This window comes from Cobetia sp. UCD-24C (assembly GCF_001306765.1).
GTDB lineage: Bacteria > Pseudomonadota > Gammaproteobacteria > Pseudomonadales > Halomonadaceae > Cobetia > Cobetia amphilecti.
In genome coordinates this window covers 1-57,671 of the sequence record NZ_LJTD01000010.1, presented here as the reverse complement: position 1 = coordinate 57,671, position 57,671 = coordinate 1, and the positions used below count along the sequence as shown (strand labels likewise).

Below are 57,671 nucleotides of genomic sequence, written 5' to 3'. Positions count from 1 at the left end.
CCAGCAGGCGCGCGCCCGCCATGCGCACCATCACCACCGCCACGCCGAGACTGACCAGGTTGCGCACGAAGACCTTCTCGAACAACGGCAGGTCGCCGCTCAGCTTGACCATCGCTCCCATCAGCGCGAACGAGATCGCCGACAGGCACATCAGGATGACGGCGCGAGGACGATTCTCGCCCTCAGTGGACGACGCGGCGGCGGGAGAACTGGCGGGAGAACTGGCTGGCTGAGAGGCGGGGCAGGATGCATCCGACTTGCCTGCTGACATGGGGGCGGCCTTGATCATGAATTGATTGGGGAAATGTGCAGCGAGGCGCGAACGGACTCCGCGGGCACATCCGCTGGCACATCCGCTGGCGCGTCATTATCAAGCCAGCGCCTCCTCGATGGCCAACCTTTCACGTCTCGCACAGCGCAAGAGCGCGGGCCAGGAATACGAATAGACAGATGCTCCCGGACAGGCGCACAAAAAAGCGCGGGAGCCAGGCTCCCGCGCTTCGCTGTCGCTGCGTGTCTTGTCAGGCCTCGAAGACCAGTACTCGACGCGTTCAGCGGTTGGCGCGCTGCTCGATCAGGTCATCCACCACTGACGGGTCCGCCAGGGTCGAGGTATCGCCGAGGCCGTCGGTCTCGTTGGCGGCGATCTTCCTGAGGATGCGGCGCATGATCTTGCCGGATCGCGTCTTGGGCAGCCCCGGCGCCCACTGGATGACATCCGGCGAGGCGATCGGGCCGATGTCCTTGCGCACCCACTGGGTCAGCGTCTTCTTGAGCTCATCACTGGCTTCGATGCCGTCGTTGAGCGTCACGTAGATGTAGATGCCCTGACCCTTGATGTCATGGGGATAGCCGACCACGGCGGCCTCGGCGACCGCTTCATGCGCGACCAGCGAGGACTCGATCTCGGCGGTGCCCATGCGGTGGCCAGAGACGTTGAGCACATCATCGACGCGCCCGGTGATCCAGTAGTAGCCATCCTCATCGCGACGACAGCCGTCACCGGTGAAGTACATGCCCGCATAGGTGGAGAAGTAGGTCTGCACGTAGCGTTCGTGATTGCCCCAGATCGAACGTGCCTGCCCCGGCCAGCTGTCGAGAATCACCAGGTTGCCTTCGGTCGCGCCCTCGAGGATATTGCCCTCGTTGTCGACCAGCGCCGGCTGCACACCGAAGAACGGCAGCGTGGCTGAGCCCGGCTTGAGATCGGTCGCGCCCGGCAGCGGCGCGATCATGATGCCGCCGGTCTCGGTCTGCCACCAGGTGTCCACCAGCGGGCAATTGCCATTGCCGATCACGCGGTGGAACCACTCCCAGGCCTCGGGGTTGATCGGCTCGCCCACCGACCCGAGCAGCCGCAGGCTCGTGCGCGAGCTTGAGTCCATCACGCTGTCACCGTGTGCCATCAGCGCACGCACGGCGGTCGGGGCGGTATAGAGAATGTTGACCTGGTGCTTGTCGACGATCTCGCCGATGCGTCCGTGGGTCGGATAGCTGGGCACGCCCTCGAACATCAGCGTGGTCGCGCCATTGGCCAGCGGGCCGTAGACGATATAGCTGTGGCCCGTCACCCAGCCGACATCCGCCGTGCACCAGTAGATATCGCCATCGTGATAATCGAACACGTAGCGATGGGTCATCGCGGCATAGAGCAGATAACCGCCCGTGGTGTGCTTCAGGCCCTTGGGCGTGCCGGTGGAACCGGAGGTGTAGAGGATGAACAGCGGGTCTTCCGCGCCCATCGCCTCGGCCGGGCAGTCACTGGACTGACGGTCCACCAGCTCATGGAACCAGGCATCGCGGCTGCCCCAGTTCACCTCACCGCCGGTACGCCGCACCACCAGCACGTGGTCGACACAGTCGGTGCCATCACGCTCCAGCGCCTCATCGACGTTTTCCTTGAGCGGCACGCGCTTGCCACCCCGCAGTGACTCATCGGCGGTGATCACGATGCGCGAGCTGGAATCGACGATACGCCCCGCCAGCGCGTCCGGCGAGAAGCCACCGAACACCACCGAGTGCACGGCACCGATGCGCGTACAGGCCAGCATCGCCATCGCGGCTTCCGGAATCATCGGCATGTACAGCGTGACCACATCGCCCCGCTTGACGCCCAACTCCTTGAGGCCATTGGCAAACTGGCTGACACGCGCATGCAGCTCGCGATAGGTGATCGACTGGGACTCGTTCGGGTCGTCCCCTTCCCAGATGATGGCGACCTGATCGCCACGCTCGGCGAGGTGGCGATCGAGGCAGTTGTGCGCCACGTTGAGCTTGCCGTCCTCGAACCAGCGCACATCGACATCACCGGGGCCGAAGTTGGTATTGCGGATCACCGAGGGCGGATCGAACCAGTCCAGTGACTGTGCCTGCTCGGCCCAGAATGTCTCCGGCGCCTCGACGGACTGCTGATACATGGCCTGATAGCGCTCGCGGTCTGCCCAGGCGTGGGCGGCGACATCGGGAGTGACCGGATGAACCTTGGCATGTTCGCTCATGTGGCGTGACCTCTGACGGATTGGCTGGCGACTCGCTGTCCCACGCGGCATGCGTGAAGCGCAGGCGAGCCGAGGCAAGTCCATTTCAGCTTAAACCCAAGCATGGGGGGGCCACACACTAGACCTTGGTAGATAAATTTTTACTAATTATTTCAACTGTTTATCAACAAATTACACCAAGGTCACAGCGACGTTCGGAGGACAGAAACCGCCTGAAAAGACACCTTCTGGCGCGACTCGCACTTTGCAATGACGCGCCAGCGAGCGAAATGCGCCTCAACGCGCAGTCGACGCATTGCGCGCCGGATCATTCAATGGCCCGCTCAACTCCTGGCCACAGCGCCGACAGCGATAGCGGTGACCGCGCTGGGCATTGGCATGGCGTCGCGAGCTGAAATAGTGCGCGGTATCGCAGCCACAGCCATACGCCCAGGGCGTCGGACTGGCAGTCGAGACATCCATGCGATGCGTCACCTCCGGCGGGATGCCGTAGAGGTTGGTCATCACCTGCTGCCACTCGGGGCCATGCGGTTTGACACGCGTCTTGCCGGCGCGCTCGACCACCTCCATCACCACCCAGTGCGCGACCTCGTGGGGGACGGTCTGGCTGAGGAAGTGATGGCGGTTCTCGCTGAGCAGTTGCCAATTGAAGCGCAGCCGCTGGCGCGCCGAATCCGCCGTGCCCGCCGTGCGCCCCTTGAGGCGGCAGGAGACCGACGGCATGCGCAGCTCGGGGAACAGGGCGCGCGCGCGTGCCAGACATGCCAGCACCTGCGCCTCCAGCGTCGCGTGCAGGGCAGGCGCCGTCAGCGCCTCGAGCGCGGCGGCATCGGCCAGCGGCAGTGGCGTCGCGGGGGTCTCCCCCAGGCAGGCCAGAGCATGATCGGGCGCAAAACGGTGACGGCTGACGACACGACGAGTGGATGATGACATGACACGATGACCAGACAGCAGAGCGAAGGTATGGATGAGCCGATGACGAGCGAGCGTACCACTCCTCGAGGCGTGAAATGATACACTAGCGCCATTCACGCCTGCCCGGTTCCCCTTGGTTCACCCAGGTAGCCAGGCGGCACTGTTCGACTTCTCCCCTTATCGCACGTGAGACTCCCCCATGGCCGAGCCTGTCCAGACCCAGCCGCTGCTGGATGATGAATCCCTCGACATCCTCGACGAATTCCTCGAGTCCGACATCGTCGGCCCGGAAGCTCTCGATATCATCAGTGCGCATGGCTTCATGCTGGCACTGGCCATCGCACCGCGCGAAGTGCCCTCCAGCCTGTGGCTGCCGGAACTCTTCCAGGGGCAGCCAAGCTACGAAAGCCCGCAACAGGAAGCGGAAGTCGTCTCCCTGTTCGAGCAGATGCGCGCCAATGCCATCGATGCCCTCGAGCACGGCGTGCTGCCGGAACTGCTGTTCGAGCTGGAGCTGGGCGGTGCCGACCCGGTCGAGACGCCGATCGGCGACTGGTGTGCCGGCTTCATGGAAGGCGTGTTCATGGACGAGGAAGCCTGGTTCGGTACCCAGGAAGAGGCGGCCGCCGAACTGCTGCTGCCGTTCATGGCCATCTCCGGCGTATTCGACGATGAAGACCCGGAGATCGGTGAGCTGATCGCCGACCCGATCGGTGCCCAGCGCTTCGTCAACCAGCTGCCGGAACTGCTGCTGGATCTCTACCTGCTCTACCGTGTCCCGCCGGAAAGCCCCAAGCCGTCGCCGCGTCGCAAGGGTTCCGCCGCACCGGGCGCAGCCGGTATTCCGCGCAGCAAGCACGCCGGCAACAAGGGCACTGGCAAGGGTGGCAACAAGAACGGCGGCAAGGGCGGCGGCAAGAAGCGCTGAGCTCGCCATGGCGCTCTTAACGCCATGCAGCCTTGAAAATGACAACGCCGGGCGACCTCATGGGTCGTCCGGCGTTTTGGTTCCACTCAGCCGCGTCTGACAGCTGCGAGCCGCTCAGCGCAGCCGCGTCACCAGGCTATCCAGGGTGCCATAGCCCCACTCGCGACAGCGCTGCATCAGCGGCCGACGCTGCCAGGCGGCCTGGGTGATCTCGACACTGTGGGCGAAGTGATGCTCGAACAGCGTGGCGACGTCGGCGGCGAAGCGATGGTCCTGCACCTCCTGATTGGCCTCCAGATTCCACTGCAGGCTCCAATGATCGAAGTTGCACGATCCCAGCGTCACCCAGTCATCCGCCAGCGAGAACTTGGCATGCAGAAAGCGGGGCTGGAATTCATGGATACGCACGCCCGCCTTGAGCAGCCCGGCATAGAAGCGCTGCCCCGCCGAGCGCACGCCCGGGTGGTCATGATGCTGGCCGGCGATCAGCAATCGGACATCGACACCCCGGCGCGCCGCGCGCTTGAGACGCCGCCGCATGCTGAAGGTCGGCACGAAGTATGGCGTGCAGATCCACAGCCGCTTGCGTGAGCTACTGGCCTGATGCTGCAGGGAATGACGGATGGCCTGATAGCGGAAACCATGCCCCCAGACCACCCGCCCACGCATGCTCAGATAGCCCTCGACCCGGCACGCCCGCACATTGATGCTGCGCACCGCCAGTCGGCTGCCATGGCCACGACTGGCCGCGGAGTCCCACACGCGTGCGAACAGGCGCACCCAGTCACTGATGCACGGCCCCTCGATGCGTATCGCGACTTCCGACCAGGCCTCGGCGAAGACATCCACCGCACCGAAGCCGCCGGTAAAGCCCACCTCCCCATCGACCACCAGAAGCTTGCGATGGTCACGGGTCAGATTGCGCCCCAGCCGCCACCAGGAGAGCGGGTTGTAGATCCTGAGCTGGATATCGGCCTCGATCATGCGCTGGCGGTCAGCTTCCTCAAGGCCTAGCGAGCCGAAGCCGTCCAGCAGCACCAGCACCGTCACGCCGCGGCGGCGCGCGCCACACAGCGCATCGATCAGGACGCGACTGAGGTGGCCGCTCTCGGCCAGATACAGCTCGAGCAGGATGGAATGGCGCGCGGATTCCACCGCCTCCAGCATGCTGGGCAGAAACCGCGCGCCTTCCGGCAGCAAGGTGAATCGATTGCCTGATCGCCACATTCCCAGCATGCCTTGCCTCCCGTCATTTCCCTGCACGGCACGATACAGATGACGATGCCCATGACGGTGCACCGCCAGATGCTGCCACTGTGCGCTTCGTCACTACGCACTCAGTCACCAAGTACTCTGTTGCTACGTACTCAGTCACTACGTGCTCAGTCACCAAATACTCTGCCACGGCGTCTGCGGGCAGAATGCGTATAATGTTCAATATCATGCTCGCGCTGAGCGCTACCAGCCAGACCATGAAAACGTCGCAATCAACCCTCATTCATCGTCCCGATGCTTTATTCGTGAACGCCGACAGATTGTCGTTTCCGGTAGTCCGTCCTTGTCCACACCTGCGAGAGCCTCACCATGTCGCCAGTCACCTTAGTCTTGCGCCCGTTGCGCAATGTCAGTCGCCGTCTGCTGGACAAGTGGGTGGAGCTGCGCGCGGTGGAGCCCGACATCAATGCGTTGGACCACAGCGCCTTGAACCTCGACCCGACGCTGCCGGTGGTCTACGTCTTCCCGTACCAGGCATTGTCCGACGAGCTGGTGGTCGAGCAGCTGTGCGAGGCACGCGGCCTGCCCTCTCCGACCCTACCTCTGAGCATAGGCGACCTGCGCCTGAGCCACTCCCGCCTCCGTCTGTTGCGGCGCTCGCGCAGCGACAGGAGCCTGCTGTCACGCCGCTTGGCCAAGTTGATCGCCGCACTGGAAGACGCCCCGAGTGATGTCGAGGTGCAGCTGGTGCCGGTCAGCGTGTTCTGGGGGCGTGCCCCGGGCAAGGAATTCGGCTTCTGGAAGTTCATCTCCGCCGATAGCTGGCGCGTGACGGGCGTGCTGCGCCGCGCCATCGCGATTCTGGCGCATGGTCGTTCGGTGGATGTGCATTTCGGCCAGCCGCTCAGGCTGAACGAAGCGCTCAGGGAAGGCCCGCAGGACTCGGCGCTGGCGCACCGCCGCATCTCGCGCCTGCTGCGCGTGCACTTCCGGCGCGTGCGTACCCGCCTGCTGGGGCCAGACCTCTCCCACCGCCACACCATGATTCGCAACCTGCAGAAGGCGCCCGCCGTGCAGGACGTGATCAGCGAGCTGGCACGCGAGCAGAATCAGCCGCCGGCACGCCTGGAGAAGCGCGCCCTGCAGTATGGTCGCGAGATCGCCTCCAACATGGGCTATCCGGTGCAGCGCTTTCTGGCGCATGCCCTCAAGCGGCTGTGGCACAAGCTCTACGACGGCGTCGAGGTGCGTGGCATGTCGCAGGTCAAGGCGATCGCCGGCGACTGCGAGCTGATCTACGTGCCCTGTCATCGCAGCCATATCGACTACCTGCTGCTGTCCTACGTGCTGTTCCACGAGGGCCTGATGACGCCCCACGTCGCCGCGGGCAAGAATCTCGACATGCCGATCATCGGCCCGATCCTGCGCCGTGGCGGCGCCTTCTTCCTGCGCAGAAGCTTCCGCGGCAATCGCCTGTACGCCACCGTCTTCGACGAGTACGTGCACCAGCTGATCACCCGTGGCCACCCGCTGGAATACTTCATCGAGGGGGGGCGTTCACGCACCGGCCGCATGCTGCCCCCGCGTCCGGGCATGCTGGCGATGACCCTGCGCTCCTTCCTGCGTGATACACGCCGCGAGGTGGCCTTCGTGCCGGTCTACATCGGCTACGAGAAGGTCTTCGAGAGCCTGAGCTATCAGCGCGAGCTGTCGGGGGCCAGCAAGAAGAAGGAATCACCGCTGGACCTCATCCGCGTGCTCGGCCAGCTCAAGCAGCCCTTCGGCAAGGTCTACCTGAACATCGGCGAGCCGCTCAAGCTGGGCGAATGGCTGGATGACACCGCTCCGGACTGGAAGGCCAGCCGTCATCAGCGCCGCCCAGAATGGCTGACCCAGGCGGTGCCGCAACTGGGGCATGAAATCGCCACGCGCATCAATGCCGCCGCCGCGCTCAATCCGGTCTCGCTGACGGCGCTGGTGCTGCTGTCCACCGCCCACCACGCCATCGAGGCCAGCCTGCTGCAACGCCAGCTGGCGATGCTGGTGCGTCTCGCCGACAAGCTGCCGGGCCGCCATGACCACAGCCTGCCCGAGGGCACACCGGATGAGTGGGTCGCACACTGCGCCCATCTGGGGCTGGTCACCCTGCGCCCGCAGAGTCTTGGCGAGCTGGTGATCGCCACCCCGGAGCAGGCCAGTCTGCTGACCTGGTATCGCAACAACGTGCTGCACCTGCTGGCGCTGCCGGCGCTGATCGCCTTCGCCTTCCGCAATACGGCCCAGTACACCCTCGAGGCTCTGGAAGACCAGATCAGTCCCGCCTGGCCGCTGCTGGTGCGCGAGCTGTTCGTCCCCGAGGCCCCTGAGCTGAAGGCGGATATCGCCGCCACGCTGGCTCTGATGAGCGAGGAAGGCCTGCTGGAGCATCAAGCCGCGACTGGCGACACTCCGGAGCGCTGGTCACGTCCGGTGGCCAGCCAGGAGCCTTCCGAGCAGCTGCGCCTGCTGGCTCAGCCGGTACAACCGACGCTGGAACGCGGCTACCTGTTGATCGCCGCCCTGTTGCAGCACGGCAGCGGCACGCTGGACCGCGAGTCCCTCGAAAGTCATTCCGGCGCCCTGGCCGAACGCCTGACCCTGCTGTCGGGCCTCAATGCACCGGAGTTCTTCGACAAGCGTCTGTTCAGTGGCCTGCTCGATACGCTGCTGGAGCTGGAGTTCATCTGGCTGGAGAGCGGCCAGCTATGCTTCGGCGAAGCGCTGGAAGACCTGCAGGTGCACGGCCGCGATCTGTTCGATCCCGCCCTGCGCCACCGCCTGCAGCATGTACGCCTGCGCGACAGCGACAGCGACAGCGACAGCGACAGCGACAGCGACAGCGAGAACGAGAACGAGACAGAGAAAGAGAGCGACGCCCCGACTGAAGGCATGGACGAGGAGCAGCATCCTGCCCTCAGCGACAGCGAGCGAGCTGACGAAGCCGTGTCAGCAGACCACAAGGCGTCCGACACCTCTTCTCAGCGCGAATGAGATGATGGGCCGAGGCCCCTGGCGCAAAAAAAGCCCCCGCTCGCGATCTGATCGCGAGCGGGGGCTTTTGCGTTTGGCGGAGGCTGTTACATCGCTGACGCCATCGTCAGGCGTCAGCGCAGCGCCTGCTTCACATAGACGTCGTAGCGGCTGGTCTTCTCCTCGACCACATGACTCGGCGCGAGCCCGCCGATCGGTTCGGCCTTGCGTGGGCGCTTGACCACCACGCGATGCGTCGCGACCTCCAGCGCCGCCTCGAGCAGCGCCGGGGCATCCGCATCATCACCGGCCAAGGCACGGAAGACACGCATCTCCTTCTTGACCAGTGCCGACTTGTCACGGTGCGGGTACATCGGGTCGAGATGCACCACCTGAGGCGGTTGGTCCCACTGCGTCACCAGCTCCCCGAGCTCCCGCGTGGCATCGCCGTGCAGCGCCTGCATGCGCAGCGCGATGTCGCGAATCTCATCATCCGCGCAGCCCTGTGCCCGGGTCAGGCCATCGACCAGGATCGCCGCCGTAGCCGCCACGCGCTCGATCATCAATACCGGTGCCCCGAGACTCGCCAGCACGAAGGCATCGCGCCCGAGCCCTGCGGTGGCATCGACGATGCTCGGCAGTGCGCCTCGGTTCAGGCCACAGGCGCGTGCGATCAGCTGGTTGCGCCCCCCGCCGAAACGACGGCGATGATCGGCACGACCGGCGACGAAATCGACGCACAGCGGCTTGCCGTATTCGCGCTCGTCTCCAGCGATCACCAGGCGCGATGCGCCCTGCTCGTCCAGCGCCACCTCAAGCTTGAGCGCCGGCATCTCGTCATCTTCCCGCAGCGCGATACCGAAATGTGCCGCCAGCATGGCGAGTTCCGGGCGCGCCTGCAGCCGCGAACGGGCAATGGCGATCACGGGAGCGGCATCGGCCGCTGCATCATGGGCAGCAAGGGAGTCTTCGGGTGGCAGCATGGATGGGCTCTATGAGAAACGGTGAACTCAGAAAAAGGGAAACTCGCATGGCATGCGATCAGGCTGACAAACGCCGACGGCGCCGCAAGAGCGACGCCGTCAGAGGACAAGCTTACGTCATCGCGCGCATGGCTTACAGCAGCAACAGCATGCCGAACAGCATCATGCCCAGCAGCAGGCGATAGATGACGAAGGGCAGCATGCCGATGCTGTCGATGGCCTTGAGGAACAGCTTGATGCACACCAGAGCGGAGACGAAGGACAGCACCACGCCGAGGGCGACATCGAACAGCTGCGCCTCACTGCCGGTCTCGATCAGCTCCAGGCCCTTGAGCAGGCCCGCTGCCACGATCAGCGGAATCGACAGCAGGAAGGAGAAGCGCGCGGCGCTCTGACGCTCGAAGCCCAGCAGCAGCGCGGCGGTGATGGTGATGCCCGAACGCGAGGTGCCGGGAATCAGGGCCAGCGCCTGGAACAGGCCGATGATCAGCGCGCCCTTGAGCGTCAGCGTCGCCAGGTCACGCGTGCGTGCGCCCTTGACGTCCGCCCACCACAGCAGCAGACCGAAGACGATGGTGGTGGTACCGATCACCGCGATCGAGCGCCCGGCCGTTTCCACCACATCGCCCAGCAGGCCGCCGAAGATCACGGCCGGCAGCGTCGCCAGCAACACCGCCCAGCCCAGACGACTGTCTTCGGTCTGGCGCGCCGCCAGCGTACCGCCGCCACTGAACTGACCAAACCAGCCAGCGAGAATATTGGCGACATCCTTGCGGAAGGCCATCACCACGGCCAGCAAGGTACCGACGTGTACCGCGACATCAAACGCCAGCCCCTGGTCCGGCCAGCCGAACACCTGGGAGGGCAGAATCAGGTGGGCGGAGGAGGAAATTGGCAGAAATTCCGTCAGACCTTGAATGACGGCCAACGCCACCACATGCATGAGTTCCATGAAACATCCTTTTAAGAGAGACGGGCCTCAGTGGCCCACACGGACGACAGACATCGTCTGTGGCACTGCACGTGCCGTAGTGACAGAACAACGCTTTGCGTCAAGCCGCGCCGCGAGTGTCGAGCGCGACATGATGATGCGCGAACCTTATGTCAGCCTTGGCTGAACCCACGATGACGCAACGAGATGGCAATCCCTGGTGCCATCAGCGCCATGCCACCTCATTGCGCAGATAGACCGGCTGGGCCTCGACCGCCGACACCGCTTCACCGCGGGCATACGCCTGGGCGGCCAGCATCACCATGGCCTCGGCATCCGGTTGCGGCTCGGGCAGTTGCAGTGCCAGGCTGGCACGCACGCTCTCGGGTAGCTCGTCGTGCATCACCAGTCCCGAGCCGACCGCCAGCCAGTCATGCTCACGCAGCGCCGCAGGCAGCTCCAGCAGGCCCGGAGCGCAGACCTGCTCGGGTAGCACCTGCTCGACCTCGATCTCGCCGTCAGCGCGCGTCACGACGCGATAGGCGCCGGTGTAGAGCTCGCCCATGCGTGCATCCAGCATCGGCAGCACGAAACGCGCGTGATGCAGGCGGTGGGCCTGCAGTGACAGGGCCGCCAACGTCGAGACGCCGATCACCGGCACATCGAGACCGAAGGCGAGGCCCTGGATGGTGCCAGCGGCGATGCGCAACCCGGTGAACGAGCCCGGTCCGTGGCCATAGGCCAGGGCGTCGAGGTCATTGAGGGTCAGATCGGCAGCGGCCAGCAGCGCCTCGATCATCGGCATCATGCGCTGGGTGTGCTGACGGGGAGCCTCACAGCGCTCGGCAGTAACAACGCCGTCTTGCCACAGGGCAACGGAACAGGCGGAAGAGGATGCATCGATGGCCAGAAGCGTGGTCATGGGCGGTTCGTCGTCAGAAAAATGTGACGCGATTCTACCCGTCCCCCGCGGGCAGCAAAAGACGCAGGCTGTCCACGGCTGGTGTCGGCCGCGAGCGTCACTCCTGCTGCAACCCCCACGCCCACGCCGTCAAGCGGCCTGCCGCAACGCATCATTCCTGTTTCGCGCCAGTATGCGAAGAACAAAAAAACGCCCGCAGACAATGTCTACGGGCGTTCTTCGTCAGGCGGCCGGCTTCACCAGCGCGATCAGATCTGTTCCAACTGAGCCACCTGAGGCGTGCCGGGCAATCAGTGCTCCAGCGCGCTGACCAGCTGAGCACGAATGTCGTCGACGGAGCCGACGCCTTCGATGCGGTGGTAGGCCGGTGCCTGGGCATCGCCAGTGGCAGACCAGCTGGAGTAGTACTCGACCAGCGGTTCCGTCTGCTCGTGATAGACGGACAGACGGTTGCGCACGGTGGCTTCGCGGTCGTCTTCACGCTGGATCAGGGCTTCGCCAGTGACGTCGTCCTTGCCTTCTTCGCGCGGCGGGTTGTACTCGAGGTGGTAGACACGACCGGAGTCCGGGTGCACACGACGACCGGACAGACGCTTGACGATCTCTTCGTCAGCGACGGCGATCTCGACCACGTGGTCCAGCTTCACGCCGGCTTCCTTCATGGCGTCAGCCTGCGGAATGGTGCGCGGGAAGCCGTCGAACAGGAAGCCGTTCTCGCAATCGGGCTGGCTGATGCGCTCCTTGACCAGGGCGATGATGATCTCGTCGGACACCAGTCCGCCGGTATTCATGATCTCCTTGACCTTGAGTCCCAGCTCGCTGCCGGCCTTGACCGCGGCGCGCAGCATATCTCCGGTAGAGATCTGCGGGATGTTGAAACGCTCGCAGATGAACTGGGCCTGGGTGCCCTTGCCGGCGCCGGGGGCGCCCAACAGGATCAAACGCATCGGTACTGCTCCTTGAGTGTGCAAATGAAAAGCATCAAACGGGTGTAAAGGGTCATCTGGCGCTGGTGCACCTTGCCCTCGGCGGCAGATAGCCATCCAAGGCGCTCTGGTCGTCGACACGATCGAAATATAGCGGCGAAACTCGCGGCGTCGAGACGCTCGACTACCTCATGAGGGCCGAACGCATCGAGCGTATCGATGACCAGGATGAATATGGGCAGCGGACCAATATGTGCTGCGCAAAACGACGGCGCGCACGGATGATCTCATTATGTCATCGCCATGCAATGTAGAGCTGACGATACCGTTCACACGACGCCGGCACAAGCACACCAAAGGCGCGTATGCCGCCCTTTGGCACTGTTTTGGCGCGCAGGAGGGCCTGTCGCCCTCCTCGCCGGTTGCCGACCTGCCATACACGGCTGTCATGACACCAAAACGCCCCCTGCGGCACGCGGTCGCAGAGGGCGTCATTCCACTCACGCCGGGCCACCTTGCTCAGTCGCCGTGGCGTGATCAGGCTGAGTCATGTCAGCCGTTGCTGTGCCAATGTCTCACTCGGTGACGTCTTCCGCCTGGCTGCTGCGACGCAGACGCACTGCCTTGGCGCGCTTGCTGCGCAGACGGATGTTGAGCATTTCCACCGCCAGCGAGAAGGCCATCGCCACGTAGATATAGCCCTTGGGCACGTGGACACCGAAGCCTTCGACCATCAGCATCATGCCGACCATGATCAGGAAGGACAGCGCCAGCATCTTGATGGTCGGATGACGATCGACGAAATCGCCGATGGGCTTGGCGGCCACCATCATGATGCCCACCGAGATGACGATGGCGATGACCATCACCATCAGGTGGTCGACCATGCCCACCGCCGTGATCACCGAATCCAGCGAGAAGACGATGTCGATCAAGGCGATCTGGACCATGATTGCCATGAAGCTGGCGCTACCCTTCTTCGCGCCCTCTTCGGCGGGATCTTCGCCTTCCAGGTTGGCGTGGATCTCGTGGGTACTCTTGCCGAGCAGGAACAGGCCCCCGAAGACCAGAATCAGATCACGTCCCGAGAAACTGAAGTCGGCCACGCTGAACAGGGGCGCGGTCAATGACATCAGCCACGACAGCGACATCAACAGCACGATGCGCATGCCCATCGCCAGGCCCAGGCCGATCATGCGCCCGCGCTGACGCTGGGACTCGGGCAGCCGCGCGACCAGAATCGACAGGAAGATGATGTTGTCGATGCCCAGCACGATCTCAAGCGCGGTCAGGGTCGCCAGGGCTACCCATGCCGAAGGGTCCATCAACCATTCCATTGTCTTGCTCCTTGTGTGTTGCGAGAACCGGCCTTCCCGGGTCGTGCCAGCACGATGCGGCAGATCGCGGCAGGTTGGCGTGAAGCATCGCATGTTGTGCAGGGCAGCAACAGCGGTCGCCGCCCTGCCACGCCAACGGACATGCACAAAAAAACGGCCTCCCGAAGGAGGCCGTTATGTCAGCGAGGAGCGCCTTCACCTTCCAGGAAGGTCAAGGCACCCGCGCTTCATGCCACAGGCATCATCAGAGCAGCATGCGACGCACGTCGGTCAGCACCTGAGCCAGATACGCCGTGAAGCGTGCTGCATCCGCCCCGTTCACCGCACGGTGATCGTAGGACAGTGACAGCGGCATCATCAGACGCGGCTGGAAGGCAGCGCCGTCCCACACCGGCTTCATCTGCGCCTTGGAGACGCCCAGGATGGCGACTTCCGGCGTGTTGACGATCGGGGTGAAGGCTGTACCGCCAATGGAGCCAAGGCTCGAGATGGTGAAGCAACCACCGGTCATCTCTTCGCGCTTGAGCTTCTTGGTCTGCGCCTTCTTGGCCAGTTCCACGGACTCCTTGGCCAGGTCCAGCAGGCTCTTCTGATCCGCATTGCGGATCACCGGCACCATCAGGCCGTCCGGCGTATCCACCGCGATACCGATGTGCACGTACTTCTTGTGCACCAGGGTCTCGCCGTCGGCCTTGAGGCTGACGTTGAACTGCGGATACTTGGCCAGCGCGTGAGCCGCCGCCTTGATCATGAACGGCAGCGGCGTGAGCTTGGCACCTGCCGCTTCCGCCTCGGCCTTCATGGACTTGCGGAAGGCCTCGAGCTCGGTGATATCGGCTTCATCGAACTGGGTCACATGCGGGACGTTGAGCCAGCTGCGATGCAGGTTAGTGGCACCGGCCTTCATCAGGCGGCCCATCTTCTTCTCTTCGATCTCACCGAACTGGCTGAAGTCCTGATCCGGCACCTGCGGGATACCGGCACCGCCGGTGGCCTGCGCGGCAGGTGCTGCCGGTGCGGACTTGGCCTTCTGCATCATCTGCTTGACGTAGGCCTGGACATCTTCCTTCACCACACGGCCCTTCGGACCGCTGCCGGAGACATCCGCCAGGTCGACACCGAACTCACGTGCCAGCAGGCGAACCGCAGGTCCTGCGTGGACCTTGGCGCCCTTGCTCGGCTTGTGAGCGGCCATCTGGGCTTCCGGACTCGGCGCACCGGCCGGTGTCGGAGCCGGCTTCTGCTCGCTCTTCTCCGCCTTGGGCGCAGCCGGCGCTTCGGACTTGGCAGCCTTCGGCGCAGGCGCGGCACCCGCGACCTCGATGTAACCGATCAGGTCACCCTCGGAGACGGTGTCACCTTCCTTGACGGAAAGCTCCACCACCTTGCCCTTGTAGGGGCTCGGGATGTCCATGGTCGCCTTGTCGGACTCGAGCGTGATCAGCGCGTCTTCCTCGTTGACCTCGTCGCCGACGGCCACGGCCATCTCGATGATCGGCACGCTGTCGCTGCCGGACAGATCCGGGACACGCAATTCCTTGCGCTCCGGCTCGCCGGAGGCCGGCGCTTCTTCAGCAGCCGGTGCCTCGGAAGACGTGTCTTCAGAGGTGGACTCGGAGGAAGAAGCCTGCTCGGCCGGCGCGGAATCAGACGCGCTGTCGCCGCCTTCACCAGCGATTTCCATCTGACCGATGACATCACCGGAAGCGACGCTGTCGCCTTCCTTGACGGTCAGCTTGACGATCTTGCCCTTGTGCGGGCTCGGGACGTCCATGCTGGCCTTGTCGGATTCCAGCGTGATCAGCGCATCTTCGGCGTCGACTTCGTCACCTTCGGAGACGGCCATCTCGATGATCGGCACGGCTTCGGAGTCGCCCAGGTCCGGCACGACGATGTCGACGGTCTGGGTACCACCGGAAGCGGCCTTCGGTGCAGAAGCGTCTTCCTTCGGCGCTTGCTGCTCAGAGGCTTCCTGCTTGGGAGCCTCTTCCTTCGGCGCTTCCTGCTCGTCAGAAGCGTCAGAGGAGGTGTCACCACCGCCTTCGGCTTCCAGCTCCAGGATATCGTCGCCTTCGGAGACGGTGTCGCCTTCCTTGACGAGAATCTTCACCACCTTGCCGCCCTTCGGTGCCGGCACATCCATGCTGGCCTTGTCGGACTCAAGAGTGATCATGGTGTCTTCGGCGGAGATGACATCTCCCACCGCCACCGCTATCTCGATGATCTCGACATCGGAACTACCGCCAATGTCGGGAACCTTGATGATTTCGCTGCTCAAGATCGTGCTCCTTCCAAAACGTGCACGGGGAGCGGCACCCGAATCACCTGCGCATCATCATGATGTCGAGGAGGGAGTGCCGCTCGCCTGTTCCGCGATCTCCGCTCAGACGTTCAGCGGATTCGGCTTGTTGGGGTCGATGCCGTAGGTCTTGATCGCTTCCGCGACCACCTTGCGGTCGATCTCACCACGATCCGCCAGCGCCTTCAGGGCCTGGACGGTGACGAAGTTGCGGTCGACTTCGAAGAAGTGACGCAGCTTCTCGCGGGTATCGGAACGACCGAAACCGTCGGTACCGAGCACGTGATAGTCAGCCGGCACCCAGGCACGAACCTGGTCAGCAAACAGCTTCATGTAGTCAGTGGCAGCCACGACCGGGCCGTCACGTCCTTCCAGACACTGAGTGATGTGCGGCTTGGCCGGGGTCTCTTCCGGCTTGAGGAAGGCCTGACGATCCAGTTCCAGCGCTTCGCGACGCAGCTCGTTGAAGCTGGTGACGCTCCAGATGTCGGCGTCGACACCGTAGTCCTGCTTGAGCATCTCGGCGGCTGCCTCGACTTCACGCAGGATGGTGCCGGAACCCAGCAGCTGAACGCGTGCCTTGCCGTCCTTGCCGCCTTCCTTGAGCAGGTACATCCCCTTGATGATGTCCTCTGCGGGCACCGTCTCGAGTGCTGGCTGCTCGTAGTTCTCGTTCATTACCGCCAGGTAGTAGAAGACCGGCTCGTGCTGCTCGAACATGCGCTTCATGCCGTCCTGCACGATGACCGCCACTTCGTGAGCGTAGGTCGGGTCGTAGGTGCGGCAGTTCGGGATGGTCGAGGCCAGGATATGGCTGTGGCCATCCTGGTGCTGCAGACCTTCGCCGTTCAGGGTGGTACGACCGGCAGTGCCGCCGACCAGGAAGCCACGTGCCTGCAGGTCGCCTGCGGCCCACGCCAGGTCACCGATGCGCTGGAAGCCGAACATCGAGTAGTAGACGTAGAACGGCATCAGCGGCAGGTTGTGGTTGGCGTAGGACGTTGCCGCCGCCACCCACGCAGACATGGCGCCTGCTTCGGAGATACCTTCCTCGAGGACCTGACCTTTCTGGTCCTCGCGGTAATACATGATCTGACCCTTGTCGACCGGCTCGTACTTCTGGCCTGCCGCGGTGTAGATACCCAGCTGACGGAACATGCCTTCCATGCCGAAGGTACGCGCTTCGTCAGGAATGATCGGCACGACACGCTCGCCGAGGGTCTTGTGCTTGACCAGACCGTTGAGCACGCGCACGAAGGCCATGGTGGTGGACACTTCGCGGCCGTTGGAACCCTTGAGCTGGGACGCGAAGATCTTGTCGTCCAGCGGCGGGATTTCCAGCGTTTCATACTCGGTGCGACGCTGCGGCAGGTAGCCGTTCAGACGTTCGCGCATGAGGTGCATGTACTTCATTTCCGGGCTGTCGTCCGCCGGCTTGTAGTACGGCACTTCCTCGAGCTGCTCGTCGGTCAGCGGGATACCGAAGCGATCGCGGAATGTCTTCAGCGCTTCGTGTTCCATGGTCTTGACCTGGTGGGCTTCGTTGGCCGCTTCGCCATCGCCCATGCCCATGCCGTAACCCTTGACGGTGTGCGCCAGGATGACGGTCGGACGACCGTTGGCGTTGTTGACCGCCTCGTGATACGCCGCGTAGACCTTGTACGGGTCGTGGCCACCACGGTTCAGACGCCAGATATCGTCGTCTGACATGTCCTTGACCAGATCGGCCGTCTCCGGGTACTTGCCGAAGAAGTGCTCGCGCGTGTACGCGCCGCCATTGGCCTTGTAGTTCTGGTAGTCGCCGTCGACCGCTTCGTCCATGCGCTTCTGCAGGATGCCTTTCTTGTCCTGTTCGAAGAGCGGATCCCAGAAGCGACCCCAGGTGACCTTGAGCACGTTCCAGTCGGCACCACGGAAGACGCCTTCCAGCTCGTCCATGATGCGGCCGTTGCCGCGCACCGGACCGTCAAGACGCTGCAGGTTGCAGTTGATGACGAAGATCAGGTTGTCGAGGTTCTCGCGGCCAGCCAGCGAGATGGCACCCAGGGATTCCGGCTCGTCACACTCGCCGTCACCCATGAAGCACCACACCTTGCGGTCGTACATGGACTTCAACTCACGCGAGTTGAGGTACTTCATGACGTGCGCCTGGTAGATCGCCTGGATCGGGCCCAGACCCATGGAGACGGTCGGGAACTGCCAGTAATCCGGCATCAGCCACGGGTGCGGATAGGAAGACAGGCCGTTGCCGTCGACTTCCTGACGGAAGCTGTCCATCTGCTCCTGGCTGAGACGACCTTCCAGGAAGGAGCGGGCGTAGATGCCCGGCGCCACGTGACCCTGGATGTAAAGCAGATCGCCTTCGAAATCTCCTTCCGGTGCACGGAAGAAGTGGTTGAAGCCTACGTCGTAAAGCGTCGCACTGGACATGAAGCTCGAGATGTGACCGCCGAGGCCCTTGTGGGCACGGTTGTTGCGGATCACCTGAGCGATGGCGTTGTAACGGATAAGCGAACGGATACGACGCTCCATGAACAGGTCGCCCGGCATGCGCGCTTCGCGGTGCACGGGGATACTGTTGCGATGGGGCGTGGTCACCGAGAAGGGCACCTGATGGCCATCACGACGCAGGCGGTCAGCCAGGCGTGACATCAGGTACTGGGCACGATCCTCACCCTCACGATCCAGAACCGATTCCAGGGAGTCCAACCATTCCGTGGTTTCGATCGGATCGAGATCTTCTCTTGCCTCCAGACTCATAGACGTCTCTCCGAGTGAAGAAATTTTTTGTCAAACGTTTCGACGAACAGCGATATCGAAACCAGTGGCGCTCTTCAGTGTGGGCACGACCTTCTGAGTGGGTCGCATCTCCGATAGACCTGTCGTGACCGGGTCTTGCCGGCCGTCAATCTCGACGCGCATCCTGCGCCAAAGCAGGGCACAAGATGCAGTCATTTGGCGTGAAAGATACCGCAAACACCCCCGCGTGCCAATTCAGGGCAGCAAGACTCACCGGGCAGGTGCAAGGCTTGGCTGCCCCGCGGCAGCACTGGCCTCATGCGCCTTGCGGTCGGGACTCATACGCCAGACTGAGCCGCCCTCGATAGTCGTGATGTAGTAAAACTACCAACGCGCCCCGCCACTGGGCGTTTCCTGCCTGGAGACGCCACACAATGCTGCAATGCACCATCGCGAGGCACCTGCGACCTTAGTCCTGAATGTCGTCCAGCAGGCGATCGAAGTAAGCCCAATCGAAGGCCGGGCCAGGATCCGTCTTGCGCAACGGCGCAATCCGCGCATGCGAGGTGATGCGCTCGCGCGTCAGCGCGGGATAGCTCGCCATCAGGCCGGCCACGGTGCGTGCCAGGGTGCGATATTGGACATCGCGATAGGGATGCACCTCATCGCCCTCGAGCTCGATGCCGATGGTGAAGTCATTGAGCTCGACACGTTCACGCTGACCGTCATGCCAGCGCGAGCGACCGGCGTGCCAGGCACGACGATCGAAGGGCACGAACTGCACCAGGCGACCGTCTCGCTGGATCAGCACATGCGCCGAGACGCGCAGCTGATGGATATCGGCAAAGTAAGGGTGGGCGCCGGGATCGAGCTGATTGGTGAACAGCTGCTCGATGGCCGGGCCACCGAAGCGTCCGGGCGGCAGGCTGATGGAATGCAGCACCAGCGCCGAGACTTCTCCCTCGGGACGAGCATTGTGATTGGGAGACGGCACCTGACGGGCGCTCTCCAGCCAGTGCTCGGGGGTGACCGCCAGACGCGTCAGGTGGCCCGACCGCGGGGAAGAGGACAAGGGGGGCATCGAAGACTCCAGACGGGAAGGTCGTCGCACGCGGGGACTGACCGCTCGCGTGGCTTTTCCTATAATGGCGCACATTATGGCATGCTCGGCAGCCACGGGTCTGTGCCACTGCCCTGGCACACGCACAGACCCCGGCTCCGGCAGCACTCTTCGTACAAGGATCAGACGCGCATGAACTTCCACGACGCCCTCGCCGAGGATATCCGTACCAGCGCCGCCCGCCTGCTCGCCGAGGATGTCGGCGGTGGCGATATCACCGCCGAATTGATTCCGGAGCGCCAGTGGGCCAAGGCGCGCGTGATCAGTCGCGAACCGGCCATCCTGTGCGGTGTGCCCTGGGTCGATGAGCTGTTTCGTCGCCTCGATCCGCGCGTCAGCCTCAAGTGGCTGGCCAGCGACGGTGATCGCCTCGAGGCCGACGCGCCCTTCCTGGAGCTGGAAGGCCCGGCACGTTCGCTGCTGACCGGCGAGCGCGCGGCGCTCAACCTGCTGCAGACGCTCTCCGGCACCGCGACCCGCGCCAGCCACTATGCCTCGCTGGTCGAGGGCAGTGGCGTGCGCCTGCTCGATACCCGCAAGACCCTGCCGGGCATGCGTGTCGCCCAGAAGTACGCCGTCAGCTGCGGCGGTGGCCACAATCATCGCATCGGCCTCTATGACGCCTTCCTGATCAAGGAAAACCATATCGCCGCCTGTGGCAGCATCGCGGCGGCGGTGCGTGAGGCGCGCGACATCGCCTCCGACGTCACCTGCGAAGTGGAAGTCGAGAATTTCGAGGAGCTGGCCCAGGCGCTGGATGCCGGTGCCGACGTCATCATGCTCGACAACTTCGACAACGATCAGCTCATCGAGGCCGTGGCGCGCAACAAGGCGCATGCCAAGCCGGCCGTGCTGGAAGCCTCCGGCAACGTCAGCGAGGCGACCCTGCCGGGTATCGCCGCCACCGGCGTGGATTGCATCTCGATCGGCGCGCTGACCAAGGACGTGACCTCCATCGACCTGTCGATGCGCATCTACACTGTCGAGACCCGCTAGCCAACGACAGGGGAATGCCTTCCTGCTGGCCAGCTCCTGTCCTGCAGAGGTCGCCGCTGACGCCGGCCCATCTGTCACGACACATTGCCATGCCGCCAGGGAGGCGCCCCATGTCCCCGCCATCTTCTCATCAGCATCCGCCTGAAGCCCCCAGGGCATCAGGCGGCGGCTGGCAGACTCGCCGCTGGAGTCTCTACGCGCCGATCTATGACCGTGTGGCCGCTCGCATCCTGCGCTCCGCGCGGCGCGACGCCATCGCGACTCTCGATATCCAGGCAGGCACCCGCGTGCTGCTGCTCGGCGGTGGCACCGGGCTCGACCTGCCCTTCCTGCCCCGCGACATCGAACTCGAGGTGATCGACGCCTCCCCCGCCATGCTGCGCCGCTGTCGCGAGCGCGCCGAGACGCTGGGCTTCGATGCCAACGTCAAGCCGGGCGACGCCATGGCGCTCGACTTCCCCGATGGCTATTTCGATGTCGTCATCGCCCACCTGATCATCGCCGTGGTGCCCCAGCCCCAGCGCGCCTTCGATGAAGCGCTGCGCGTGCTGGCCAGCGATGGCGAGCTGTCGCTGCTCGACAAGGGCCTGCGCGGCAATCGCCCGGCCGGGCGACTGCGTCGTCTGCTCAATCCTCTGGCCCGGCTGGTGGCGACCAACCTCAATGTGCCGCTGGACAACCTGCTGGAGGGCCATGCGGTGCAGCGACTCGAGGACCGCGACCTCGGCCCCGGCGGGGCGTTGCGCCACATGCATCTGCGCAAGATCTGATCTGCACTGCCACTCCCCCCTTGCATTGCGCGTTCGGCATCGCCACGCAATGAGGACACCCGGATGACGAAAGCGACACGGCTCGAGGCACCTGACTGGGCTCTCGTCGCCGTCGCTCCCTGCAAGGAGGTTTGCATGCAGATTGATCTACGCGGCCGCAGCGCCATCATCAGTGGTTCCACTGCCGGTATCGGCTTCGCCATCGCCACCGGGCTTGCCCGCGCAGGCGCCAGCGTCACCTTGACCGGCCGCACCCAGGCGCGTGTGGATGAGGCCGTCACCAGCCTCAGAGACAAGGCCCCGGGCAGCGAGGTACAGGGCGTGGCCGCGGACCTGGGCACACGCGAAGGCTGCGACACGCTGATCCGCGCCGTGCCGGACACCGACATCCTGATCAACAATGTCGGCATCTTCGCCCCGCAGGATTTCTTCGACACCGACGACGACACCTGGGAGCAGTTCTTCCAGGTCAACGTGATGTCGGCGGTACGCCTGTCCCGCCACTATGCGCGCGGCATGAAGGAGCGCGACTGGGGCCGCATCCAGTTCCTGTCCAGCGAATCGGCGCTCAACATCCCCAGCGAGATGGTCCACTACGGCATGACCAAGTCTGCGGTGCAGTCCGTCTCGCGCGGGCTCGCCAAGGTGCTGTCCGGCACCCGCGTGACCGTCAACGCCATCCTGCCGGGGCCGACCCGCTCCGAGGGCGTACTCGAGATACTCAAGCAGAACGCCGAGGAGCAAGGCAGGTCACTTGAAGAGGTTGAGGCCGACTTCGTCAAGCAGGCCCGCCCGACCTCCATCCTGCAGCGCCTGGCAAGCCCCGAGGAAGTCGCCAACATGAGCGTCTACGCCGCCTCCGAACAGGCCAGCGCCACCACCGGCGCCGCATTGCGTGTGGAAGGCGGCATCGTCGATACCATGGCGTGATCGCTGACCTGTCTGCCGGCCTGATCCGTCTGCCGGCCTGTTCTGTCTGGCCTGCGATCAGGACTTTAAGTCCGGGCTTGAGAACAGAACAGAACGCAATGGACATCGTCCCAGATGCAAGAAGCCCCCACCGGGCGACCGGTGGGGGCTTCTTCATGTTCAGCATCACAGTGCTGTGCGCTTCACTCGTCTAGGCGCTTCACTCGTCGAGGCGTTTCTCGAAGCGCTCGCGCTTGAGACAGATGCCATCGCGCTTGACATGCTCAAGCCCCAGGCTGTGCCAGCCACGGCGGGCCAGGCCCGGCGACAGCGTCAGACTGGCCTCCAGACTCATCACGCGCACCTTGCGCTCGCGCAGGTCGCGCTCGGCCGCCGCCAGCAACTGGCTGCCGATGCCCTGCCCCATCAGACTCGGATAGACGTAAAGCATCTCGATGCGTGCCAGCGGCCATTCGGGGGCGTACTCGCAGAAGCCGATACAGCGGCCATCACGCTCCGCTACCAGCACCTCGAAGCGATGCTGACGCGCGGCCCAGCGCTCGGCGTCGCGCGGGACACGCGCGGCCCACTGCTGGCGCTGCGCCAGATCATAGTGACCGGCAGCGCCCTGCATGACGGCCTGGTAGAACACCTCGGCCTGGTCCGCGGCATGCTGCGGCTGCGCCGGCACGATATGAACACGCTCCCTGGCCACTTCACGGCTATCGGTCTGGCTGTGCAATCGTTCGTCCTCCTTGTGTCCTCGAACGAGGACGATGTATACATGGAAAACCTGACAGGCTCACGGCTGACACCTGTCACTGAAGCTCCCTGCTCAGCCGCTGAAGGAAATCTCATCGAAGCGGCTGGCCCGGGGGTGATCTCCCGTGACCATGTCCGGCTCCCGCACCAGCTGCCAGGTATGGAAGCCGGCGGCAGCGGCGGCGTCCAGCTCGGCGACGACATCCGACAGGAACAGGATCTCCGCGCCCGGAATGCCCAGCTGACCGGCGATGCGGCGATAGCTCTCGGCTTCCTGCTTGGGGCCCGTGGTGGTGTCGAAGTAGCCGGCAAACAGCGGAGTCAGATCGCCGACATCGGAATGCCCGAACAACAGCTTCTGGGCCTGGATGGAGCCTGAAGAGTAGACATACAAGGACAGTCCGCGTTCCTTCCAGTCACGCAATCCCTTCACGGCATCGGGATAGACATGGCCGGTGAAGTCGCCGTCCGCGTAGCCCTGTGCCCAGACCATGCCCTGCAGTGCCTTGAGCGGCGTGGCCTTGCGGTCGGCGTCGATCCAGCCTTCCAGAATGGCGATCACGGCCTCGAGATCGGCCGCGGGCGCCTCGGCCAGCTCGCGGGTAGCGGTCAGCTGCTCGGCGACGTCCTCACGCTCGGCGTTGGCACGCACGAAATCGCCCAGATTGGCGCGCGCATAGGGGAACAGCACCTGATGCACGAAGCGAATCGAGCCGGTCGTGCCCTCGATGTCGGTGACGATGGCGCGAATCATGCGGACTCCTGGGAATGCGGGGCTGCGGTCTGGGTAAAGTGCTCGGCCAACGCTTCATGACGCGGGAAGCGGGCGGCGATGTCGTTGTCGGTGAATTTGGCGATCCAGCCTTCCGGATTGGTGAACAGGCGGATGGCGGTGAAGTCCGGCGTCGGCCCCATGTCGAACCAGTGCGGCGTGCCGGCCGGTACGGCGATCAGGTCATCCTTCTCGCAACCGACCGCCAGCACGCGCTCGCCCAGATGCAGGTAAAAGATGCCGCTGCCGCGCACGAAGAAGCGCACCTCGTGCTCCGCGTGGCGGTGCTCATCGAGGAACTTGCCGCGCAGGGCGTCGCGGTCAGGGTGATCCGGCGTCAGGCCGATCACGTCGGCGGTGACGAAGCCGTTCTCGGACTTGAGACGCGCGACATCGTCGGCGTAGGCCGCCAGCACCTGGGTCTGGTCGGTGGGGTCACTCATCTCGCAGCCCGCCGTCCAGCGCTCGAAGCGAATGCCTTCAGCCTCGAGTTCGCTGGCGATCTGCGCGCCATCATTGGTGATCAACTGCGGACGCGAGGCGTCCTGCTCGGCGTAGATGGCCAGAAAGCTCATCGCTGTCTCCTCAGTTCCAGTTCACAACCCATCAGGAAATCGAGCGCTTCGACATGGCGGCGGCAGGCCGTCATGCTGCTGGCCCAGGTGTAGAGGCCATGGCCGCGAATCAGGTAGCCGTGCAGACCGGCATCGGCGGCCAGGCGGGCGCGTACGTCCAACGCCAGCGCATCGATATCCTGAGTATTGTCGAAGACGGCCAGACGTACCGCCGTCTCATGACTCTTGACGCCTTCCAGCGCCTTGTTGAGCTCGAAACTCTCCAGGCTCAGGGTGTCGCCCTCATGGCACAGCGACAGCACGGTGGCGGCCCAGGAGTGAGTATGCAGAATCGCCTGCGCGTGGGGCAGGTCTTCGTAGAGCTGGCCATGCAGGCGCGCCTCGTCAGAGGCCTTGCGGGAAGTGCCCTGCAGCCTGACGGCAAAATCGCTGACCAGAATATCGCCACTGGTCAGGCGGCCCTTGTGGCAGCCCGAGGCGGTGACCGCCATCAGGCGATCACTGAGACGACAGGAGAAGTTGCCACCGGTGGCCGGTACCTGCCCGGCAGCGTCCAGCGCCTGACCGGCCTCGATCAACTGTTGGCTCGCCAGTGCAAGGCGGTCGAGGTCCAGTGTCGACGGCAGGCCGTCGGCAGCGGCAATGGCGATAGGGTCTGACATGATCAAAGTTGCCCTCAAGAGTCGCGCGGGGCTTTCACGCCCCGTCGCCAGCATCACGATTCAGCGCCACGTGGCGCTGCTCTCGCGGCAGACTACACAAGCCGACCCAGTGAGACCAGTCATGCCGTGCGACGACGGGCATGGCATCATGGCGACCTGGAATGTCACGCGACATTCTGCGCCATCATCACTTCAGCCTCTGCCACGGTCTTGCCATGTCCTCTTCCGATCAGCCCGCCAGCCCCCATCCGACCGCCGACACGACCGAGCGCCCGATGAGCGATGCCGCACTGGCCAGACGCATGCCGCTGCTGCCCCCTCATCTGCGTGAGCAGGCCATGACACTGGGGCAACAGACCATGCAGCCGGTGGGCATCATCGAGAGCTGCTACCCGGACAAGTTCGGCATTCCCCGCCAGCCGGGTCTGGCACGCCATGCCACCGCCATCCTGCACCTGCTGCCGCCCTTCGATGACCCGGACTGCGTGCGCGACATCGACGGCTTCAGCCACCTGTGGATCCACTTCCTGTTCCACGCCAGCCCCACACGCTGGACGCCGCTGATCCGCCCGCCACGCCTGGGTGGCAATGCACGCACCGGCGTGTTCGCCTCGCGCAGTACCCATCGTCCCAACCGACTGGGCCAGTCGGTGGTCGAGCTTGCAGGCGTCGAGACAGGCGCCAGCGACAGGCCGGGGGGCAGACAGACGGGCAGGCACAGCGGCGTGCGCCTGCTGCTGCGCGGCCATGACCTGCTGGATGGCACGCCGGTGATGGACATCAAGCCCTATCTGCCGTGGGTCGATGCCGTGCCCCAGGCACGTGCCGGTTACGCGCCTGCCCCGCCGCCACGCCATGCCGTCATGTTCAGTGACGAGGCCGAGCAGCAGCTTGAACAGCGCTCCGACAGTGCCACGCTGCGCGCCCTGATCGAGGAAGTGCTCGCCCAGGACCCGCGCCCCGCCTATCACGCCGCCAGGCCCGCCGATGGCAAGCGCCAGTATGGCGTGCGGCTGGTGGACGTGGATGTGCGCTTCACGGCCCGCACGCAACCCGATGGCTCCTTGACGATGGAGGTCGCGGCCATCGTGACCGTCTGATCAAGCCCTTGCGCGAGCCAGGGCAGCACCTTGCCCAGTGGGGGTCAACGCCTTGCATGAAGCGGATCGAAGGATTGAGCGCGCCAGATCAAGACAATGCCAGATTGGATTGGCAAACCGTCACGAGACCCGACCATACTGGGCGTGCGTTCCTTCATCTCCACTCGTTTCACCGGGAGTCCGCCGCATGAGTATCCGTCTGCTTGCCTTTGCCGCCAGTACCCGCAAGGCCTCCGTCAATCGACGCCTGATCGAGCGCCTGGCGCACCACGCCCGGCAGGAAGGTGCCGAGGTCAGTCTGCTCGATCTCAACGACTTCCCGATGCCGCTCTACGATGGCGACAGCGAAGAGGCCAATGGCCGTCCCGCCAGCGCCGACCGCCTGCAGGAGATGCTGGCCAGCCATCAGGGGCTGTTGCTGGCGACGCCGGAATACAACGGCTTCTTCAGCCCGCTGCTCAAGAACACCTTCGACTGGCTGTCACGCCCGGCGGCGGATGGCCAGAGCGGCATGGACGCCCTGCGCGGCATGCCGGTCGGCATCGTCTCGGCCTCACCCGGTGCCATGGGCGGCATGCGGGCGTTGCCCTTCGTGCGCCTGTACCTGAACAACCTCGGCATGCTGGTCGCGCCCCAGCAGATCGCGGTCTCGCGTGCCGCCAGCGCCTTCCACGAGGATGGCAGCCTGGATGACGAAGGCCAGGACCACGCTCTCGCGGCTGTCGCCCGCCAGGTGATCGACCTGGCCAGCTTGCGCGCCTCCTGAAGCGCCACGCCTCTTTCCTCACAGCCACGTTCCCGGCCAGACACTTGGCGCCTGCCAAACAAGAACGGCCCCCTGCCATTGGCAGGGGGCCGTTCCTTGATGCGCTGTCTGTGACGTCAGAGCGTCAGTGCATCACCTCAGGCTTAGACCCAGATTCAGGCTCAGGCCGAGAAATCGATACCGATACGGCGACCGACTTCCTCGTAGGCTTCAATCACGCCGCCCAGGCCCTGACGGAAGCGGTCCTTGTCTAGCTTCTCGCGCGTCTCGGCATCCCACAGACGGCAGCCGTCCGGCGAGAATTCGTCACCCAGCACGACTTCACCCTTGAAGACGCCGAACTCGAGCTTGTAGTCGACCAGCAGGATGCCGCCGTCGAGGAACAGCTGCTTGAGGATGTCGTTGACCTGGAAGGTCAGTTCCTTGGCGCGCGCCAGGTGCTTGGGCTCTGCCCAACCGAAGGTCTCGACCAGCGACTCGTTGATCATCGGGTCGCCCTTCTCGTCGTTCTTGAGGAACAGCTCGAAGGTCGGCGGATTGAGCTCGATGCCTTCCTCGACACCCAGACGACGCACCAGTGAGCCGGCGGAGATGTTACGCACCACGCACTCCACCGCCATCATGTCGAGACGCTTGACCAGACATTCGTTGTCGCTGACCAGACGCTCGAAGTGGGTCGGGATACCGGCCGCCTTGAGTTTCTCCATGATGAAGGCATTGAACTTGTTGTTGACCATGCCCTTGCGATCCAGCTGCTCGATACGCTTGCCGTCGAAGGCGCTGGTGTCGTCGCGGAATTCCAGCAGCAGAAGATCCGGGTCGTCAGTGACGAAGACGGATTTGGCCTTGCCAGCGTAGAGCTCTTCACGCTTTTCCATGAGATTCCCCCTGATGACGCTAGACGCGTCGAGTGTTGAGGCGGTCGACGATGAATCGATCACGCTTGAGTCTGTCACGCCCAGTCGAGAAGGACCGTGGCGTTGGTGTATGGCGTGATTCGAGAGCTGTCCATCTGGTCAGCTCATCCAGAATCACAAACGCCCGATCGCGAAGCGACCGGGCGTCATGAATATCAGGCGATGGCCTGCCAGCCAAAGCCGCTGTCCTGCGCGGCGATGATCAGGCGACTATCGTCATCCGCAAGCCAGGGGGCCAGTGCCTCCCGGGCCAATGACGGATGGTTGTTGCTCTCCGACAGGTGCGAGGCCACCAGCCGCTGCAGGCGCGCCAGCCCCAGATAGGGCAAGGCGGCACACGCCTGGGCATTGGCCAGGTGACCGAGCCGCCCCCCGACCCGCCGCTTGAGGCTGGGCGGATACGGCCCGCTGGCCAGCATCTGCGGATCGTGGTTGAACTCCATCACCAGTGCGTCGCAATCGGCAAAGCACTGCAGCACATGCTCACTGACGTGGCCGAGATCGGTCAGCACGCCGAGGCGACGCGTGGCCGTCTCACCGCGCCGGTTGAAGACGAACTGCACCGGCTCGCGCGCATCGTGGGGCACCGTGACCGGCAGAATCTCGAGATCCTTGATCGCGAACTCCTGCTGCGGCGTGATCAGATGCCGACTCGGCAGCGCGCCGAGCTTCTTGGCACGCCCGGCAAGCCAGGTGCCGGTGGTCAGATGCACCGGCACACCATGGCGACGCGCCAGCGGCCCCACGCCGCTCAGGTGATCACCATGTTCATGCGTGACCAGCACGGCGTCCAGCTGCGAGGGATGCACCCCGAGGCGCGCCAGGCGGGCCTCGGTCTCCTTGAGGGTGAAGCCGCAATCGACCAGCACCAGTGCCTCGCGAGTGCGGATCAGCGTGCCGTTGCCCTTGCTGCCGCTGCCCAGCGAAGCCATCGCCATCACGCCCTGGGCGTCGTCACTCGGCCCACGGGCGGCCGTCAGGCCAGCCGCCAGCGCCCCACTGCCTGCCACCGGGAGGGGGATCTGAAACGACGCAGCCGCCTCACCCGACGAGTCGTCAGATGAGGCGGCGCAAGGCGTGTCGAGCCACATGCTCAGCGCAGTGTCGACGCCACGGCGTCGAGCAGCTCACGCGCCAGTGCCGGCGTGGTCTCTTCACCATCGGCACGGGTCGCCGTGACCAGAGTGTGGTCATTCTCGGCGCGCAGCTTGAGTACCATCGGCACCGGGTCACCATCGCCGCCGATACCCAACCAGCCGCCATCACGCTCTTCACGCGGGATGTAATCGACCATGAACTCGCCACGCGAGCGGTCCTGATCGGTCAGCGTCTGGTAGTCGGTGTTGAAGTTCTTCTGCAGCTGATAGAGCAGCTCGGCCCAGCTGCGCTCGGTATCCAGCGCCAGGTCGACCTGCCAGGTGCCATCGCGGCCTTCCAGGCGCACGCGGTCATCACGACTGAGCGACTGGGCCGCCAGCGAGACGCCGCTATCGGCGGAAGACGCGGCCAGATAGCCGCTCAGCGCGTTCAGGCAGCTGCCGGCGACATCGCCGCCCTGCTGACAACGCACTTCGGAGGCATCGGCACGCAGCCCCTGGCTGACGCTGATGATGCCCTGGGCCGTGGTGATCTCGCCCTTGCCGGCATCGATGCTCTGCACATCCAGGCCCTGGTCGCGCACGAAGGACTGCAGACGTGTCCACACCGCTGCCGGCGCGGCGTTCACGGCCAGCCAGCGGGCATCGCCACTCTGACGCATGGCGACGAACTCACGCCCGCCCTGCTCGCTGGTCGCCAGCGGCTGGGGACGCGGTGCCTCGAAGTCGTCGCTGGCCAGGAAGTCACTGCTGGCCTGCGGCACCGGCATGGAATCCTGGTAATCACCACGATTGATCGTGTCCGGCAGCTCCAGCGGCGGCGCGATGCTGGCATCGGCATACTCGCTGTTGCGATCGTAGTAGTAGCCATCACTGGAACAGCCTGCGACCGCGAGCGCCGTCAGCAGGGCCAGTGGCACGAAACGCTGACTCATCAGTTGAGCACCTCGGCCAGTTGCAGTGCTTCCTCAACCGTGGAGTGATACTGCTCGGACAGCCAGGTCAGCGGCAGACGCACGCCGGATTCCGGCGACAGGCCCATGCGGTGCATGGCGAACTTGACCGGGATCGGGTTGGACTCGACGCCCATCGCGGAGTGCAGCGGCATCAGGCGCGTGTTGATCTGGTGAGCGCGCTCGGCATCGCCGGCCACGGCGGCTTCACACATCTCGTGCATCAGGCGCGGCGCGACGTTGGCCGTCACGGAGATATCGCCGTGGCCGCCCATCAGGATGAAGTCACAGGCCGTGGGGTCATCGCCGGAGTAGAGCGCGAAGTCAGTGCCCTTGAGGCGGTCGATCAGTTCCTGACCGCGCTCCAGGTTGCCGGTGGCATCCTTGAGGCCGACGATGTTGTCGAGCTCGGCGAGGCGGAAGACCGTCTCGTTGTAGATATCGGAGCAGGTACGACCCGGCACGTTGTAGAGAATGACCGGGATACCGGCCTGCTCGGCGACGGCCTTGAAGTGCTGGTAGAGCCCTTCCTGGGTCGGCTTGTTGTAGTACGGCGCCACGGAGAGGCAGTAATCCGCACCGACTTCCTTGGCGTAGCGAGCCAGCTCGACCGCTTCGGAGGTGGCGTTGGCGCCCGTGCCGGCGATGACCGGAATCTTGCCGGCGACCGTCTCGACCACACAGCGGATGACATCGAAGTGCTCCGCGAAGGACATGGTGGTCGGCTCGCCGGTAGTGCCGGCGGCGACGATGGCATCGGTGCCATTTTCGAGGTGGAAGGCGACCAGCTGGCGCAGGGCGTCCCAGTCGATCTCGCCGGTGGCCTTCATCGGGGTCGCCAGTGCGACAATGCTACCTGTGATCATCCCTCGAATTCTCCTCTGGTGCCTGATGCGCCAGGCGTGTCCCTGTGCTGTTGAAACAGCAGATCCCGGGGACAGACATCTGACATAGATTGGTTGACGCAGGACTCTGATTGCGTGGGCACGCCGACACGCGAGTCGCGCCAAGGGTGATGATGTTACAAAGACCATCGAAGCCTGTACAGACGCCATCTGCACCGGTTGTGCAAAGCGATGGATTCCCTCGCCTGTCCACGGGACAGATGCACGCCGGACGGGCCCGATGACGCCGGTCGCCAAGGCGGTGAAACACAAGAGTTCTGCCCCGTCTTTGACAAGTTCGGGCACCCTGCGTGTAATGCAGGACATACCGCAGAACCGGGCAAGCGCGATGCCCATGACTGCCGGTTTTTTTCCTCATTCCACACTGTCAGCCGCCACATGGCCGTCAGTCATCGCCAGGAGAGCACGATGAGCGTCAGCCTCGGTCAGCCAATTCCCGATTTTACCGCACAAGCCACCAGTGACACCGAAGTCACCCCGGCGAGCCTCAAGGGCAAGCAAGCCGTCATCTATTTCTACCCGAAGGACCACACGCCGGGCTGTACCACCGAAGGCGGTGACTTCCGCGACAACCTCGAGGAATTCGAAGCGGCCAACACCGTGATTCTCGGCGTCTCCCGCGACAGCCTGCGCACCCACGAGAACTTCCGCGCGAAACAGGGCTACCCGTTCGAGCTGATCAGCGATCCGGACGAGACCCTGTGCAAGATCTTTGACGTCATTCACATGAAGAAATTCATGGGCAAGGAAAGTCTCGGCGTGGTGCGCTCCACCTTCCTGATCGACGCCGACGGCAATCTGGCCCGCGAATGGCGTGGCGTGAAGGTCAAGGGCCATGTCGAGGAAGTGCTGGAAGCCGCCCGCGAGCTCAACGCTGACCGCTAGTCTCGAATGGCAGCAGCTCGTGGAGAAACAGCTGAGCAGAGAGCGCCTGTGCGCCAGCCGCCTCAACAATGAAAAAAGCCCCGCCGATTGGCGGGGCTTTTTCGATCAGGCGCTCTTGTCCGCGACCCGATTCTCCTCGGCGCGCGCCCGGCGCGGCCAGGCATAGAGCAGCGACTTCATCAGGGTCGCCAGCGGGATGGCGAAGAACACCCCCCAGAAGCCCCAGATGCCGCCGAAGAACAGCACCGCGAGGATGATCGCCACCGGATGCAGATTGACCGCCTCCGAGAACAGCAGCGGCACCAGCACGTTGCCATCCAGCGCCTGGATGATGCCGTAGGCGATCATCACGTACATGAAGGTATCGCCCAGTCCGTAATGGAACCCGGCGACGGCGGCGACCGGCAAGGTCGCCCCTGCCGCGCCGATGTAGGGAATCAGCACCGAGAAGCCGACCACGATCGCCAGCAGCGCCGAATACGGCAGCCCGAAGGCGACGAAGGTGACATAGCTGACGCCGCCGACGATGACGATCTCGATCACCTTGCCGCGCACGAAGTTGGCGATCTGGTCATCCATCTCGTTCCAGACCCGGCTCATCAGCAGGCGCTTGCGTGGCAGCAGCGCCAGCGTGAAGTCCACCAGCCGCTCGCGGTCCTTGAGCATGAAGAACACCAGGATCGGCACCAGCACCAGGTAGATCACCACGCCCATCAGGTTGCCCAGCGACGCCAGCGACAGCGATACCGCGCGCTGCCCGAACTGGGTCAGCTCTCGTCCGGCGGCGCCGACCCACTGCTGGACCTGCTCCGGCGTGATCAGGCCGGGGAAGCGCTCCTGCAACTCGCCCAGCCAGCGCTGCCCGGAGGCGAACATGCCGGGAATCTCCTGGATCAGGTTGGCCAGCTGATGCCAGACCAGCGGCAGCAGAATCAGCGCACTGGCCAGCATGATGCCCATGAACACCAGCGTCATCAGGCTGACCGCCGCCAGGCGCGGCAGGCCACGGCGCTCCATCCAGCTCACGCCGCTCTGCAGCAGGAAGGCGACGATCAGGGCGGTGAAGAATGGCGCCAGCATGCTGCCGAGCAGAATGACGGCGGCGAACACCAGCACCAGCACCAGAAACAGCACCACCGCTTCTTCATCGGAGAAATAGCGCTCGATCCAGCCACGCAACAACGTCTTCATGGTCATGACGGATCTTCCTCGCACAGCGCCTTGATCACGAAGCGATAATCGCCCTCTGGCGTCTCTTCACGCGAGACCAGCGCGTGATCGCTCAGCGCCAGATAGGCAGGGATGTCGCCCCAGGCGCCGGCGTCGCTGGCGAGGACCTCGAGTTGCTCGCCGGCACTCATGCCAGCCAGTTTGAGCTTGGTGCGCAGCAGCGGCAACGGACAGTGCAGGCCGCGCGCATCCAGCGTCTGCAGGTGGGTATCGGCCGTGGAGTCAGCCATCGGATTCGCAGTCTCAGCGCCAGGTCGTTCGAATGCCATCTGCCCTTCCGTTCTCGTTATGATGTTCTGCCGCACGCCATGGAGGGTGCAGCTTGAAAACGCCCCGATTTAAGGGCACCTTGCCTGACAAAGCAACTTTCCGCCCTGCGCGGCTGCGTCTTGCCCGGACTCGCGCAGGGCCGTCAACGCCAGTGCGGCGCCCGGCAATCCTGCGAGCCGACCGCACCTTGCGCCATATCGAAGAGGATTGCCTGCATGTCGTTGCTGCCCCCCTTGAGCGGACGCGTCCGCATCGGACGCCGCGGGCTTGCCACCCTGTCGAGCGCCCTGCTCGGCCTGTTGCTGATGGGCGCGCCGGTCGCCAGTGCGCCGGCCGCATCCCACAACGACTATGGACTGCCTGACCTGGGGAGTGCGAGTGGCGGCATCTCCAGCAACGATGAATATCGTATCGGTCGCGCCTGGCTGCGTCAGTTCCGCACCCATGTGCGTGAATGGGATGATCCCATCACTCTGGACTGGATCGGTAGCATCGTGCGTCAACTGGCGCCGTGGAGCGAGCTGGATGACCGCAATTTCATCATCACGCTGGTCGCCAGCAGCCAGCTGAACGCCTTCGCGGTGCCCGGCGGCGTGGTCGGCGTCAATACGGGCCTGTTCGCCTTCGCGCCGGACCGCGACGCCTTCGCCTCGGTACTCGCCCACGAACTGGGCCACCTCTCCCAGCATCACTTCGCGCGCAACATGGAGCGCCAGGCCGAGACCCGCCTGCCGACACTGGCCGGCTTCCTCGCCGGCATGGTCATCGCGGCGGGCGGAGGCGGTTCAGCGGGCATCGCGACCATGGCCGGCACCCAGGCCGCTGCCATTTCCGATCAGCTGGCCTATTCGCGCCGCTTCGAGCAGGAGGCCGACCGCGTCGGCATCGATGCGCTGTCACGCGCCGGCTTCGACCCCGAAGCCATGCCGCGCATGTTCCGCGCCATGCAACGCATGGCCAGCCTGCAGGGCGGCAATGCACCGGAATTTCTGCTCACGCACCCGGTGACCGAGGCGCGCATCGGCGACACCCAGGCCCGTGCCGACGCCATGCAGAAGGTGACACCCGACCCGCTCGCGCAGCTCGCCTACGCGATGATCCGTGCCCGCGCCTTGCTGGCGTTCAATCTGCGCCAGCCCGAGCAGGGACTGACGACACTGCGTGAAGACAACCCCGACCCCGACGCGATTGCCTACTATCAGGCGCTGGCCGCGGCGGAGCACAACCAGGTCGACAAGGCGCTGGCCGCGCTGGATCGCCTGCATGACAAGCATCCTGACCTGACCCTGATCAGCGCCAGCGCGGTCGAGGTCGCGCGGGATGCCCGGCGTTATGAGGAGGCGACCCGCCGCGCCAGACGCCTGCTGCGCCTGCAACCCGACTACCTGCCGACCCGGCTGGCCATGGCGGAAGTCGCGCTGCAACAGGACCCCGCCGCCGCGCGCCAGCAGCTGGAAGACATGCGCCGCGATCATCCCGATGACCCCAAGGTCTGGAGCCTGGCCTCCGAAGCCAGTGGGCGCAGCGGCCACACCGCCGAGGCCTTCCTGTATCGCGCCGAATTCGACCAGCTGGAGGGCCGCATGGACAAGGCCTTCGCTCAGCTCAAGCTGGCCGACGAGGCCGCGCGCAAGAACGGCGACTTCAGCATGGCCAACCGTATCAGTTCACGCCGGGAAGACTTCAAGCGCTATCGCAACGCCATCGAGGAGTTCTGAGGCACGCTCCCTCTCGCAGCACCAGGCAAACAAAAACCGCCGCCCCGGGGAATCGGGAGCGGCGGTTCTGGTTCATGCAGGCAGCAATCGGTGGCGATCAGCGTCAGCGCTCAGCCGCGATTGAATTCCAGCATCCGCGTCAACGGCTTCAGGGCGCGCTCACGCAGGTCATCATCGACGAAGACTTCCTCGGCATTGGCTTGCGCCGGATCGCGACGCAGCACGGCGGCCAGATTCTCCAGGCCGTTCATCGCCATCCACGGGCAGTGCGCACAGCTCTTGCAGGTCGCGCCATTGCCGGCGGTCGGCGCCTCGTACAGCTGCTTGTGCGGCGCGGCCTGCTGCATCTTGAAGAAGATGCCACGATCGGTCGCGACGATCAGCTGCTGATTCTCGAGCTCGACGGCGGCCTTGATCAGCTGCGAGGTGGAACCGACCACATCGGCCAGCTCGACCACCGACTGCGGTGATTCCGGGTGCACCAGCACCGCGGCGTCCGGGTAGACCTTGAGCAGGTCACTGATGCCCTGGGCGCGGAACTCGTCGTGGACGATACAGGCACCGTCCCACAGCAGCATGTCGGCCCCAGTCTGCTTCTGCACGTAAGCGCCCAGATGCTTGTCCGGCGCCCAGATCAGCTTCTCGCCCCGGGCGTGCAGGTGCTCGATGACATCGACGGCGATCGAGGAGGTCACCACCCAGTCGGCGCGCGCCTTCACGGCCGCCGAGGTATTGGCGTACACCACCACGGTGCGGTCGGGATGGGCATCACAGAAGGCCGCGAACTCGTCTTCCGGGCAGCCGAGGTCCAGCGAGCAGGTCGCCTCCAGCGTCGGCATCAGCACGCGCTTCTCCGGCGACAGGATCTTGGAGGTCTCGCCCATGAAGCGCACCCCGGCGACGATCAGTGTCGAGGCGTCATGGCGAGCGCCGAAGCGTGCCATCTCGAGCGAGTCGGCCACGCAGCCGCCGGTTTCCTCGGCCAGCTGCTGGATGGCGTCGTCACAATAGTAATGCGCGACCAGTGCGGCATCACGCTCGATGAGCAGCTGCTTGATCTCGTCGATCAGCGCGGCATCTTCGGCGGCGGGGCGTGTCGGGCAGTAAGCGCGGGCCAGATGCTCGCGCACCTGCTCACGGACGGCATTGTGGGCCTCACGACCCGGCATGGCATTAGTCAGGCTGTTCATGTGTCTCTCACCTAGCCCACAGGGGCTCCCCCTGTGCTGAGTGGGTCAGGACTCGGCCCGGGCACGAACGGCCCGTGGCGGCCCTGCCAGCGCTGCAGCTGGGCTCCCCAGACTGCGGCGTGTGCCTTGGGCGTCTATCGCCCGCAGCGTCGTCCGCACTGGGCGGACATGAGCCTTGGCTCGCCCACAAGGATACGCCTGGCGCGATCGCGGCTCCAGTCGACTTGGGGGCAACGGACTCTTTCCTTTCGCGTAACAAAAATTGCCCCGCGCCAATGAAGGCACGGGGCAAGATCTGGTGGGTCGTGAGGGATTCGAACCTTCGACCAATTGGTTAAAAGCCAACTGCTCTACCACTGAGCTAACGACCCAAAACTGGGTGGCGGATGGTGGGTCGTGAGGGATTCGAACCTTCGACCAATTGGTTAAAAGCCAACTGCTCTACCACTGAGCTAACGACCCGCCGCCGGGTGCTTTGCAAGAGACCATTCCAGAGAATGGTGGGTCGTGAGGGATTCGAACCTTCGACCAATTGGTTAAAAGCCAACTGCTCTACCACTGAGCTAACGACCCTTGCGAAGCGGGACGTAAGATACCGCCGATCCCGTTTCGACGCAAGCCTTTTGCAAAAAAACTTCAAGCAAATGACCAGCTTGTCCGCTGGCACCTCGCGAAACGCCCGCGCCAGCGCGCGGCCAGCCCCTGTGACAAAGACCCGCAAGCCCGCGATGGGCGCGGGCTTGCGGGTTACCACTTAGGTCGCACGAGCTTGTGGCATGTCCACGAGCTTATGCCATATCAGTGAATGACGGCATGTTGCCGCCCTCACCGACTGCGCCATCAGCGCGGCTTGCGCGTACGCTGCGGCGGCTTCTTCATGGCGCGCACCGGACGACGCTTCTGCTTGTCGCGGCTCCAGCGATTCTGCTCGTCCGGCGTCAGGGCCGGCGCCTTGCGATGCTCGAGACCTGCCAGCGTGGACAGTTCATCGATCTCGCTCTGCTCCATCTCCACCCACTCACCGGCGCGAGCGCGCTTGTCGAGGAAGATGTTGCCGTAGCGCACGCGCTTCAGGCGGCTGACGGTCAGCCCCTGGGAGTCCCACAGACGGCGAACCTCACGGTTGCGGCCTTCCATGATCACGACGTGGAACCAGCTGTTGATGCCTTCACCACCGAATTCCTGCACATCGGTGAAGCGTGCCGGGCCATCTTCGAGCATCACGCCATTGACCATGTTGACGACGTGCTCACGCTTGACCTCACCCATGACACGCACGGCGTACTCACGCTCGATCTGGGTCGACGGGTGCATCAGACGGTTGGCCAGCTCACCATCGGTGGTGAACAGCAACAGACCGCTGGTGTTGATGTCGAGACGACCGATCGCGATCCAGCGCTCGCCCTTCAGACGCGGCAGACGCTCGAAGACGGTGCGGCGGCCTTCCGGGTCCTTGCGCGTGCACAGCTCACCTTCCGGCTTGTTGTACATGATGACGCGACGCGCCGTCTCTTCGGCGCCCTTCAGGCTCTGCGGACGATCATCGAGGCTGACCTGGTCACGCGGGCCGACGCGATCGCCCAGCTGGGCGACCTTGCCGTTGACCTTGACGCGACCGGCGCTGATGGCGACTTCCATCTCACGGCGGGAGCCGAGACCGGAGCGCGCCAGCACCTTCTGCAGTTTCTCGTCTTCAACCAGCTTGTCGCCCTTGGCCTGCGGCGGCAGCGGACGCAGTTCCGGCGCGTCGGCGGCGGCCGGCTTCTTGCCGACATTGGCCTTGCTGCCACGCGTGGACTTGCCGGTATCACGGGTCGGGCGAGCCTGCTCGCCACGCTTGTCGGCAGCATCCGCCGCGCTTTTGTCCGCGACGTTCTTGTCCGCGAAGGCCTTGCCGGTCACGGCCTTGCCACCGGCGTGTTTGCCGCCAGCCTGCTTGTTGCCTGCCTGGCTGCTGCCGGGGCGAGAGGTCTTGCGCTTATCAGAGTCTGTCTTGCTCATGACATGAACCATTTCATCTATAGGAGTTTCGCCTACGCAGGGTCGTCATCATCGACGGTCCCGGCAGCGGAGGAGTCGTGCGGCTGCGCATCGGCAGCGTCGTCATCCTCGTCTGCACCGCGCAAACGTTGGCTGAGGCGCGCTTCGAGTGTGGCGAAGTCGAACCCCGAGCCGGTGGACGCCATCCCGGCGTGATCATTTTCCGCCTGTGAGGCGGAGGGTGCTGCTGTGTTCGGTGTGTCAGCCGAGGCGCCGGAGGTATCGAGTGCGCGCATCTTCAGCGCCTCTTCCAGCTGCTCGGCGGTGACGTCCGGCGGTTGCCAGTCATCGGGCACCGGGGTGCCAGTGTCGGTCTCAATACCTGACTCAAGACCTGTCTCAGCGCCTGACTCAGTCTTTCCCCCAGTCTTTTCCCCAGTCTCTGCGTCAGGTGCTGACTCAAGCGCTGTCTCACGCTCTGGATCAGCCCCCGCATCAGCGCCGTCTGCCGGTGCCTCCTCCGCCTCGCCGTCCGGGTCATCCGGCAATGGCAAGGTCTGAGAGGGCGGCACATCATACAGGTCTGCCTCGAGCTGTTCGAGTCCTTCGAAGCCTTTCAGTTCATGCACCGGCGGCAGCTCTTCCAGCGTCTTGAGCCCGAAGTCATCGAGGAACTGACGCGTGGTGGCGAATACCGCCGGACGCCCCGGCACATCACGGTGGCCGACCACTCTCACCCAGCCGCGCTCGACCAGGGTACGCATGATCGAGGAGCTGACCGTCACGCCACGCACCTGCTCGATATCGCCGCGGGTCACCGGTTGACGATAGGCCACCAGCGCCAGGGTCTCCAGCAAGGCGCGTGAATAACGTTGCGGGCGCTCTTCCCACAGCCGCGATACCCAGGGGGAATACTGCTGGCGCACGCGCAGCCGCCAGCCACTGGCGGTCTCGATCAGCTCCAGCGCGCTCTTGTCGGCCGGGTGACGCGCTTCCAGCTTGCCCAACGCCTCGCGCAGCGCAGGCCTGGTCGGGCTTGAATACTCATCGAACAGACCGGCCAGGCGCTCAAGCGTCAGCGGCTCGCCGACGGCCAGCAGGGCCGCTTCGATGATCTGGTCCAGCGGGACATCGCGCAAACTCATGACGCCGCGTTCTCCTGCTCGTCGGATGGGGGAAAGGAAGGTGACGTCTGCGCATCATCGGACGCTGCGTCATCGTACGCTGCGTCATCGAACGCCCCCTGATCGGCCGCCACCTCGTCTTCGTCGGCGAATTCCAGCGCCAGCCAGTCCTCGTCATCCTCGGGGTCCGGTTCCGGCGTGCGGGCGCGCACGTGAATCGGTGACAGCGGCGCGTTCTGGACGATCTCGATCATCGACTCCTTGGCCAGCTCCAGAATCGCCATGAAGCTGACCACCACCCCGGCACGCCCTTCCTCGAGCGTGAACAGCTTCTCGAAGGGCGTGAAGTGCTCATGGGTCAACAGATTCATGATCGCCAGCATGCGCTCGCGAGTCGACATCACCTCACGCGAGATGGTGTGCGCCTGGACGAGGTCCGCCTGACGCAGGAGACCGGACAACGCGCCGAGCAATTCCGACAGGTCGACATCAGGGTGCACCACCCGCGTCTCGAGTTCGGGCAGGTCTGCCGTGGCCACGAACCAGTCGCGGCCCTGACGCGGCATCTCATCCAGCCCTTCGGCGGCCAGCTTGGTCTGCTCGTATTCCTGCAGGCGGCGAATCAGCTCGGCGCGCGGGTCCTCTTCCTCGTCGTCATCACTCGCCTTGGGCTGACGCGGCAGCAGGCTGCGCGACTTGATCTCCGCCAGCATCGCGGCCATCAGCAGGTATTCACCGGCCAGATCGATCTGCATGGCGTGCATCAGCTCGACATACTCGATGTACTGATGGGTGATGGCCGCGACATTGATGGCGAGGATATCGAGATTCTGGCGACGGATGAGGTAGAGCAGCAGATCCAGCGGCCCCTCGAAGGTCTCGAGAAAGACACGCAGCGCCTCCGGCGGGATGTACAGGTCCTGCGGCATCTCGGTGAGCGCGGTGTCGTTGACGCGCGCCAGCACCGTCGACGCCGCCGTCGGGGGCGTGACGAGAGGTGCGGGCTGATGCCCGTCGGTGAGGGCAAAACTGGCGCCATCGAGCAGGTCGCTCATGACATCTCCTGCAGGAGGCGGGTGAAGGTGGGTCTGGGGGACGGGCATTCTAGCGGCTCGCGCCCCATCCCCCAAGTCTTTACGCCGCCGGTGATACGCCGGTGCCGCGCTCGACGCCGCCCGTGTCTAGCGATAGGTCAGGCCGATCACGCGCCGCAGCTCATCCAGGGTGTCACGCACGGTGTCGCGGGCCCGCTCGGCGCCTTCAGTCATCATGGTGCGCACCTTGCCATGCTCCCCTTCCAGCGCCTCGGCACGCTCGCGAATCGGCGTCAGCGCCGCGTCGACATGCTCGATCAGACAGCCCTTGCAGTCCAGGCAGCCGATGCTGGCATCACGGCAGCCCTCCTCCACCCACTGGCGGTCCGAGGCGGGCGTGAAGCTTTCATGCAGCGTCCACAGCGGGCAGCGCTGCGGGTCGCCGGGGTCCTTGCGGCGCACGCGCGCAGGGTCGGTGGGCATCTCGCGCACGCAGGCCGCGATATCGTCGCGCCCGCTGCGCAGGAAGATGGCGTCTTCCCGTGCGGCCTTGTGTGTCTTGAGCTCCATGCCCAGCAGCGGCTCGACCTCGCCCTGCCAGTGTTCCGGCTCGCCGAGGATGCGCCGCCCGCCGCCTTCCAGATAGCCGAGCAGGCGCTCCTGCTGGTTGCGGTTGAGCTTGCTGGTCTCGGCCAGCAGGCCACGCGCGCGCTCGAAGGCCTCGAGATCGCCCTCTTCCTGATAGTCGCTCAACCATTCGCGATACAGGCGACCGCTCTTCTTGCCCAGGCGCGCGATGGCGCGTTCGGCCTGCTCCTCGAAGCCGGCATCGCGGCCATAGCGATGATTGAAGCGTCGGGCGACCTCACGGGTGAACTCGATATGCGCACGCTGCTCGGGGCCGGCGGGCACCACCTGCCCCCGCAGCGCCAGAATGTCGGCCGCCTGCATCAGAGGCGCACCGAGCATGGCCAGGCTGGCACCCTGCTGCTCCCTGAGCCCGGCGACCATCTCGCGGTAGCTGGGCAGACGCTCCAGCCAGGCCTTGGGCGTGACGCTGGCCAGGATCATGTGCACATCGGTCAGCTCCGGCACCCACGACTGGATGAACAGGGTAGCGACCTTGGGGTTGACCCCACAGGCGAGACAGTCGATCACCATCGCCCAGCTGTACTGCTCGATCTCGTGAGGCGCGTGACCGCTGACCGCCAGCGCGTTCCAGTCGGCGACCAGAAAATAGGCATCATGATGGTATTGCAGCTCGGTCCAGCGCCGGATCACTGATTGATAGTGTCCGAGTTGCAGGTGTCCGGTGGGGCGTAAGCCGGACACCAGCCTGGCCGAGGTATCGGTGGCACTCACCTTGTGAGTTCTCCCTGAGGCGTATGAAGCCGCCAGTCTAGCAACCCGAGGCCCCGATCAGCATCCCCGCGACGTCGTGTCCCTGACAACATGCGCCACGCGACCGGATCACGCAGCGGCCAGCGCGCCTGTCAGCCGGCGGCGATACCGGTGCGATAGCGCCCGGCGTAGTCGAACAGCTTGTCGCGGATCTGCCAGTAACGCCCGCTCTTGCGCCCGATGACGAAGTCCGGCGCCTTGAGACGCTCCTCGCCTGCCAGCACCTCGGCGATGTCCTTCGGCGCCCAGTCACTGCCCGGCGCGCGCAGATGACGCGAGAGGAAGCTCAAGCGGAAGGCGTGACGCTGGGCGGAGGTCTCGAGCGCGAACCACTCGGACAGATCGGTGCCATCCTCGTCGTAATAGGTCACCTTCAAGCGTGGCAGGCCGCGCCCGTTGCGCGCCTCCTCCAGCTGCCAGCCGCTGACGCGCAGCACCCGTGCATCACGAAGCTTGAGCGCATCGCGCAGCTTGTCATCCGGATCGACCAGTCGTGCCTGACAGGCATGACAATGGCGTGCGGCGATGTCATTGGCCTCGCCACACTGCGGACAGGCCTTGGCGCGATAACGGAAGTCGCACTGCACCAGCGGCCTGCCCTCACCCTCCGGCGACTCGACCAGCCCCTGACACCGGCGCCCGAAGTGCTCGACCACCAGCTCACCATCCTTGCGTCCCCAGAACAGATTGGCATTGCCGCATACCGGGCACTCGACCTGCACGATCTCGGTGTCGCCGGCCGGCTTCGGCGTCGCCACCTCCGGCGCGTAGAGGTCCCAGGGATTGCCGGCGTAGTCGAGAATCAGACAGTCCGTCTTGCCGGGGCTCAGACGCAGGCCGCGCCCGACGATCTGCTGATAGAGACTGACGGATTCCGTGGGCCGCAGGATGGCGATCAGATCGACATGCGGCGCATCGAAGCCGGTGGTGAGCACCGCCACATTGACCAGATACTTGAGCTGCTGGGCCTTGAAGGCATTGATCAGCCGCTCGCGCTCCTCGCCGGGGGTCTCACCGGTGATCAGCGCCGCCTCGCCGTCAGGCAGGAGTGCGGTGACTTCCTCGGCATGCTCGACGGTGGAGCAGAACACCATCACGCCGCGCCGCTCGCGTGCCTGGGCGACGATATCCAGCACGATGCCCGGCGTCGCGCGCGAGCCCTGCACCACTTCGTTGAGCTCCGCCTCCTGGAAGCTGCCGCCGATACCGGGCGCCAGCTGCGAGAAGTCATAGCGCGCCACCGCGACATCGACGCGCCGCGGCTCACTCAGAAAGCCCTGCCGCACCATCAGGCGCAGCGGCTGCTCGAAGACGCAATCACGGAAGAAGCAGTCATCATCACCGCGCACCATGCCGTGATAGTGACGATGGAAGATGAAGCCCTGACCGAGACGATACGGCGTCGCCGTCAGCCCCAGCACCTTGAGGCGCGGATTGTGCTCACGCAGATGATTGATGACCTTGCGATAGCTGGCGTCCTTCTCCAGCGAGACCCGGTGGCACTCATCGATCACCAGCAGCGTGAAGGGCGCCGCCTGTGCATCAGCCGCCTGTTCCTCAGGCGTGAAGGCATCGAGGTTGCGCACCACTGACTGCACCGAGCCGAACACCACCTGACGCGAGGCCTGCTTGCGCTTGAGGCCGGCACTGAAGATGTCGGCGTCCTTGCCATAGGATTCGTACTTGGCGTGGTTCTGCTCGACCAGCTCGCGCACATGCGCCAGCACCAGCACACGGCCACGCGCGATACGCGCAAGCTCCGCGATCACCAATGACTTGCCGCTGCCGGTGGGCAGCACGATCACCGCCGCCTCATCACTGCGACGAAAGTGCTCGACGGTACGCCGCACGGCCTCCTGCTGATACGGACGCAGCTCAAACATGCAGCGCCGTCCAGCAAGACACATGAGTGGGAGCGCTGCCGGCAGGCAGGCCCAGGGAAGTGATGGCTGACAGGGGCGTGAGGGCTGACAGGAACATTGACATCAAGGGGCCGCCGAATCGCAGGAAGGGACAATGTCCCCATTATCCGCATCAGCGACTGCAGCGGCAAAGTGGGTGTGGATAACCTGAGCCCGCCAACCTTGGCCCGTAAGTCTTGGCCCGTCAGGATCAGAAGCGCGGCGCGCGCCCCTCGAGCTTGGCCTTGATGCACTCGGTCTGCTCCGCGCGCCCCAGCAGCGAGGACTGCAGCTCTGCCTCAAGCGCCAGCGCCTCGGCTTCCGGCGCAGCGAGGGCCTCGTCATAGAGACGCGTGATCGCGCGGATGGCGCTGGGAGAGCGCCCGGCAATCTGGCGCGCCAAGGCCAAGGCCTCCTCCTGCGGGCTGGAGATGATGCGCGTGACCAGGCCGGCGCTCTGCGCCTCGTTGGCCTCGACCTTGCGCCCGCTCCACGTCAACTCGTGCAGCCAGTCCGGTCGCACGCCACGCGCGGTGACGCTGATGCCCATGTCCGGAATGATGCCCCAGTCGATCTCGAGCACCGCCAGACGCGCATCAGGATCACACAGGCGGATGTCCGCCCCCAGCGCGATCTGCAGGCCGCCACCGAAGACATTGCCATGCAAGGCGGCGATGACCGGCACCCCGACATCTTGCCAGCCCAGCGCCAGCTGCTGCACGGTATTGCGCTGCGGCGCACAGCCATTGGCCCCCGCGACCAGCAACTGCGGTACGCGGGCGGCGTCGCCCATGATGGCGGCGATATCCAGCCCCGCACAGAAACTGGGCCCCTCGCCGGACAGCACGATGGCGCGCAGGCCTGACTCCCGAGCGCGGGCATGCAGCTCCTGCTGTACCGCCAGCAGGGCATCGATCATCTTCCAGTCGATGCCGTTGTGCTTGTCAGGGCGATTGAGGCGCACGTCGGCGACATGCTCACTGATCGAGAGGGTCACATAACGTTCAGGCGTGAGGTGGGTAGCGTCAGACATGGCGGTCTCCCTGCGACGGATAACGAGCAAGCACGCGCTCGAACGATTTCACGACAGTGCCGAGCGATGGCACTCGTCCAGTGATAAACCCAAAAGGCGCAGGCAACCACACTGCGTTCGTCGAGCTGCCCGCGGGCATGACTCGCTACGTCTCAGTGTGACTGCCTGCGCCCGGTTGTTGAACGGTCGTTTGGTCGCAGAGATGACGATTGTCTACTCGCGCTTGGCGCCCGAGACCTCTGACAGCGATCGCGGCTGGAAGCTCTCGGCCTGGGCCATCGCCCAGACACGACGATAGAAGGGATAATCGTCCCCTTGCGTCAGCAGTGCGCCCTTGGTCAGGAAGGGATGCAGGTGCGAGAACAGCTTGACCTCATTCTCGGAGACACGGTGCACCAGGTGGTCCGGGGTGATCTGCCAGGGCGTGTGCAGGCCCGCCGCCGACAGGATCTCGGCCAGCGCATGCAGGGTGTTGTGATGGAAGTGACGCACCTGATCGGCCTTGTCTTCCACGACCAGCGATTTCTGGCGCAGATCATCCTGGGTGGCGATCCCCGTCGGGCACTTGTTGGTGTGACAGCTCAGTGACTGGATGCAGCCCAGCGCGAACATGTAACCGCGTGCGGCATTGACCCAGTCCGCGCCCAGTGCCATCACGCAGGCGATATCGAAGGCACTGATGATCTTGCCGCTGACCCCGATGCGCACCTCATCACGCAGCCCTGCGCCCACCAGCGAGTTGTGGACGAATTGCAGCCCTTCACGCAGCGGGGTGCCGAGGTGGTCGGTGAATTCGGTCGGCGCGGCGCCGGTGCCGCCCTCACTGCCATCGACGACGATGAAATCGGGCACGATCCCGGTCTCGAGCATCGCCTTGACGATGGCCATGAACTCCCACGGCTGACCGAGGCACAGCTTGAAGCCCACCGGCTTGCCACCCGACAGCTCGCGCAGGCGCTGGATGAAACTCAACAGCTCAAGCGGTGTGGAGAACTCACCATGGTTGGAGGGCGAGATGCAATCCTTGCCCATCGGAATCCCGCGCGTCTCGGCGATCTCCTCGCTGATCTTGCTGGCTGGCAATACGCCCCCGTGGCCGGGTTTGGCACCCTGGCTGAGCTTGATCTCAATCATCTTGACCTGCTCGCTGGCCGTCTGGCGGGCGAACTTCTCGCCATCGAAGCGCCCTTCCTCGTCGCGGCAGCCGAAGTAGCCACTGCCCAGCTCCCAGATCAGATCGCCCTCGAATTCGCGGTGATAGGGGCTGATGCTGCCTTCGCCGGTGTCATGGGCGAAGTTACCCAGCCTGGCGCCCTTGTTCAGGGCGCGGATGGCATTGGCGCTCAAGGAGCCGAAGCTCATCGCCGAGATATTGAACAGCGAGGCATTGTAGGGATGCGAGCACTGGGAGTTGCCGACGTTGAGACGAAAGCCCTTGGGGTCCGGCACGCTCGAGGTCTGCATGGAGTGTCCAATGAACTCATAGCTGTCGGAATAGACATCGAGCAAGGTGCCGAACGGCTGGGAGGAATTGTGCTGACGGCCACGCGCATAGACCAGCTCGCGCTGCTTGTGGGAAAACGGCAGCTGATCGGTGTCCGACTCGAACAGGTACTGACGCATTTCCGGACGCAGCGCCTTGAACAGATAACGCATGTTGCCGATCACCGGGTAGTTGCGACGCACGGCGTAATCCGGCTGCTGCATGTCGTAGATGCCGACGGCGACCAGAAAGGCCATCAGCAGCGTCAGCGGCCATATCCAGGGCGTCAGCTCCGACAGCCCCAGGCAGACCAGCAAGCCGAGGACACAAAGCCCGAATACGGAGTAGCGAGGTAACAGCGACCATTTCAGTTTCATCAAAGCTTCCTTTGCCAGCGAACAGCAATGTCAGGGCTGTCGTTGTGGGAGGGTCAGGGGTTGCGTCCAGTGCAGCGGCTACGGAACACGCCATGCCTGTCAGGGAGGCATCATCATCGATAGCGATGGCGACATCACGATGACGCCAACCTGCCGCATGCCGGGCCGACTGTCCTGCCCAACGGTGGAATCCGCTGTTGAGCCAGTCGCACCACGATGCTCTCGGCATGTCTATAAACAAGAAGACGCCTTCGTGGCGTGAACCACGAAGGCGTCTCCCGTTACTGCATTTCGCCACTGGTGGCGTGCGCCAGCCTCATCGACCGAGGAGGCCGAGTCGCTGGCGCGTCACGTCGCTCAGTCAACCCAGCGACGGGCATTGCGGAACATGCGCAACCAGGCGCCATCCTGCTGCCAGTCGTCCGGACGCCAGGAGTTGGTGACGGCACGCGCCACGCGCTCCGGGTGCGGCATCATGATGGTCACGCGACCATCATCGGTGGTCAGGCCGGTGATGCCGGACGGCGAGCCGTTCGGGTTGGCCGGATAGCGCGTGGTGGTCTGGCCGTAGTTGTCGACGTAGCGCAGCGCGACCTGGCCGCTGCTCTGCATCTTGCGCAGGTGAGCGCTGTCGCGGAACTCGGCACGCCCTTCGCCATGTGCGATGGCGATCGGCAGGCGCGAGCCTTCCATACCATCGAGGAACAGCGAGGCGCTCTTCTCGACTTCGACCATCGCGACACGCGCCTCGAACTGCTCGGACTCGTTGCGCACGAAGCGCGGCCAGGCCTCGGCACCCGGGATCAGCTCCTTGAGCTGGGAGAGCATCTGGCAACCGTTGCAGACGCCCAGCGCGAAGCTGTCGTCACGGTTGAAGAAGCGCTCGAACTGCTCACGCGCACGCGCATTGAACAGCACCGACTTGGCCCAGCCACCGCCGGCGCCCAGCACGTCACCGTAGGAGAAGCCGCCACAGGCGACCAGGCCCCGCATGGTGTCCAGATCGACACGCCCTTCGAGGATGTCGCTCATGTGGACATCGACAGCCTCGAAACCGGCACGGTCGAAGCTTGCCGCCATCTCGAGCTGACCATTGACGCCCTGCTCGCGCAGGATCGCCATGCGCGGACGTGCACCGGTGTTCAGGTACGGCGCTGCGATATCCTCGTTGACGTCGAAGGTGGCCTGGGCGGTAAGGCCCGGGTCACGCACGTCGTTGATGGACTCGAATTCGCTCTTCGCGCAATCGGCGTTGTCACGTGCGGCCTGCATGCGATAGCTGGTCTCGGCCCACAGGCGCTCGGCACTGGCGCGGGTGGTGGAGAGCAGGTTCTGGCCCAGCAGCGTGATGTTGATCTGCTCATCGGCACGCGGCGTGGCGATCACGCCACTGTGCTCGAGGCCCACGGCCTTGAGCTCGGCGAGGATGGACTCGGTATGCTCGCGACGCACCTGCACCACGGCACCCAGCTCTTCGGCGAACAGCGCGCCGGTGGCCTGACCCGGCTCGGCGGCGGTCCAGTCGAGGGAGATGTCGAGACCGACACGTCCCGCGAAGGACATTTCCATCAAGGTGGTCAGCAGACCACCGTCGCTGCGGTCGTGATAGGCCAGCAGCTTGCCTTCGACGTTGAAGCGCTGGATGGCCTCGAAGAAGTGCTTGAGGTCTTCGGGCTTGGCAAGATCCGGCGCTTCGTTGCCGACCTGACCATAGACCTGCGCCAGCGCGGAGCCACCGAGACGGTGAGCGCCATGGCCGAGATCGATCAGGATCAGGTCCGTCTCCACGGCCTCGCCATTCAGCGTGCGACGCAGCTGCGGCGTGAGGGTACGCATGGCATCGGTGACCGGCGCGAAGCCTGTCATCACCAGCGACAGCGGCGCGGTGATCGACTTGTCTTCGCCGTTCTCGTCCTGCCAGGCGGTGCGCATGGACATGGAGTCCTTGCCGACCGGGATGGTCAGGTCCAGCGCCGGGCACAGTTCCATGCCGACGGCGTGGACGGCCTCGTAGAGCGCCTGATTCTCGCCGGTGTGATCGGCAGCGCTCATCCAGTTGGCGGACAGCTTGATGTCAGACAGCTTGGCGATCGGCGCGGCGGCCAGGTTGGTGATCACCTCGGCCACGGCCAGACGCGCGGACGCCGCCGGCGAGATCAGCGCGACCGGCGTACGCTCGCCCATCGCCATCGCTTCACCGACATGGCTGTCGAGGGAGCTGGTGGTGACGGCGCAATCGGCCACCGGCACCTGCCACGGACCGACCATCTGGTCGCGCGCGACCATGCCGGTGATCGAGCGGTCGCCGATGGTGATCAGAAATTTCTTGGAGGCGACGGTGGGCAGCTGCAGCACACGGGTCATCGCTTCGCGCGGGTCGAGGTTGTCGAGACCCAGCGCCGGCAGCTCCAGCGTCTGGCGCTCGAAGCTGCGTGACATCTTGGGCGGCTTGCCGAACAGCACGTCCATCGGCAGATCGACCGGACGCGTATCGAAGTGGCCATCCTTGACGACCAGCTCGTGCTCCTCGAGGGCTTCACCGACCACGGCGTACAGGCAACGCTCACGCTCACACAGGGCTTCGAAGGTGGCCAGATTCTCCGGTGCCACCGCCAGCACGTAACGTTCCTGGGATTCGTTGCACCAGATTTCCAGCGGGCTCATGCCGGATTCGGCGCTCGGCACGGCGCGCAGATCGAACAGGCCACCGCGACCGCCATCCTTGACCAGCTCCGGCAGTGCGTTGGACAGACCGCCCGCGCCGACGTCGTGGATGAAGCAGATCGGGTTCTTGTCATCCAGCGCCCAGCAGCGATCGATGACTTCCTGCACGCGACGCTCCATCTCGGCGTTGTCACGCTGCACGGAGGCGAAATCGAGGTCTTCGCTGGAGCTGCCGGAGGCCATGGAAGAGGCAGCACCGCCGCCCAGACCGATCAGCATCGCCGGGCCGCCCATCACGATCAGCTTGGCGCCGACCGGAATATCGCCCTTCTCGACGTGCTGGCTGCGGATGTTGCCGTAACCGCCGGCGAGCATGATCGGCTTGTGATAGCCACGACGCTCGATGCCGCCGGCACCGAAGGCATCCTGCTCGTATGTACGGAAGTAGCCGTTGAGGTTGGGACGGCCGAATTCGTTGTTGAACGCAGCGCCACCGATCGGGCCTTCGAGCATGATGTCGTAGGCGGTCTTGATGCGCTCCGGCTTGCCGTAATCGTGCTCCCACGGCTGTTCGAAGCCCGGGATACGCAGGTTGGAGACGCTGAAGCCGGTCAGGCCCGCTTTCGGCTTGGAGCCGACACCGGTCGCGCCTTCATCACGGATCTCGCCACCGGCACCGGTCGCGGCGCCCGGATAGGGAGCGATGGCGGTCGGGTGGTTGTGGGTCTCGACCTTCATCAGGATGTTGATCGGTTCCTGATGGTAGCGATAGATATGGCCTTCGCCTGTCGGGAAGTAACGCCCGGCAGTCGGACCTTCCATCACGGCGGCGTTGTCACTGTAGGCGGACAGCACGCCATCCGGATGATGCTGGTAGGTGTTCTTGATCATCTTGAACAGCGAGTGCGACTGCGCTTCGCCGTCGATGGTCCAGTCCGCATTGAAGATCTTGTGGCGGCAATGCTCGGAGTTCGCCTGAGCGAACATCATCAGTTCGATGTCGGCAGGATTGCGGCCCAGAGTCTTGAAGGACTCGACCAGATAATCGATCTCGTCATCCGCCAGTGCCAGACCCAGGCTACCGTTGGCCTTGGCCAGGGCTTCGCGGCCACCGCCGAGGATGTCGACATGGGCAAGCTTGGCAGGTGCCTGATGCTGGAACAGACGTGCCGCGTCCTGAGTACGGGTCAATACCGTCTCGGTCATGCGGTCGTGCAGTCGGGAGGACAGCGTGGCGAAGAGCTCTTCGCTCAGGGGCGCGTCCAGCTTGATGCGGTAGGCGATGCCACGCTCGAGGCGGCGGACTTGCGGCAAGCCGCAGTTGGCGGCGATATCCGTGGCCTTGGAAGACCAGGGAGACAGCGTGCCGAGGCGGGGGATGACGAGGAAGAGATGTCCTTCCGGAGCGCTCTCGTCACGACTGGGGCCGTAGTCCAGCAGGCGCTCCAGTGTTGTCCGATCGGAACTGCTCAGTTCACCATCGACCTCGGCCAGATGAAGGTACTCGGCATGAAGAGATTCCACCTCCGGCACCAGCTCGCGTAACGAAGCCAGTAGACGGGTGTGACGGAAGGCGGAAAGGGCAGGCGCGCCTCGCAGTTCGAGCATGGTCAGGGAAAGCCTCTGAAGCAGCGTGAACGGACAACCGCCAAACGGCGGCAGCAAGCGCATATCATACGTGAAAGGCGAGCCTTAACGAAGCCCGCAGGCGACATGCGTTGGATGACAGTGTGTTGAGCTGCCGGTATGGTGGAAGCCCTGCCGTGAATGATGCTGACGCATGCTCAAGACTTCGCCCTCTTCTCTCATTCCGCCCGTGCGACAGCTGCTGCGCCACGCGCGGCGTTTCCTCGTCGCGGCGCTGGCCCTCGCCTTGCTGATACTGCCCGAGCGCACCCTCATCGAGATGCCCACGCGGCTGGACGATGTCCGCGCGCGCGACTTCATTCAGGTCGCCACGCGCAATACTCCCACGACCTTCTATCGTGGCCGTCAGGGGCCTACCGGTTTCGAATACGAGCTGGCACGGGACTTCGCCGATTATCTTGGCGTGAGTCTGTCGATGGATTCCGAGCACAATATCGAGAGCCTGACCCAGAGCGTACTCAATGATCAGGCCGATCTTGCGGCCGCGACCCTGCCGTTGGATCTCTCCGAACAGGACCTGCGCTTCTCGCGTCCCATCCTCGAATTGCAGGCGATGGTGGTCTATCGGCGCGGCATGCATCCGCCCAAGGAATTGAAGGACCTGGTCGGCAAGCGCATCGGCGTCATCAAGGGCGCCGGCACCAGCCTGGTACTGCGCGAAGTCCAGCAGGACATCCCCGAGCTCAGCTGGAAGGAAACCGGCGAGCTTGAGGTGGCGGACCTGCTGCAACGCATCGAGGAAGACAAGCTGGATGCGGCGGTCGTCTATGCCCATCAATTCAAGCTCAATCGCCTGTTCTTCCCCAATGTGGAGAACGGCTTCGACGTGGGCGATCCTCTGACCCTGGCCTGGGCCTTCCCCGCGCATGGCGACATCTCATTGCTGACCGCCGCCAATGATTTTCTCGAGACACGCCGCCAGGATGGCACCCTCGATCAATTGGTCGAGCGCTATTTCGGCCATGATGACTATCTCGAGTATGTCGGCGCACGCACCTTCATCCGCCAGGCACGCGACCGCCTGCCGCGCTATATCGATACCTTCAAGGAAGCCGCACGCGAAACCGGCATCGACTGGAAACTGCTGGCCGCCACGGGCTATCAGGAATCGCACTGGCAGCCCAAGGCCACCTCTCCCACAGGGGTGCGCGGCCTGATGATGCTGACCAATGTGACGGCGCGCGAAATGAAGATCGCCAACCGTTTGGACCCCGTTCAGAGCATCGATGGTGGCTCACGCTATCTTGTGAGTATAAAGGGACGCTTGCCGGACGAGATCAAGGAACCGGATCGCACCTGGATGACGCTGGCGGCCTACAATGTCGGCCTGGGGCACCTGTTTGACGCCAGACGAATCGTGAAGATGAAGGGCGGCGACCCGAATCGCTGGAAGGATGTCCGCGAAGCCCTGCCCTTGCTGCAGAATCGTGAGTGGTACCAGAAAGTCCGTTATGGTTATGCACGCGGCGGAGAACCTGTCATCTATGTCCGCAATATCCGTCGTTATTATGAAATACTGAATTATGTTTACCGTAGCCAGCAGCAGTTCTATCAGCTGGATGAGCGTCCGATTACCGACGACGAAGGCGACAGCAATCCCTTCGATACAGTGCCTCCGATTCTCTGAGGATGGAGTTCGGACCGTCAGCACTCCGGTGCCTCAAGTGCACGCATCTTCACCACGCATCAAGAGCCTCTAAGGACAGGGAATGACACGCAGACTCGTCTTGATGTCGCTAAGCCTGATCGCGTTCGGCATCGCCTTGCTGGGGCTCTGGCCGTCTGCCGGCAATGAAGCCAATGCGCTGCTGCTGATGATGTTGACCCTGCAGGCCGCCGGCCAGGCAGCCTGGCATTGGCGCAATACCTCCCTCAGTCAGCTGTTCCTCAGCGCCTCATTGATCCTCAATATCCTGCTGATCTGCACCTTCCTGCTACCGGAAAGCTGGGTGGGGGTGGACCACTGGGGAGACCTGCTGATCAATCTGCCGGGCGATTGGCACATCGCCAATATCCGCCCGCCTATCCTGATCCTGTTCGCCTGTTTCGGCCTCACGACCTGCGCCCTGTTGCGCATGCGGCTGGGGTTCGGCTCTGCCATCCAGCTGACACAAGTCACGCTGCTGTTGCTGTTTGCCATGATGTCCGATGCCGGTCTTTCCGTCGCCAGCATGGTGCTGGCAGGCCCGGAACGCATCACGCTGACCAGCTTCGTCAGTCTACTGTTGATCGCTCAATGGATCGATCTACAGCCGGCATTCATGCAGATGTGGCGCCGCAATCTCATACCGCTGATCATTTCCTCCTCGATCACCCTGGTCTGTCTGCTCGCCTGGCAGCAGCAGAGCCAGGACGAGAACAATCGCATCAACCAGTCGACCTACGTACTGGGCGACAAGATCGCCACGGAGCTGTCTCGTGAGATCAACGACCAGCTCAATGCGATGCGACGTTTCGCCGGTTTCTGGAGCCTGATGGGGCAGACACCGTCACGCGGAGAATGGCAACGCCTGGCACGCAGCTATTACAAGGATTTCGATTACTTCCAGAACATCGCCTTCATCGCCCCGGACAGCGTGATAACGCGCGTCTTCCCGGACAAGGGCCGCAATCATGATGTACTGGGCGTACGCCTGCTGGATGCTCAGCCGGACACGCCGCTGCGCAACCCGCTGGAACTTGGCATCGAGGGCCATACCGGCATCATCGACCTGATTCAGGGCGGCAAAGGCATGGTGTCCTACCTGCCGGTGCGCGATCCTCGTGATGGCACCATCCTGGGGGCGATCGCCATGGTGGTGGACCTGGCCCCTCTGCTCGACAGGGCCATGGACACGGCACGCAATGAGGCATTTGCGGTCACCCTGTCAGAGCGCGGCAACATCTATATCCATGTCGGCCCGGAAAGCCGTCTGGCGCCCTGGGGCCATCGCATCCCCATCGAGCTGCCCGCCACCGACCTGACCCTGGGTCTGCAGCCGACACAGCAGTTCCTGGCGGCCACTCGTGGCCGTCTGCCGGAGGTCACATTGCTGACGGGCATGCTGCTGGCCTACCTGCTCTTCCTGGTGATCTACATGTATCGCCGAGTCTCGCAGGAGCACGGCATCGTCAAGAATGCCAATGATGCACTTCGCGAAGAGATGGTACGGCGGGAGCGACTGCAGAACGAGATCCAGTGGCTGGCGCGTCACGACGAGCTGACCCAGCTGCCCAATCGTCGCTATTTCCTCGAGCAGGTGCAGAGCTTCAGCGGCAAGATGCCTCTTACGGTCATGATTCTGGATATCGACTTCTTCAAGACAATCAACGACAAATTGGGACACTTGGAGGGAGATCGCTACCTGCAGAAGATTGCCGCCGTCTCACGGGCACCCGTGGAGTCTGCCGGCGGCATACTGGCGCGCTTCGGTGGCGAGGAGTTCGTGGTGTGCATTCCGGAATGCCCGCGCGCGGTAGGCCGCACTCTGGCGGAAGAGCTGCGGCGTGCCGTACAGGCTGCAGGACTGCCGCAGCCCGCCACGGACAGCGTCGTCACGGTATCCGTGGGCATGGCATGCGTGGCGCGCGCTCCGTTGCGGCTAGATGCACTGCTGCAGGCAGCGGATGAGGCGCTGTATCGCGCCAAGTCCAGTGGTCGCAATCAGGTCCAGGTCGCCGCCTGACGACCAACACGATCGCAACGCCGGAGGATCAGCTCGGGAGGACCTGCTCGGGAGGACCTGCTCGGGAGGACCTGCTCGGGAGGACCTGCTCGGGTGGATCTGAGCGGAAGGTTCAGCGCGAAAGGTTCAGCATGAAAGGATCAGCGCGGAAGCTCACCGCGCCGCTCAGCGAAGAACGACTTGAGCAAGCGCTTGGCGTGAGCGGCCAATAGCCCCCCTTCCACCTCGACGTGATGGTTGTGCCAGGGCTGTGCAAACAGATTGGCACGCGATTCCACCATGCCGGTCTTCGGCTCTGCCGCCCCGTAGACGACCCGCTTCACCCGCGCGTGGATCAAGGCACCACTGCACATCATGCAGGGCTCCAGCGTCACATACAGCGTGCAATCGTCAAGACGATAGTTGCCGAGTCGGGCCGCCGCCGCGCGCAAGGCCTGCACCTCGGCATGTGCCGTCGGGTCCGGGGTGCTGACCGGCGCATTGTAGCCAGTGCCGATGATGTCGCCCTGGGGATTGACCACCACCGCGCCGACAGGCACCTCGCCAGCCTCGAATGCCAACCGCGCCTGATCCAGCGCCCGATGCATATAGTAATGATCCCCACGTGGCCCACTCCGGGCCTGCGGCGCTATCGCCAACTCGTCACTCACCGTTGTTCTCCGGTATCCTGAGGCCATTGTTTCGCTCACCATGATAACGGCTTGGCGCTCGCGCTTCCTCCTGCATTGCCGAACCGCTTGGCCTGGCACTGCTCCGAGCGCCTGCCCCTCAGCACAAGGATAGATCCATGACCCAAACAGCCACTGCGCCTCTTGAGGCACTGGTCACCCTGCTGGGTCTTGAGACCCTGGAAGAGAACCTGTTCAGAGGGCACAGTCAGGACCTCGGCTTCCCTCAGCTGTTTGGCGGCCAGGTACTCGGACAAGCGCTGTCCGCAGCGACACGCACGGTACCGGTCGAACGCCAGGTCCACTCTCTGCATGGCTACTTCCTGCGCCCGGGCGATGCCCACAAGCCCGTCATCTATCAGGTTGATGGCGTGCGTGATGGCGGCAGCTTCACGACCCGACGCATCAGTGCCATCCAGAATGGCAAGACCATCTTCTTCTGCAGCGCCTCCTTCCATGGCAAGGAGGCAGGCTTCGAGCATCAGCTCGCCATGCCCGATATCGAATCTCCAGAGCAGTTGATCGAACAGGGGGCACGCATCGAGCGCTACGAAGGCCATCCCATCGAGTTCCTGCGCCTGAAGGCGCCTAGCTCGGCAAGTGATGATGACGCCTGCCCCCCACCACGCCAGCGGTTGTGGTTCCGACTGGCAGGCGAGCTGCCGGAAGATGATGCCCTACATCGCTACCTGCTGACTTACAGCTCCGACTTCAACCTGCTGGCGACCGGCCTCGGCGGACATGGTGTGCGGTTCGGTTCGCCCGAACTGCAAATGGCGAGCCTGGATCACTCGCTATGGTTCCACCGCGATGTACGCGTCAATGATTGGATTCTCTACGAGATGGATAGCCCGTGGGCGGGAGGCGCACGCAGCTTCGCTCGCGGCAGCCTCTACAACCGGCACGGTGAGCTGGTGGCATCCAGCGCCCAGGAAGGCCTGACACGCCTGCACAAACGTCCCTGAATGATTCGCCCTGAGCGAGTCGTCTTGAACAACAATGCCCCTCTTGAGACATTCTCAGGAGAGGCATTGTTGTTCAGGCTGCGTCTATCTACAACCTACAACCTACAGCGCTGAGAGTAGCGCACTGCGATTCACTATTATCACGTCATTACGGGAGTCACTTCAGTGCTGTCCTGACGCGCGTGCAGTTTTCATCCCGATAGCGCTGCTTGTAGTCATTGCGCTGGGACTGCCAACTTCGCATCTGGCCCGACGACCCGCCGCCGCGACGCCTATCGGTATAATATTCAATCTTGTCCTTGATGAACTGACAGCGCTCTATCTTCCTCTCTCGCTCCCCGGCAGATGCCATTTCTGATGACATCAGCCCCATCAAAAGGGCCATCATCCCTGCCACTAGAAGTCTTGATAACGAATATGAAAAGCCCCTCGACATGTCGCCTCCTTGCGCCTGTTCATGGCTAACTTCAATGAGTGATATTCAATGACAGCGCAGACACCGAGCAGGTGCTGCAACAATAAAGATATCTCCCGATAAAGATATCTCTCAACAGCGTGGAATGCCTGTCGATCAAGTACACTCAATAGAGCGTTAGAACGCTTTCCCAGTGATACTTATCTATAAACAAAGATGCCTCTATCACAGAAGTGATAGAGGCATCTTTGTATCATATAGCTCATGTAGCTATGTCTTGTGCTATACGCATTTAGCCCAGCACGACAGTTCTTTTGCGCCAACGCTTCCTGAGCACCATTTTTCCTGAGCACAAAGAGAACCGCCCCTGCAGCAAGGCTGCAGGGGCGGTTCAGTATAAGTGCCTGACGAGGATCGGGGCGGCCATCCGCTACTCTCACATGAAGAAACTCTACACTACCAAATGAATATCAATATGATGGGCCCATCGCTAAGAGCTCCATACCAGGCGCTTCAAGCCGCACAAAAACGCCCCCACAGCAAAAGCTGCAGGGGAGGTTCTTGGCAGAACCAGGCATAAAGAAAAAGCGCACATCATTTTTCGTCAATGACAGAACTATCACAGCACGATGATGAGCCAAAGACTTTCTTCTTGTGGAGCCGGGGAAGGTTATCTCTCGTACCACTTTTCCATGCACGTCTTTCTGCACACAGCTTTCTATTGCGCCAATTTTTTCCGTGCACAAAGAGAACCGCCCCTGCAGCATGGCTACAGGGGCGGTTCGGTATAAGTGCCTGACGATGACCTACTCTCACATGGAGAAACTCCACACTACCATCGGCGCTAAGCGGTTTCACTTCCGAGTTCGGCATGGGATCGGGTGGTTCACGCTCGCTATGGTCGTCAGGCGAAACGGTGGCATCTTGCGATGCCTGAGTCTCGAGGCTTGTGGCCTCGCGACTCGCAATATGAATCATGCTGACCGATATGTCTCGATCCTGTCGCAATCCCGGC

The 57,671-nt window shown here is 63.9% G+C and carries 45 protein-coding genes, 3 tRNA genes and 1 rRNA gene (1 of these 49 running past the window's edge); 12 read left to right on the top strand and 37 right to left on the bottom strand.

Annotated features, from left to right (window positions below; genetic code table 11):
• The 3 genes from AOG28_RS13955 to AOG28_RS13945 all read right to left on the bottom strand — a co-directional run.
• Positions 1-271, bottom strand: partial view of a DMT family transporter gene (locus tag AOG28_RS13955; RefSeq protein WP_235507041.1) — the 5' end (the start) only. 698 nt of this gene lie to the left of the window's left edge; 271 of the gene's 969 nt are visible here — the first part of the coding sequence; the start codon lies at positions 269-271; its stop codon lies off the left edge, out of view.
• Positions 272-551: 280 nt separating this feature from the next.
• Positions 552-2,498: an acetate--CoA ligase gene (gene acs / locus AOG28_RS13950; protein WP_054556851.1), complete on the bottom strand. Its 1,947-nt coding sequence runs from the start codon at positions 2,496-2,498 to the stop codon at positions 552-554.
• Between the two features lie 276 nt (positions 2,499-2,774).
• Positions 2,775-3,431 carry a SprT family zinc-dependent metalloprotease gene (locus tag AOG28_RS13945; RefSeq protein WP_082388813.1) on the bottom strand — a complete coding sequence of 219 codons (657 nt, stop codon included), beginning with the start codon at positions 3,429-3,431 and terminating at the stop codon, positions 2,775-2,777.
• 181 nt (positions 3,432-3,612) lie between these two features.
• Here AOG28_RS13945 and AOG28_RS13940 point away from each other — a divergent pair, with 181 nt between their 5' ends.
• Positions 3,613-4,341: a YecA/YgfB family protein gene (locus AOG28_RS13940; RefSeq protein WP_082388812.1), complete on the top strand. Its 729-nt coding sequence runs from the start codon at positions 3,613-3,615 to the stop codon at positions 4,339-4,341.
• 114 nt (positions 4,342-4,455) lie between these two features.
• On the opposite strand, the gene AOG28_RS13935 is transcribed toward AOG28_RS13940, so the two are convergent.
• Complete coding sequence (locus AOG28_RS13935; protein WP_054556850.1) at positions 4,456-5,577, bottom strand: phospholipase D-like domain-containing protein; 1,122 nt, start codon at positions 5,575-5,577, stop codon at positions 4,456-4,458.
• Positions 5,578-5,925: 348 nt separating this feature from the next.
• Here AOG28_RS13935 and plsB point away from each other — a divergent pair, with 348 nt between their 5' ends.
• A complete protein-coding gene (gene plsB, locus AOG28_RS13930; RefSeq protein ID WP_082388811.1) occupies positions 5,926-8,586 on the top strand; it encodes a glycerol-3-phosphate 1-O-acyltransferase PlsB in 2,661 nt (886 codons plus the stop codon).
• A gap of 113 nt (positions 8,587-8,699) precedes the next feature.
• Here plsB and AOG28_RS13925 read toward each other — a convergent pair whose 3' ends face one another.
• The 8 genes from AOG28_RS13925 to ampD all read right to left on the bottom strand — a co-directional run bounded on the left by AOG28_RS13925 (position 8,700) and on the right by ampD (position 19,783).
• Positions 8,700-9,398, bottom strand: a complete 699-nt coding sequence (locus AOG28_RS13925; RefSeq protein WP_235507045.1) for a class I SAM-dependent methyltransferase — start codon at positions 9,396-9,398, stop codon at positions 8,700-8,702.
• A gap of 283 nt (positions 9,399-9,681) precedes the next feature.
• A complete protein-coding gene (locus AOG28_RS13920; protein WP_054556849.1) occupies positions 9,682-10,500 on the bottom strand; it encodes an undecaprenyl-diphosphate phosphatase in 819 nt (272 codons plus the stop codon).
• Between the two features lie 205 nt (positions 10,501-10,705).
• Complete coding sequence (tsaB, locus tag AOG28_RS13915; RefSeq protein WP_054556848.1) at positions 10,706-11,401, bottom strand: tRNA (adenosine(37)-N6)-threonylcarbamoyltransferase complex dimerization subunit type 1 TsaB; 696 nt, start codon at positions 11,399-11,401, stop codon at positions 10,706-10,708.
• Between the two features lie 290 nt (positions 11,402-11,691).
• Positions 11,692-12,348, bottom strand: a complete 657-nt coding sequence (gene adk, locus AOG28_RS13910) for an adenylate kinase (protein WP_054556847.1) — start codon at positions 12,346-12,348, stop codon at positions 11,692-11,694.
• A gap of 554 nt (positions 12,349-12,902) precedes the next feature.
• Positions 12,903-13,664, bottom strand: coding sequence for a TerC family protein (locus tag AOG28_RS13905; protein ID WP_043333781.1), 762 nt, complete (start codon positions 13,662-13,664; stop codon positions 12,903-12,905).
• Positions 13,665-13,908: 244 nt separating this feature from the next.
• Entirely contained in the window at positions 13,909-15,942 is a 2,034-nt protein-coding gene (aceF, locus tag AOG28_RS13900) for a pyruvate dehydrogenase complex dihydrolipoyllysine-residue acetyltransferase (protein ID WP_054556846.1), read from the bottom strand.
• A gap of 105 nt (positions 15,943-16,047) precedes the next feature.
• On the bottom strand, positions 16,048-18,723 hold the full coding sequence (gene aceE, locus AOG28_RS13895; protein WP_043333779.1) for a pyruvate dehydrogenase (acetyl-transferring), homodimeric type: 2,676 nt from the start codon (positions 18,721-18,723) through the stop codon (positions 16,048-16,050).
• A 448-nt stretch (positions 18,724-19,171) separates the two neighbouring features.
• Entirely contained in the window at positions 19,172-19,783 is a 612-nt protein-coding gene (ampD, locus tag AOG28_RS13890) for a 1,6-anhydro-N-acetylmuramyl-L-alanine amidase AmpD (RefSeq protein ID WP_052384569.1), read from the bottom strand.
• 171 nt (positions 19,784-19,954) lie between these two features.
• Here ampD and nadC point away from each other — a divergent pair, with 171 nt between their 5' ends.
• From nadC to AOG28_RS13875, 3 genes are all read left to right on the top strand, one after another.
• A complete protein-coding gene (nadC, locus tag AOG28_RS13885) occupies positions 19,955-20,818 on the top strand; it encodes a carboxylating nicotinate-nucleotide diphosphorylase (RefSeq protein WP_054556845.1) in 864 nt (287 codons plus the stop codon).
• Positions 20,819-20,928: 110 nt separating this feature from the next.
• Positions 20,929-21,588 (top strand): class I SAM-dependent methyltransferase, encoded by a 660-nt coding sequence (locus AOG28_RS13880; RefSeq protein ID WP_054556844.1) that lies wholly within the window; start codon positions 20,929-20,931, stop codon positions 21,586-21,588.
• A 135-nt stretch (positions 21,589-21,723) separates the two neighbouring features.
• Positions 21,724-22,518 carry an SDR family NAD(P)-dependent oxidoreductase gene (locus tag AOG28_RS13875; protein ID WP_054556843.1) on the top strand — a complete coding sequence of 265 codons (795 nt, stop codon included), beginning with the start codon at positions 21,724-21,726 and terminating at the stop codon, positions 22,516-22,518.
• A 199-nt stretch (positions 22,519-22,717) separates the two neighbouring features.
• Here AOG28_RS13875 and AOG28_RS13870 read toward each other — a convergent pair whose 3' ends face one another.
• The 4 genes from AOG28_RS13870 to AOG28_RS13855 all read right to left on the bottom strand — a co-directional run bounded on the left by AOG28_RS13870 (position 22,718) and on the right by AOG28_RS13855 (position 25,268).
• Positions 22,718-23,239 (bottom strand): GNAT family N-acetyltransferase, encoded by a 522-nt coding sequence (locus tag AOG28_RS13870; RefSeq protein ID WP_235507040.1) that lies wholly within the window; start codon positions 23,237-23,239, stop codon positions 22,718-22,720.
• Positions 23,240-23,332: 93 nt separating this feature from the next.
• On the bottom strand, positions 23,333-24,013 hold the full coding sequence (gene mtnC, locus AOG28_RS13865) for an acireductone synthase (RefSeq protein WP_054556842.1): 681 nt from the start codon (positions 24,011-24,013) through the stop codon (positions 23,333-23,335).
• Entirely contained in the window at positions 24,010-24,606 is a 597-nt protein-coding gene (locus AOG28_RS13860) for a 1,2-dihydroxy-3-keto-5-methylthiopentene dioxygenase (RefSeq protein WP_054556841.1), read from the bottom strand. The genes mtnC and AOG28_RS13860 overlap by 4 nt, the downstream gene beginning before the upstream one ends.
• Complete coding sequence (locus AOG28_RS13855; protein WP_082388826.1) at positions 24,603-25,268, bottom strand: methylthioribulose 1-phosphate dehydratase; 666 nt, start codon at positions 25,266-25,268, stop codon at positions 24,603-24,605. The genes AOG28_RS13860 and AOG28_RS13855 overlap by 4 nt, the downstream gene beginning before the upstream one ends.
• 338 nt (positions 25,269-25,606) lie before the next feature.
• Here AOG28_RS13855 and tsaA point away from each other — a divergent pair, with 338 nt between their 5' ends.
• Both tsaA and AOG28_RS13845 read left to right on the top strand, forming a co-directional pair.
• Positions 25,607-26,368, top strand: a complete 762-nt coding sequence (gene tsaA, locus AOG28_RS13850) for a tRNA (N6-threonylcarbamoyladenosine(37)-N6)-methyltransferase TrmO (RefSeq protein WP_054556884.1) — start codon at positions 25,607-25,609, stop codon at positions 26,366-26,368.
• 187 nt (positions 26,369-26,555) lie between these two features.
• The gene (locus tag AOG28_RS13845) at positions 26,556-27,134 is read left to right on the top strand and encodes an NADPH-dependent FMN reductase (RefSeq protein WP_043333775.1); all 579 of its coding nucleotides are present in this window, start codon (positions 26,556-26,558) and stop codon (positions 27,132-27,134) included.
• A gap of 161 nt (positions 27,135-27,295) precedes the next feature.
• Here the strand turns inward: AOG28_RS13845 and purC are convergent, their stop codons facing one another.
• The 4 genes from purC to dapA form a co-directional block, all read right to left on the bottom strand.
• Complete coding sequence (gene purC / locus AOG28_RS13840; protein ID WP_043333774.1) at positions 27,296-28,012, bottom strand: phosphoribosylaminoimidazolesuccinocarboxamide synthase; 717 nt, start codon at positions 28,010-28,012, stop codon at positions 27,296-27,298.
• 194 nt (positions 28,013-28,206) lie between these two features.
• Entirely contained in the window at positions 28,207-28,989 is a 783-nt protein-coding gene (locus AOG28_RS13835) for an MBL fold metallo-hydrolase (RefSeq protein ID WP_043333823.1), read from the bottom strand.
• 155 nt (positions 28,990-29,144) lie between these two features.
• On the bottom strand, positions 29,145-30,083 hold the full coding sequence (locus tag AOG28_RS13830) for a hypothetical protein (RefSeq protein WP_054556839.1): 939 nt from the start codon (positions 30,081-30,083) through the stop codon (positions 29,145-29,147).
• Positions 30,083-30,967, bottom strand: coding sequence for a 4-hydroxy-tetrahydrodipicolinate synthase (dapA, locus tag AOG28_RS13825; protein ID WP_043336386.1), 885 nt, complete (start codon positions 30,965-30,967; stop codon positions 30,083-30,085). Before dapA ends, AOG28_RS13830 begins: the two co-directional genes overlap by 1 nt.
• Before the next feature lie 447 nt (positions 30,968-31,414).
• Here dapA and AOG28_RS13820 point away from each other — a divergent pair, with 447 nt between their 5' ends.
• Positions 31,415-31,891 carry a peroxiredoxin gene (locus AOG28_RS13820; RefSeq protein ID WP_054556838.1) on the top strand — a complete coding sequence of 159 codons (477 nt, stop codon included), beginning with the start codon at positions 31,415-31,417 and terminating at the stop codon, positions 31,889-31,891.
• Between the two features lie 105 nt (positions 31,892-31,996).
• Here AOG28_RS13820 and AOG28_RS13815 read toward each other — a convergent pair whose 3' ends face one another.
• Together AOG28_RS13815 and AOG28_RS13810 are read right to left on the bottom strand one after the other, a co-directional pair.
• Positions 31,997-33,088, bottom strand: a complete 1,092-nt coding sequence (locus AOG28_RS13815) for an AI-2E family transporter (protein ID WP_043336373.1) — start codon at positions 33,086-33,088, stop codon at positions 31,997-31,999.
• Positions 33,085-33,351 carry a sulfurtransferase TusA family protein gene (locus AOG28_RS13810; protein WP_043336423.1) on the bottom strand — a complete coding sequence of 89 codons (267 nt, stop codon included), beginning with the start codon at positions 33,349-33,351 and terminating at the stop codon, positions 33,085-33,087. Before AOG28_RS13810 ends, AOG28_RS13815 begins: the two co-directional genes overlap by 4 nt.
• 255 nt (positions 33,352-33,606) lie before the next feature.
• On the opposite strand from AOG28_RS13810, the gene AOG28_RS13805 reads away from it, so the two are divergent.
• Complete coding sequence (locus tag AOG28_RS13805; protein ID WP_082388809.1) at positions 33,607-35,109, top strand: M48 family metalloprotease; 1,503 nt, start codon at positions 33,607-33,609, stop codon at positions 35,107-35,109.
• 110 nt (positions 35,110-35,219) lie between these two features.
• Here AOG28_RS13805 and nadA read toward each other — a convergent pair whose 3' ends face one another.
• The 12 genes from nadA to purL all read right to left on the bottom strand — a co-directional run bounded on the left by nadA (position 35,220) and on the right by purL (position 50,904).
• Complete coding sequence (gene nadA / locus AOG28_RS13800) at positions 35,220-36,278, bottom strand: quinolinate synthase NadA (protein WP_054556882.1); 1,059 nt, start codon at positions 36,276-36,278, stop codon at positions 35,220-35,222.
• Positions 36,279-36,595: 317 nt separating this feature from the next.
• A tRNA-Lys gene (locus AOG28_RS13795) sits at positions 36,596-36,670 on the bottom strand.
• Between the two features lie 16 nt (positions 36,671-36,686).
• A tRNA-Lys gene (locus AOG28_RS13790) sits at positions 36,687-36,761 on the bottom strand.
• Between the two features lie 36 nt (positions 36,762-36,797).
• Positions 36,798-36,872: transfer RNA gene (locus AOG28_RS13785), tRNA-Lys, on the bottom strand.
• Positions 36,873-37,139: 267 nt separating this feature from the next.
• Positions 37,140-38,000, bottom strand: coding sequence for a 23S rRNA pseudouridine(2605) synthase RluB (rluB, locus tag AOG28_RS13780; RefSeq protein WP_043336411.1), 861 nt, complete (start codon positions 37,998-38,000; stop codon positions 37,140-37,142).
• A gap of 332 nt (positions 38,001-38,332) precedes the next feature.
• Positions 38,333-39,424: an SMC-Scp complex subunit ScpB gene (scpB, locus tag AOG28_RS18935; protein WP_054556837.1), complete on the bottom strand. Its 1,092-nt coding sequence runs from the start codon at positions 39,422-39,424 to the stop codon at positions 38,333-38,335.
• Positions 39,421-40,458 carry a segregation and condensation protein A gene (locus AOG28_RS13770; RefSeq protein ID WP_082388808.1) on the bottom strand — a complete coding sequence of 346 codons (1,038 nt, stop codon included), beginning with the start codon at positions 40,456-40,458 and terminating at the stop codon, positions 39,421-39,423. The genes scpB and AOG28_RS13770 overlap by 4 nt, the downstream gene beginning before the upstream one ends.
• 126 nt (positions 40,459-40,584) lie before the next feature.
• A complete protein-coding gene (locus tag AOG28_RS13765) occupies positions 40,585-41,799 on the bottom strand; it encodes a hypothetical protein (RefSeq protein ID WP_054556836.1) in 1,215 nt (404 codons plus the stop codon).
• Positions 41,800-41,930: 131 nt separating this feature from the next.
• Positions 41,931-43,721 (bottom strand): DEAD/DEAH box helicase, encoded by a 1,791-nt coding sequence (locus tag AOG28_RS13760; protein WP_054556835.1) that lies wholly within the window; start codon positions 43,719-43,721, stop codon positions 41,931-41,933.
• Between the two features lie 229 nt (positions 43,722-43,950).
• A complete protein-coding gene (locus AOG28_RS13755; RefSeq protein WP_054556834.1) occupies positions 43,951-44,772 on the bottom strand; it encodes a crotonase/enoyl-CoA hydratase family protein in 822 nt (273 codons plus the stop codon).
• Positions 44,773-44,985: 213 nt separating this feature from the next.
• Positions 44,986-46,632, bottom strand: a complete 1,647-nt coding sequence (locus AOG28_RS13750; protein ID WP_054556833.1) for an FMN-binding glutamate synthase family protein — start codon at positions 46,630-46,632, stop codon at positions 44,986-44,988.
• A 357-nt stretch (positions 46,633-46,989) separates the two neighbouring features.
• On the bottom strand, positions 46,990-50,904 hold the full coding sequence (gene purL, locus AOG28_RS13745; protein WP_054556880.1) for a phosphoribosylformylglycinamidine synthase: 3,915 nt from the start codon (positions 50,902-50,904) through the stop codon (positions 46,990-46,992).
• Positions 50,905-51,076: 172 nt separating this feature from the next.
• Here purL and mltF point away from each other — a divergent pair, with 172 nt between their 5' ends.
• Positions 51,077-52,570, top strand: coding sequence for a membrane-bound lytic murein transglycosylase MltF (gene mltF, locus AOG28_RS13740; RefSeq protein WP_082388806.1), 1,494 nt, complete (start codon positions 51,077-51,079; stop codon positions 52,568-52,570).
• 82 nt (positions 52,571-52,652) lie between these two features.
• Positions 52,653-54,608 carry a GGDEF domain-containing protein gene (locus tag AOG28_RS13735; RefSeq protein ID WP_054556832.1) on the top strand — a complete coding sequence of 652 codons (1,956 nt, stop codon included), beginning with the start codon at positions 52,653-52,655 and terminating at the stop codon, positions 54,606-54,608.
• A gap of 140 nt (positions 54,609-54,748) precedes the next feature.
• Here the strand turns inward: AOG28_RS13735 and tadA are convergent, their stop codons facing one another.
• The gene (gene tadA, locus AOG28_RS13730) at positions 54,749-55,195 is read right to left on the bottom strand and encodes a tRNA adenosine(34) deaminase TadA (RefSeq protein WP_054556831.1); all 447 of its coding nucleotides are present in this window, start codon (positions 55,193-55,195) and stop codon (positions 54,749-54,751) included.
• Between the two features lie 200 nt (positions 55,196-55,395).
• On the opposite strand from tadA, the gene AOG28_RS13725 reads away from it, so the two are divergent.
• Entirely contained in the window at positions 55,396-56,241 is an 846-nt protein-coding gene (locus AOG28_RS13725; RefSeq protein ID WP_054556830.1) for an acyl-CoA thioesterase, read from the top strand.
• A 157-nt stretch (positions 56,242-56,398) separates the two neighbouring features.
• Here the strand turns inward: AOG28_RS13725 and AOG28_RS13720 are convergent, their stop codons facing one another.
• Together AOG28_RS13720 and rrf are read right to left on the bottom strand one after the other, a co-directional pair.
• On the bottom strand, positions 56,399-56,677 hold the full coding sequence (locus AOG28_RS13720) for a hypothetical protein (RefSeq protein ID WP_054556829.1): 279 nt from the start codon (positions 56,675-56,677) through the stop codon (positions 56,399-56,401).
• 772 nt (positions 56,678-57,449) lie between these two features.
• Positions 57,450-57,565: ribosomal RNA gene (gene rrf / locus AOG28_RS13715) — 5S ribosomal RNA — on the bottom strand.
• Positions 57,566-57,671 lie beyond the last annotated feature (106 nt).

What these genes read in the sequence shown, in the direction of transcription:
- AOG28_RS13750 (WP_054556833.1), bottom strand. Translation starts at nt 46,632, where the DNA reads ATGAAACTGAAATGGTCGCTGTTACCTCGCTACTCCGTATTCGGGCTT.
- AOG28_RS13905 (WP_043333781.1), bottom strand. Translation starts at nt 13,664, where the DNA reads ATGGAATGGTTGATGGACCCTTCGGCATGGGTAGCCCTGGCGACCCTG.
- scpB (WP_054556837.1), bottom strand. Translation starts at nt 39,424, where the DNA reads ATGAGTTTGCGCGATGTCCCGCTGGACCAGATCATCGAAGCGGCCCTG.
- AOG28_RS13815 (WP_043336373.1), bottom strand. Translation starts at nt 33,088, where the DNA reads ATGACCATGAAGACGTTGTTGCGTGGCTGGATCGAGCGCTATTTCTCC.
- AOG28_RS13925 (WP_235507045.1), bottom strand. Translation starts at nt 9,398, where the DNA reads ATGCCGGCGCTCAAGCTTGAGGTGGCGCTGGACGAGCAGGGCGCATCG.
- AOG28_RS13725 (WP_054556830.1), top strand. Translation starts at nt 55,396, where the DNA reads ATGACCCAAACAGCCACTGCGCCTCTTGAGGCACTGGTCACCCTGCTG.
- mtnC (WP_054556842.1), bottom strand. Translation starts at nt 24,013, where the DNA reads ATGATTCGCGCCATCGTCACCGACATCGAGGGCACGACCGGCTCGATT.
- tsaB (WP_054556848.1), bottom strand. Translation starts at nt 11,401, where the DNA reads ATGACCACGCTTCTGGCCATCGATGCATCCTCTTCCGCCTGTTCCGTT.
- AOG28_RS13720 (WP_054556829.1), bottom strand. Translation starts at nt 56,677, where the DNA reads ATGTCGAGGGGCTTTTCATATTCGTTATCAAGACTTCTAGTGGCAGGG.
- AOG28_RS13880 (WP_054556844.1), top strand. Translation starts at nt 20,929, where the DNA reads ATGTCCCCGCCATCTTCTCATCAGCATCCGCCTGAAGCCCCCAGGGCA.
- AOG28_RS13760 (WP_054556835.1), bottom strand. Translation starts at nt 43,721, where the DNA reads ATGTTTGAGCTGCGTCCGTATCAGCAGGAGGCCGTGCGGCGTACCGTC.
- plsB (WP_082388811.1), top strand. Translation starts at nt 5,926, where the DNA reads ATGTCGCCAGTCACCTTAGTCTTGCGCCCGTTGCGCAATGTCAGTCGC.
- AOG28_RS13935 (WP_054556850.1), bottom strand. Translation starts at nt 5,577, where the DNA reads ATGCTGGGAATGTGGCGATCAGGCAATCGATTCACCTTGCTGCCGGAA.
- purC (WP_043333774.1), bottom strand. Translation starts at nt 28,012, where the DNA reads ATGGAAAAGCGTGAAGAGCTCTACGCTGGCAAGGCCAAATCCGTCTTC.
- AOG28_RS13940 (WP_082388812.1), top strand. Translation starts at nt 3,613, where the DNA reads ATGGCCGAGCCTGTCCAGACCCAGCCGCTGCTGGATGATGAATCCCTC.
- acs (WP_054556851.1), bottom strand. Translation starts at nt 2,498, where the DNA reads ATGAGCGAACATGCCAAGGTTCATCCGGTCACTCCCGATGTCGCCGCC.
- nadC (WP_054556845.1), top strand. Translation starts at nt 19,955, where the DNA reads ATGAACTTCCACGACGCCCTCGCCGAGGATATCCGTACCAGCGCCGCC.
- tadA (WP_054556831.1), bottom strand. Translation starts at nt 55,195, where the DNA reads ATGCATCGGGCGCTGGATCAGGCGCGGTTGGCATTCGAGGCTGGCGAG.
- AOG28_RS13920 (WP_054556849.1), bottom strand. Translation starts at nt 10,500, where the DNA reads ATGGAACTCATGCATGTGGTGGCGTTGGCCGTCATTCAAGGTCTGACG.
- AOG28_RS13855 (WP_082388826.1), bottom strand. Translation starts at nt 25,268, where the DNA reads ATGTCAGACCCTATCGCCATTGCCGCTGCCGACGGCCTGCCGTCGACA.
- dapA (WP_043336386.1), bottom strand. Translation starts at nt 30,967, where the DNA reads ATGATCACAGGTAGCATTGTCGCACTGGCGACCCCGATGAAGGCCACC.
- nadA (WP_054556882.1), bottom strand. Translation starts at nt 36,278, where the DNA reads ATGCCGGGTCGTGAGGCCCACAATGCCGTCCGTGAGCAGGTGCGCGAG.
- AOG28_RS13845 (WP_043333775.1), top strand. Translation starts at nt 26,556, where the DNA reads ATGAGTATCCGTCTGCTTGCCTTTGCCGCCAGTACCCGCAAGGCCTCC.
- AOG28_RS13810 (WP_043336423.1), bottom strand. Translation starts at nt 33,351, where the DNA reads ATGGCTGACTCCACGGCCGATACCCACCTGCAGACGCTGGATGCGCGC.
- AOG28_RS13805 (WP_082388809.1), top strand. Translation starts at nt 33,607, where the DNA reads ATGTCGTTGCTGCCCCCCTTGAGCGGACGCGTCCGCATCGGACGCCGC.
- AOG28_RS13830 (WP_054556839.1), bottom strand. Translation starts at nt 30,083, where the DNA reads ATGAGTCAGCGTTTCGTGCCACTGGCCCTGCTGACGGCGCTCGCGGTC.
- AOG28_RS13945 (WP_082388813.1), bottom strand. Translation starts at nt 3,431, where the DNA reads ATGTCATCATCCACTCGTCGTGTCGTCAGCCGTCACCGTTTTGCGCCC.
- AOG28_RS13735 (WP_054556832.1), top strand. Translation starts at nt 52,653, where the DNA reads ATGACACGCAGACTCGTCTTGATGTCGCTAAGCCTGATCGCGTTCGGC.
- aceE (WP_043333779.1), bottom strand. Translation starts at nt 18,723, where the DNA reads ATGAGTCTGGAGGCAAGAGAAGATCTCGATCCGATCGAAACCACGGAA.
- purL (WP_054556880.1), bottom strand. Translation starts at nt 50,904, where the DNA reads ATGCTCGAACTGCGAGGCGCGCCTGCCCTTTCCGCCTTCCGTCACACC.
- AOG28_RS13860 (WP_054556841.1), bottom strand. Translation starts at nt 24,606, where the DNA reads ATGAGCTTTCTGGCCATCTACGCCGAGCAGGACGCCTCGCGTCCGCAG.
- mltF (WP_082388806.1), top strand. Translation starts at nt 51,077, where the DNA reads ATGCTCAAGACTTCGCCCTCTTCTCTCATTCCGCCCGTGCGACAGCTG.
- adk (WP_054556847.1), bottom strand. Translation starts at nt 12,348, where the DNA reads ATGCGTTTGATCCTGTTGGGCGCCCCCGGCGCCGGCAAGGGCACCCAG.
- AOG28_RS13875 (WP_054556843.1), top strand. Translation starts at nt 21,724, where the DNA reads ATGCAGATTGATCTACGCGGCCGCAGCGCCATCATCAGTGGTTCCACT.
- AOG28_RS13835 (WP_043333823.1), bottom strand. Translation starts at nt 28,989, where the DNA reads ATGGCGATGGCTTCGCTGGGCAGCGGCAGCAAGGGCAACGGCACGCTG.
- ampD (WP_052384569.1), bottom strand. Translation starts at nt 19,783, where the DNA reads ATGCCCCCCTTGTCCTCTTCCCCGCGGTCGGGCCACCTGACGCGTCTG.
- tsaA (WP_054556884.1), top strand. Translation starts at nt 25,607, where the DNA reads ATGACACTGGGGCAACAGACCATGCAGCCGGTGGGCATCATCGAGAGC.
- AOG28_RS13770 (WP_082388808.1), bottom strand. Translation starts at nt 40,458, where the DNA reads ATGAGCGACCTGCTCGATGGCGCCAGTTTTGCCCTCACCGACGGGCAT.
- AOG28_RS13755 (WP_054556834.1), bottom strand. Translation starts at nt 44,772, where the DNA reads ATGTCTGACGCTACCCACCTCACGCCTGAACGTTATGTGACCCTCTCG.
- AOG28_RS13820 (WP_054556838.1), top strand. Translation starts at nt 31,415, where the DNA reads ATGAGCGTCAGCCTCGGTCAGCCAATTCCCGATTTTACCGCACAAGCC.